The 56715-nt window shown below is 57.1% G+C and carries 54 protein-coding genes and 1 tRNA gene (2 of these 55 cut by a window edge); 16 read left to right on the top strand and 39 right to left on the bottom strand.

What is annotated here, in order from left to right; translation table 11 throughout:
* The 5 genes in view from ACGHP1_RS01085 to ACGHP1_RS01065 are tightly spaced (at most 25 nt apart) and all read right to left on the bottom strand, a layout consistent with a single transcriptional unit that may run on beyond the window.
* Window positions 1–1901, bottom strand: partial view of a DEAD/DEAH box helicase family protein gene (locus tag ACGHP1_RS01085; RefSeq protein ID WP_390507278.1) — the 5' portion only. 1486 nt of this gene lie to the left of the window's left edge; the window shows 1901 of its 3387 coding nt (coding positions 1–1901); the start codon lies at window positions 1899–1901; its stop codon lies beyond the left edge, outside the window.
* A gap of 4 nt (window positions 1902–1905) precedes the next feature.
* Window positions 1906–2679: a hypothetical protein gene (locus ACGHP1_RS01080; RefSeq protein WP_390507276.1), complete on the bottom strand. Its 774-nt coding sequence runs from the start codon at window positions 2677–2679 to the stop codon at window positions 1906–1908.
* Between the two features lie 25 nt (window positions 2680–2704).
* Complete coding sequence (locus tag ACGHP1_RS01075) at window positions 2705–3361, bottom strand: hypothetical protein (RefSeq protein WP_390507274.1); 657 nt, start codon at window positions 3359–3361, stop codon at window positions 2705–2707.
* A gap of 7 nt (window positions 3362–3368) precedes the next feature.
* Window positions 3369–4532, bottom strand: a complete 1164-nt coding sequence (locus tag ACGHP1_RS01070) for a restriction endonuclease subunit S (protein WP_390507272.1) — start codon at window positions 4530–4532, stop codon at window positions 3369–3371.
* Window positions 4532–6064 carry an N-6 DNA methylase gene (locus ACGHP1_RS01065; RefSeq protein WP_390507270.1) on the bottom strand — a complete coding sequence of 511 codons (1533 nt, stop codon included), beginning with the start codon at window positions 6062–6064 and terminating at the stop codon, window positions 4532–4534. The genes ACGHP1_RS01070 and ACGHP1_RS01065 overlap by 1 nt, the downstream gene beginning before the upstream one ends.
* A gap of 284 nt (window positions 6065–6348) precedes the next feature.
* Here ACGHP1_RS01065 and ACGHP1_RS01060 point away from each other — a divergent pair, with 284 nt between their 5' ends.
* Window positions 6349–6567, top strand: a complete 219-nt coding sequence (locus tag ACGHP1_RS01060) for a hypothetical protein (RefSeq protein ID WP_242961842.1) — start codon at window positions 6349–6351, stop codon at window positions 6565–6567.
* 141 nt (window positions 6568–6708) lie between these two features.
* Here the strand turns inward: ACGHP1_RS01060 and ACGHP1_RS01055 are convergent.
* Window positions 6709–6784 (bottom strand) — tRNA-Lys (locus ACGHP1_RS01055).
* A gap of 352 nt (window positions 6785–7136) precedes the next feature.
* Here ACGHP1_RS01055 and ACGHP1_RS01050 point away from each other — a divergent pair.
* Together ACGHP1_RS01050 and ACGHP1_RS01045 are read left to right on the top strand one after the other, a co-directional pair.
* Window positions 7137–8360, top strand: coding sequence for a DUF3048 domain-containing protein (locus ACGHP1_RS01050; RefSeq protein WP_390507268.1), 1224 nt, complete (start codon window positions 7137–7139; stop codon window positions 8358–8360).
* Between the two features lie 12 nt (window positions 8361–8372).
* A complete protein-coding gene (locus ACGHP1_RS01045; protein ID WP_390507266.1) occupies window positions 8373–9464 on the top strand; it encodes a DUF3048 C-terminal domain-containing protein in 1092 nt (363 codons plus the stop codon).
* Window positions 9465–9735: 271 nt separating this feature from the next.
* Here the strand turns inward: ACGHP1_RS01045 and ACGHP1_RS01040 are convergent, their stop codons facing one another.
* A complete protein-coding gene (locus tag ACGHP1_RS01040; RefSeq protein ID WP_097774587.1) occupies window positions 9736–10341 on the bottom strand; it encodes a Tat pathway signal sequence in 606 nt (201 codons plus the stop codon).
* An 89-nt stretch (window positions 10342–10430) separates the two neighbouring features.
* Window positions 10431–11105, bottom strand: a complete 675-nt coding sequence (locus ACGHP1_RS01035) for a histidine phosphatase family protein (protein ID WP_005943629.1) — start codon at window positions 11103–11105, stop codon at window positions 10431–10433.
* Window positions 11106–11444: 339 nt separating this feature from the next.
* On the opposite strand from ACGHP1_RS01035, the gene ACGHP1_RS01030 reads away from it, so the two are divergent.
* From ACGHP1_RS01030 to ACGHP1_RS01015, 4 genes are all read left to right on the top strand, one after another.
* On the top strand, window positions 11445–12140 hold the full coding sequence (locus ACGHP1_RS01030; RefSeq protein WP_005943631.1) for a helix-turn-helix domain-containing protein: 696 nt from the start codon (window positions 11445–11447) through the stop codon (window positions 12138–12140).
* 122 nt (window positions 12141–12262) lie between these two features.
* Window positions 12263–12877, top strand: coding sequence for a twin-arginine translocation signal domain-containing protein (locus ACGHP1_RS01025; RefSeq protein ID WP_005943633.1), 615 nt, complete (start codon window positions 12263–12265; stop codon window positions 12875–12877).
* 163 nt (window positions 12878–13040) lie between these two features.
* Window positions 13041–13592, top strand: a complete 552-nt coding sequence (locus tag ACGHP1_RS01020) for a twin-arginine translocation signal domain-containing protein (RefSeq protein WP_390507263.1) — start codon at window positions 13041–13043, stop codon at window positions 13590–13592.
* Window positions 13593–13838: 246 nt separating this feature from the next.
* Window positions 13839–14474 carry a phosphoribosyltransferase gene (locus ACGHP1_RS01015; RefSeq protein WP_118527625.1) on the top strand — a complete coding sequence of 212 codons (636 nt, stop codon included), beginning with the start codon at window positions 13839–13841 and terminating at the stop codon, window positions 14472–14474.
* 131 nt (window positions 14475–14605) lie between these two features.
* On the opposite strand, the gene ACGHP1_RS01010 is transcribed toward ACGHP1_RS01015, so the two are convergent.
* From ACGHP1_RS01010 to ACGHP1_RS00960, 11 genes are all read right to left on the bottom strand, one after another.
* Window positions 14606–15976, bottom strand: coding sequence for an MATE family efflux transporter (locus ACGHP1_RS01010; protein ID WP_390507261.1), 1371 nt, complete (start codon window positions 15974–15976; stop codon window positions 14606–14608).
* Window positions 15977–16151: 175 nt separating this feature from the next.
* Window positions 16152–16976 carry a histidinol-phosphatase HisJ family protein gene (locus ACGHP1_RS01005; RefSeq protein WP_349137612.1) on the bottom strand — a complete coding sequence of 275 codons (825 nt, stop codon included), beginning with the start codon at window positions 16974–16976 and terminating at the stop codon, window positions 16152–16154.
* A 7-nt stretch (window positions 16977–16983) separates the two neighbouring features.
* The gene (gene hisIE / locus ACGHP1_RS01000) at window positions 16984–17619 is read right to left on the bottom strand and encodes a bifunctional phosphoribosyl-AMP cyclohydrolase/phosphoribosyl-ATP diphosphatase HisIE (RefSeq protein WP_005943640.1); all 636 of its coding nucleotides are present in this window, start codon (window positions 17617–17619) and stop codon (window positions 16984–16986) included.
* A gap of 139 nt (window positions 17620–17758) precedes the next feature.
* Entirely contained in the window at window positions 17759–18514 is a 756-nt protein-coding gene (hisF, locus tag ACGHP1_RS00995; protein ID WP_005943642.1) for an imidazole glycerol phosphate synthase subunit HisF, read from the bottom strand.
* 16 nt (window positions 18515–18530) lie between these two features.
* A complete protein-coding gene (gene hisA / locus ACGHP1_RS00990) occupies window positions 18531–19250 on the bottom strand; it encodes a 1-(5-phosphoribosyl)-5-[(5-phosphoribosylamino)methylideneamino]imidazole-4-carboxamide isomerase (protein WP_338427735.1) in 720 nt (239 codons plus the stop codon).
* A gap of 11 nt (window positions 19251–19261) precedes the next feature.
* Window positions 19262–19870 carry an imidazole glycerol phosphate synthase subunit HisH gene (gene hisH, locus ACGHP1_RS00985; RefSeq protein WP_390507257.1) on the bottom strand — a complete coding sequence of 203 codons (609 nt, stop codon included), beginning with the start codon at window positions 19868–19870 and terminating at the stop codon, window positions 19262–19264.
* Window positions 19867–20463: an imidazoleglycerol-phosphate dehydratase HisB gene (gene hisB / locus ACGHP1_RS00980; RefSeq protein WP_371288444.1), complete on the bottom strand. Its 597-nt coding sequence runs from the start codon at window positions 20461–20463 to the stop codon at window positions 19867–19869. The genes hisH and hisB overlap by 4 nt, the downstream gene beginning before the upstream one ends.
* A 3-nt stretch (window positions 20464–20466) precedes the next feature.
* Window positions 20467–21528, bottom strand: a complete 1062-nt coding sequence (gene hisC / locus ACGHP1_RS00975; protein WP_298638079.1) for a histidinol-phosphate transaminase — start codon at window positions 21526–21528, stop codon at window positions 20467–20469.
* A gap of 181 nt (window positions 21529–21709) precedes the next feature.
* Window positions 21710–22987, bottom strand: a complete 1278-nt coding sequence (gene hisD / locus ACGHP1_RS00970; RefSeq protein WP_207698777.1) for a histidinol dehydrogenase — start codon at window positions 22985–22987, stop codon at window positions 21710–21712.
* Window positions 22984–24579, bottom strand: a complete 1596-nt coding sequence (gene hisG / locus ACGHP1_RS00965; RefSeq protein ID WP_390507254.1) for an ATP phosphoribosyltransferase — start codon at window positions 24577–24579, stop codon at window positions 22984–22986. Before hisG ends, hisD begins: the two co-directional genes overlap by 4 nt.
* Before the next feature lie 266 nt (window positions 24580–24845).
* Window positions 24846–26294 (bottom strand): glycoside hydrolase family 1 protein, encoded by a 1449-nt coding sequence (locus tag ACGHP1_RS00960; protein WP_097774576.1) that lies wholly within the window; start codon window positions 26292–26294, stop codon window positions 24846–24848.
* Window positions 26295–26534: 240 nt separating this feature from the next.
* Between ACGHP1_RS00960 and ACGHP1_RS00955 the strand changes: the two genes are divergently transcribed.
* The 4 genes from ACGHP1_RS00955 to ACGHP1_RS00940 all read left to right on the top strand — a co-directional run bounded on the left by ACGHP1_RS00955 (window position 26535) and on the right by ACGHP1_RS00940 (window position 30432).
* Complete coding sequence (locus tag ACGHP1_RS00955) at window positions 26535–26909, top strand: RidA family protein (RefSeq protein ID WP_097781154.1); 375 nt, start codon at window positions 26535–26537, stop codon at window positions 26907–26909.
* Window positions 26910–26966: 57 nt separating this feature from the next.
* Window positions 26967–28355 (top strand): PTS transporter subunit EIIC, encoded by a 1389-nt coding sequence (locus ACGHP1_RS00950; protein WP_097781153.1) that lies wholly within the window; start codon window positions 26967–26969, stop codon window positions 28353–28355.
* A gap of 103 nt (window positions 28356–28458) precedes the next feature.
* Window positions 28459–29670 carry a pyridoxal phosphate-dependent aminotransferase gene (locus tag ACGHP1_RS00945; RefSeq protein ID WP_390507251.1) on the top strand — a complete coding sequence of 404 codons (1212 nt, stop codon included), beginning with the start codon at window positions 28459–28461 and terminating at the stop codon, window positions 29668–29670.
* Between the two features lie 84 nt (window positions 29671–29754).
* The gene (locus ACGHP1_RS00940) at window positions 29755–30432 is read left to right on the top strand and encodes a transcriptional regulator (protein ID WP_097774572.1); all 678 of its coding nucleotides are present in this window, start codon (window positions 29755–29757) and stop codon (window positions 30430–30432) included.
* Window positions 30433–30497: 65 nt separating this feature from the next.
* Here the strand turns inward: ACGHP1_RS00940 and trxA are convergent, their stop codons facing one another.
* Together trxA and ACGHP1_RS00930 are read right to left on the bottom strand one after the other, a co-directional pair.
* Entirely contained in the window at window positions 30498–30806 is a 309-nt protein-coding gene (gene trxA, locus ACGHP1_RS00935; protein WP_097781152.1) for a thioredoxin, read from the bottom strand.
* Between the two features lie 175 nt (window positions 30807–30981).
* On the bottom strand, window positions 30982–33042 hold the full coding sequence (locus tag ACGHP1_RS00930) for an FAD-dependent oxidoreductase (RefSeq protein WP_097781151.1): 2061 nt from the start codon (window positions 33040–33042) through the stop codon (window positions 30982–30984).
* Between the two features lie 204 nt (window positions 33043–33246).
* On the opposite strand from ACGHP1_RS00930, the gene ACGHP1_RS00925 reads away from it, so the two are divergent.
* Complete coding sequence (locus tag ACGHP1_RS00925) at window positions 33247–34137, top strand: LysR family transcriptional regulator (protein WP_180806686.1); 891 nt, start codon at window positions 33247–33249, stop codon at window positions 34135–34137.
* Window positions 34138–34190: 53 nt separating this feature from the next.
* Here the strand turns inward: ACGHP1_RS00925 and ACGHP1_RS00920 are convergent, their stop codons facing one another.
* From ACGHP1_RS00920 to ACGHP1_RS00900, 5 genes are all read right to left on the bottom strand, one after another.
* The gene (locus tag ACGHP1_RS00920) at window positions 34191–35561 is read right to left on the bottom strand and encodes a PTS transporter subunit EIIC (RefSeq protein WP_390507248.1); all 1371 of its coding nucleotides are present in this window, start codon (window positions 35559–35561) and stop codon (window positions 34191–34193) included.
* A 38-nt stretch (window positions 35562–35599) separates the two neighbouring features.
* Window positions 35600–37006, bottom strand: a complete 1407-nt coding sequence (locus ACGHP1_RS00915) for a 6-phospho-beta-glucosidase (protein ID WP_005943672.1) — start codon at window positions 37004–37006, stop codon at window positions 35600–35602.
* Between the two features lie 127 nt (window positions 37007–37133).
* Window positions 37134–38066, bottom strand: a complete 933-nt coding sequence (locus tag ACGHP1_RS00910) for a MurR/RpiR family transcriptional regulator (RefSeq protein ID WP_242960040.1) — start codon at window positions 38064–38066, stop codon at window positions 37134–37136.
* Window positions 38067–38164: 98 nt separating this feature from the next.
* A complete protein-coding gene (locus ACGHP1_RS00905) occupies window positions 38165–39112 on the bottom strand; it encodes a transketolase family protein (protein ID WP_223388352.1) in 948 nt (315 codons plus the stop codon).
* Window position 39113: 1 nt separating this feature from the next.
* The gene (locus ACGHP1_RS00900) at window positions 39114–39965 is read right to left on the bottom strand and encodes a transketolase (RefSeq protein WP_097774567.1); all 852 of its coding nucleotides are present in this window, start codon (window positions 39963–39965) and stop codon (window positions 39114–39116) included.
* A gap of 14 nt (window positions 39966–39979) precedes the next feature.
* Between ACGHP1_RS00900 and ACGHP1_RS00895 the strand changes: the two genes are divergently transcribed.
* Both ACGHP1_RS00895 and ACGHP1_RS00890 read left to right on the top strand, forming a co-directional pair.
* A complete protein-coding gene (locus ACGHP1_RS00895; RefSeq protein WP_390507244.1) occupies window positions 39980–40366 on the top strand; it encodes a hypothetical protein in 387 nt (128 codons plus the stop codon).
* 78 nt (window positions 40367–40444) lie between these two features.
* Window positions 40445–40981: an ECF transporter S component gene (locus ACGHP1_RS00890; RefSeq protein WP_390507243.1), complete on the top strand. Its 537-nt coding sequence runs from the start codon at window positions 40445–40447 to the stop codon at window positions 40979–40981.
* Window positions 40982–41169: 188 nt separating this feature from the next.
* Here ACGHP1_RS00890 and sstT read toward each other — a convergent pair whose 3' ends face one another.
* The 11 genes from sstT to ACGHP1_RS00835 form a co-directional block, all read right to left on the bottom strand.
* The gene (gene sstT, locus ACGHP1_RS00885) at window positions 41170–42417 is read right to left on the bottom strand and encodes a serine/threonine transporter SstT (protein ID WP_347563029.1); all 1248 of its coding nucleotides are present in this window, start codon (window positions 42415–42417) and stop codon (window positions 41170–41172) included.
* A 346-nt stretch (window positions 42418–42763) separates the two neighbouring features.
* Window positions 42764–43267, bottom strand: a complete 504-nt coding sequence (locus ACGHP1_RS00880) for a GNAT family N-acetyltransferase (protein ID WP_097774563.1) — start codon at window positions 43265–43267, stop codon at window positions 42764–42766.
* A 200-nt stretch (window positions 43268–43467) separates the two neighbouring features.
* The gene (locus ACGHP1_RS00875; protein ID WP_390507240.1) at window positions 43468–43857 is read right to left on the bottom strand and encodes a helix-turn-helix transcriptional regulator; all 390 of its coding nucleotides are present in this window, start codon (window positions 43855–43857) and stop codon (window positions 43468–43470) included.
* A 398-nt stretch (window positions 43858–44255) separates the two neighbouring features.
* A complete protein-coding gene (gene phoU, locus ACGHP1_RS00870; protein ID WP_390507238.1) occupies window positions 44256–44924 on the bottom strand; it encodes a phosphate signaling complex protein PhoU in 669 nt (222 codons plus the stop codon).
* 14 nt (window positions 44925–44938) lie between these two features.
* Window positions 44939–45706, bottom strand: coding sequence for a phosphate ABC transporter ATP-binding protein PstB (gene pstB / locus ACGHP1_RS00865; RefSeq protein WP_097774560.1), 768 nt, complete (start codon window positions 45704–45706; stop codon window positions 44939–44941).
* Between the two features lie 172 nt (window positions 45707–45878).
* A complete protein-coding gene (gene pstA / locus ACGHP1_RS00860; RefSeq protein WP_097774559.1) occupies window positions 45879–46736 on the bottom strand; it encodes a phosphate ABC transporter permease PstA in 858 nt (285 codons plus the stop codon).
* Window positions 46729–47640, bottom strand: a complete 912-nt coding sequence (pstC, locus tag ACGHP1_RS00855; protein ID WP_332375801.1) for a phosphate ABC transporter permease subunit PstC — start codon at window positions 47638–47640, stop codon at window positions 46729–46731. The genes pstA and pstC overlap by 8 nt, the downstream gene beginning before the upstream one ends.
* Before the next feature lie 124 nt (window positions 47641–47764).
* The gene (locus ACGHP1_RS00850; protein WP_082210864.1) at window positions 47765–48658 is read right to left on the bottom strand and encodes a phosphate ABC transporter substrate-binding protein; all 894 of its coding nucleotides are present in this window, start codon (window positions 48656–48658) and stop codon (window positions 47765–47767) included.
* 315 nt (window positions 48659–48973) lie between these two features.
* Complete coding sequence (locus tag ACGHP1_RS00845) at window positions 48974–49519, bottom strand: twin-arginine translocation signal domain-containing protein (RefSeq protein ID WP_005943722.1); 546 nt, start codon at window positions 49517–49519, stop codon at window positions 48974–48976.
* A gap of 122 nt (window positions 49520–49641) precedes the next feature.
* Window positions 49642–50241: a GNAT family N-acetyltransferase gene (locus ACGHP1_RS00840; RefSeq protein WP_097781140.1), complete on the bottom strand. Its 600-nt coding sequence runs from the start codon at window positions 50239–50241 to the stop codon at window positions 49642–49644.
* A 164-nt stretch (window positions 50242–50405) separates the two neighbouring features.
* Window positions 50406–51872 (bottom strand): PTS transporter subunit EIIC, encoded by a 1467-nt coding sequence (locus tag ACGHP1_RS00835; protein ID WP_120080414.1) that lies wholly within the window; start codon window positions 51870–51872, stop codon window positions 50406–50408.
* Between the two features lie 318 nt (window positions 51873–52190).
* Between ACGHP1_RS00835 and prmA the strand changes: the two genes are divergently transcribed.
* Both prmA and ACGHP1_RS00825 read left to right on the top strand, forming a co-directional pair.
* Window positions 52191–53105: a 50S ribosomal protein L11 methyltransferase gene (gene prmA, locus ACGHP1_RS00830; protein ID WP_005943732.1), complete on the top strand. Its 915-nt coding sequence runs from the start codon at window positions 52191–52193 to the stop codon at window positions 53103–53105.
* Between the two features lie 239 nt (window positions 53106–53344).
* Window positions 53345–54088, top strand: a complete 744-nt coding sequence (locus tag ACGHP1_RS00825) for a 16S rRNA (uracil(1498)-N(3))-methyltransferase (protein ID WP_097774554.1) — start codon at window positions 53345–53347, stop codon at window positions 54086–54088.
* A 115-nt stretch (window positions 54089–54203) separates the two neighbouring features.
* On the opposite strand, the gene ACGHP1_RS00820 is transcribed toward ACGHP1_RS00825, so the two are convergent.
* The gene (locus ACGHP1_RS00820; protein ID WP_390507233.1) at window positions 54204–56366 is read right to left on the bottom strand and encodes a hypothetical protein; all 2163 of its coding nucleotides are present in this window, start codon (window positions 56364–56366) and stop codon (window positions 54204–54206) included.
* 253 nt (window positions 56367–56619) lie between these two features.
* Window positions 56620–56715, bottom strand: the 3' portion of a protein-coding gene (locus ACGHP1_RS00815; protein WP_005943743.1) for a phosphoenolpyruvate--protein phosphotransferase. It continues 1506 nt past the right edge of the window; only the last 96 of its 1602 coding nucleotides appear in the window; its start codon lies beyond the right edge, outside the window; the stop codon is at window positions 56620–56622.

Here is a 56715-nt window from a genome sequence, read left to right as displayed (position 1 = left end):
CGTTCCCGGATAAACTCCGCATGGCGCTTGTTCTGGGCAAAGATGATGGTCTTGCCGATGCGGTCGCCGCCTGCCGTCTGGATGCCCCGTTCCATCAGGTCTTGCAGCACCGTGTCCACGGTGTTGGCGTTGAAGATGAATTTGTTTAGCTTTTCGGACGGGATGAAGGTGGGCAGGGTGTCGTCCTCGGCAAAATCGTCCTCGTAGCGGGCCTTATCCTCCGGTGAAAGCTGGTCGTAGTGGATGCCCTCTTCTGTGAATTTCGTCTTGACCTCGTAGTTGTAGTAAGGCACCAGCACATGGTCGGTGTAGACCGCCGTATCGTAATCGTAGGCATAGGTGGGGATGCCGTGTTCCATCTCGAAAAAATCGTAGGTGTTGCGGTCTACGTCGGTTTTCGGGGTGGCGGTCAGGCCCACCAGAACCGCATCGAAATAATCAAAAATGGCGCGGTATTTCTTGAAAATGCTGCGGTGGCTCTCGTCTACGATGATAAGGTCAAAATGCGCAGGGGAAAACAGCGGCACGCCGTCCTTGGTCTTGGCGTTGTCGATGGCGTTGAGCATGGTGGGATAGGTGGAAAACACGATGCGCGCGGCCTTATCGTCCTTGGAGGAGCAGAGGTTGCACAGCGACTGGTCGGGCAGATACTTCTTGAAGTCGTCCTTCGCCTGCTTGACCAGCGCGGTGCGGTCCGCCAGAAAGAGCACATTGGTCACATGACCGCCCCGGCTCAGCACATCGGTCAGGCTGGATGCGGTGCGGGTCTTGCCCGTGCCAGTAGCCATGACCAGCAGATTGCGCCGGAAGCCCTGCGTAATATGGGCGCAGACTGCCCGGATGGCGTTTTTCTGATAGTAGCGGTCGGTGATTTTATCGTCAATTTCGATGGTGTCCAGCAGTTTTTTCTCGGTGCGGCGGTTCATCAGCTTCTGCAAGTCGTCCTTGCAGAACACCCCGCTCACGGCACGCTGCGGGCCGCTCTGCTCATCCCAGAAATAGGTGGTGTAGCCGTTGGTGGTAAACAGCATCGGACGGCGGCCAAACTTCTGCTCCAGACAGTCCGCATAGAGCTGAGCCTGCTTGCGCCCGATGTTGGGGTCTTTGGTGCTGCGCTTGGCTTCAATGACCGCCAGCGGCAAGCCGTCTTTGCCCATCAGCACATAGTCCGCATAGCCCTTCTGCCCCAGCACGCCGTTCATGTTGTCCACTTCGTACTCGGTGCGCACATCGGCATCCGGCCCGGTGAATTTCCACCCCATGGCCTTGAGGTCGATGTCGATGATCTTCCGCCGCGTCTCGGCCTCGGTCAGGTCGGCGGCGGTGAAACTGCGGCTCTGCTGGTTCTGCTGTTTGCTGGCCGTGTACGCCGCCGAAAGGCTCTCCACCTGCTTGCGCAACGCTTCCAGCTCGGCATCCTTCTGGGACAGTAAACTTTCCTGCTCCCGGATCTTCTTTTCGTCCAGTGTTACCTTTTCGCCGGGGATGGCTGTTTCATCAAAGGAGCGCTCCACATAGTCCGTGCCGTAGCAGTAATCCACCCACTGGATGAAATCGAACAGCCCCCGCAGGCTGAACACTGCATCCGCCGCCGACACGCTGTGCCCCGTATGTACCGCCAGATTGCCCGCCTTCACGATGCTGGGCAGCACGCTCCACACATTGCGGTCCACCGCGAACCGGAAACTCGGCTCATGCAGCAGGGATTGCAGGTTGTCCTTGTAGGGCATCGTGATGGTTTTGTCTGCCGCATACACCCACTTCACCGCCAGCTCCAACGCCTTCCGGCACCCCACCGCGCACATCGCCGGGGAGGTGGAGAACACTTTCTCGGCCTCGATGGCAGAATTGGCAAAGAGGGAGTATTCGGGGCGGGTGGAGAGATAGGAGAAGTTGGACATAAAATCAGCTCCTTTTTTCTAATCCAGCAGTTTTACAGATATTTTCTGCTGTCAACTCATCTATTAAAACTCTAGCATTTTCGTTTTTCTTTTCTTCAAAATGATCATCATACTGTTCAAAATAGTCATCAAAGATAGTTTTTCCATCTTTTACACTTAGACTTCTTTGGCTGGTACTATTCACTTGAAAATAACAATCATGGTGTTCATTAAGAATATCATCATATTGTATCCAAACATATGTATTTCTTTGGAGAAGCCCTACATCCGTATAGCTATTTCCCCATAGAAGTTCTCTGTCAGCTTCATAGTATTCTTTTTGATTATTCTTAGAAAATGTAGTTAAGATAAGACCCTCGTTCGCACCCGTTTCCATGAACGAAGAAAAAAACTGCGGAACCCATATCCTTACTTTTTCAAACGGCGTAAACTTTGTATCATGATCCACACAATATGAAAAGTCTATACCACATAACACCTTAACAGAAACATTTTTACACCGCCCACCCAGATTTTCGACTTGAACAGCCACAGTAGAACCTTCTTCTTCGTTTCCGCCAATTGAGTATGCTATTTCTTGTATGGAAAAATCCGGCTGTATATCAGCCCTTGCGATTTCAACTTGTACTTTTGTTAATTGGTTTGCATACCCCGAAATAGCAATTGCACTATAAAGCATAACCACTATTTCAAGCAGCCGAAGAAAAGGTTCAGCTCTCTTGATAGATTTACCCCATCGCTCACTAGATGATTTATAATGCTTTCCCCGATATTTCATTTGCAATCCTATTTTTTCGGTTATATTATTCAGTCCAATATGGCTCTTCTTTGTAGGTTTCCTTATAAACTTTTTTAATGTACTCTTTTGCCTTTTTTATTTCCTCCATATTATCATCTAAATTTGTGATTAGTATCTGCATAATATCTGTTGTACTAATGAATTGTCCCAAAATCTCCTTTTTTAATACAGCAATAACAGAGCACCACATGTAAACAATAACCAGCGTTGGCTGGTCTTTATATTTTTCTTGCTGTAATTTTGATTGAAGCGCCAAAACTCTTCCCGTTTCTTTTCCTCCATATTTAATCGTGTTTATTTTGTTTTTGGCAATTTTGTCTATGTGAATTAGTTCATTATACCGTTTATTATATTTTTCCTTTTCCGATTGACTTAAACAGCCATTATCTTTAAATTGTGCAAGCCAAACAAGTTCTGTCCAATAATCAAAAAGAGAGCGAAGTTCTTTATCATATCCACTTTTATAAAATTCCAACTCTTTCAACTGATATGTAAATTCACGATTCCTGCGTTCTTCATTGATATTCATTTTTGCAATAATACCATCTGAAACCTTTTCCACAATGGTGTTTACCACGCTCTCTCCTGGCACTTCCATAATTTTCCCCCTCGGTTCAATTTTATTCATCTGTGTTTGTCCGCTTGTTTCTAAATTCACCATTCCTATTTCACCCAAAATATTCCTGCATCAGCGCCTTTTTCATCAATTCCAGCTTTTCAAGGCTCTGCTGTACGGTCTGCTTCTGCTGGCTTACGCGCTCTACAAAAGCGGCAAACTGGTTTTGAAGTTCAATTGGCGGCAAAATCATTTCTATTTTATTCATCGTCGAGATTGGAAGTTGCGGTTGTGCAGACCCGCTTGCAATCCGGCTTTTTATGGAATCAAGTTGCATTTTGAATTGCTCAATAAAGAAAATTTCAGAAACGACTTGTTTATTCATCCTTAGAATGCCCATTCCAGAATTGATTCGAATATTCTCATAAGGAACACTTGTATCATAAAATGCTAAATTTCCAATTGTTCCTCTTGTGGTTAAAACGACATCACCTCGACAAAGTTTTCCGTTACGCAATAGAGCGTCTTTTTCTTCCGTTATATATGTACAGTTTTCAAACGAAAACCCCTGCGCAGTGACATTCTTTGCGTTTAAAAACAAGCAAAAGCCACTATCTGAAAACTCTTCTTGTTTCGGGTAGTTTTTCCCTCTGTCGCCATCAATGATTTGACAAATAGCGGTCATTGGGCTTGCTGGCAGATTGTTTACATTATCTGCTGGATCTCCAAACATCTCCACAAACCGTGCCTTTACCAGCTCGTCCAGTTTGGCAAGCTGCTGCTTACGGAGAGAAATCAACTGCTCTAACTTCTTGAATTTTTCTGCAATTTCTTTCTGCTGGTTTACTTCAGGTAACGGGATTTCAATGCTTTCAACGATGGATTTAGAAATTTCTTTAAAAGTCGCACCACGTCCCAATGAATTGAGATAGTCTGTTTTTGATTTCAAGAAAAAATAGAGGTATTCATTATAAATCGCATCTGAGCAAATAAGGTTCTTAAATCCTTGATTGCAACACATTTCACAACCGGCAATTGCGGTTTTGCCAATCGGCGCGCGAGAAGATAAAATGACTGTTCCTGTCGGCAGATAAGACAATCCTGTTTTTTCTTTTCCCTCTTCAGTAATGTGCCGAACTGAATCCATAATGTAAAAAGTATCTTCGTTCAATTCAGCAGGTGTTATCCATTTGATGTTGCCATCCCAGTAGGACGTAACAGATGTTTTTGGTGTCGAACCAGATACAATAGTACAAACCTCTCCCAACTTCGCCATCACACCATCTCCTCCAGCTCTGCCAGACCCTTGGTGATCTCCATTTCCAGCTCATGCAGGTCAGCAAGGATCTCCGTAGTCGAGGGATACTCCACCGGCACATACTCGGTCTCTTTGTACTTATTGATGGACAGATCATACCCGTTGGCGGCAATTTCTTCTTTGGGCACAAAGAAACTCTGCTCGGTGCACTTGCGGTCAGTTTCGGCATCAAGGTTCTGAAACCGGGCGATGATGTCCGGGATATCGTTTTCCTTCACCTCGGTGCGCTTGTCGTCCAGCGAGAAGCCGTCGGCTTTCATATCGTAGAACCACACCTTATCGGTGCCGCCCGCGCCGGTCTTGGTAAACACCAGCACCGCCGTAGACACGCCTGCGTAGGGCTTGAACACGCCGGAGGGCATGGAAATGACCGCCCGCAGCTGGTGGTTTTCAATGAGTTCTTTTCGGATGCTCTGGTGCGCCTTGCTGGAACCGAACAGCACGCCGTCCGGCACAATGCAGGCGCAGCGTCCGCCGGTTTTGAGCATCCGCAGGAAGAGCGCAAGGAACAGAAGCTCCGTCTTTTTGGTGTTGGTGACAGCCTTCAAGTCGTCGTTGATGCTCTCGGCATCCACGGTGCCCTTGAACGGCGGGTTTGCAAGGCAAACGGTGTACTTGCTGCAAATGGAGTTTTGCTTCGACACGCTGTCCTTGTAGTCGATCTCCGGGTTCGTGATGGAGTGGAGCATCAGGTTCATGGCCGAAATGCGCAGCATGGTGCGGTCCGTGTCAAAGCCGGTGAACATCGGGCCGGCAAAATGCTGCCACTGCTCCGGGGTCATGCTGTCCTCGTAGTGGGCGCGGAGGTACTGCGCACTGGACACCAGAAAGCCCGCCGTGCCGCAGGCGGGGTCGCAGATGAAGTCGTCCGGCGTGGGCTGCACCAGTTCCACCATCATGTCGCGGATGTGCTTGGGCGTGCGGAACTGGCCGTTCTGCCCTGCGGTTGCCAGCTTGCCCAGCATATACTCATACAGGTCGCCCTGCATATCAAGGTCGGCAATGTCGTGGGTGTAAAGATCCTCCAGCCCAGTGATGATCTTTTGCAGCACCTGCGGCGTGGGGATCAGGAACATGGCATCGTCCATGTACCGCGCAAAGGCGGTGTTGCCCTCATCCGGGCGGGTGGGGTCGTCTGCGATCTCCACCAGCTCGCCGTTTGCGTCAAAGTCCGGCAGACGGCCATATTTCATCTTTTTGATGGCAGGGAACACCCGCTGCTGCATGGTCAGGAAAATCTCGCGGGAATCTTTATCCTTGAAGCGGCTCCACCGCATAGATTGTCCTGCTTCGCTGGCCGGGAAGATATGCTCCATCTTTTCGCCCGCCATGTTCTCAAAATCTTCGGTGGCAAGCTCTTTCTCGTCCAGTGACCGGATGAACATGAGATAGGTCAGCTGTTCAATGACGGTCAGCGGATTGGTGATGCCGCCTGCCCAGATGTCCGTCCAGATCTTGTCTACCTTATTTTTAATGGCTCCTGTTACCATGCGTTCCTCCTGAATGTTTGCCAATCGCAAACGCTTTGCATCTCGAATTTTTGGTGATAATATCACAATTTTATTATAGCAGTGTACGATTATATTTTCAATGTAGAGCGTTTAGCAGACGTGCTTTCTTGATCGCAAGGCAAGAAATTAGTGGAACGTTAAAACAGCAATTTGCGATATGCAATTCAACGCTGTTGCTGTTACATGAAGAAGTTGAATTGCTATAAAACGGTAAAGTGAATTTTACCTGCTTTGCCGTTTTTTCTTTACATCTGGACTCCAACATGCTTTTGTGCTATTCAGCGATTCCATCGCGCAGCCTGCGCTCTGCTTACCAACTGATGATCTCCGGCGGTGATGTGAAAGCCGTACAGGGAACAACACCTGTGCAGGCTGCCCCGGTTGAAGCAGAACCGGCCATCTCCGTGTCGGCACTTTTGGAGCTTCTGAAGGACGCAGACCCTGCCGTAAAAGCACAGCTCCGCTTGGCTCTGCTGACCTGAATTGCAAAAAATAGCACGAATTGCAGAGTAATTCACAGACTTACTCCATCTGACACGAAAAATGCGGACCGTGCAGAGACCGTGCAACTGGCGTACAAAAAGAAAATCCCACGAGGAATCTTACGATTCTTCGTGGGATTTTGGTGCGCTCGAGGGAACTCGAATCCCTGGCCCTCTGATTAAAAGTCAGATGCTCTACCGGCTGAGCTACGAGCGCATATTTCCGCAGTGAACATACTGCCGAATAATATTACCACAACTTGCGCAAAAATGCAAGGGTTCCCGGGCAAAAAGGCGCAAAAATCTCCTGCATCGGTGTGGGCTTCCGCTTTTCATCCGCGCAGCAGATCGAAGATGCTCCGGTGTCGGCAGCGGAAGGGGCTTCATCCCGATAACTTCCTCTTTACAAACCCGGCAAGAATCGTTACAATCAAATCAAATCCGTCTGCAGTGCGCTGCGTTTTACTGCCCAGCAGTGTGCGCCCCGCCGCGCTGCACCCGCAAACTTTTTCCCGGCTTTGGCATTCTGCCGGGCCGCGCCGATACGTTTTTTGCAGGAGGTTTTTCCTATGAAGATCACTCGCCGTACTGTTCTTCGCCTGACCGGTGCCGCTGCCGCTTCGCTGGCGCTTTCCAGCTGCAGTGCTTCCGGCAGTGCCATTCTGGGCAGCAATTTTTCCAGCTGGCTCCAGCAGACACTGGGCATCAGTTCTTCCGGCGCAGCTTCTTCTGCTGCATCCTCGGAGGACATGGCTGCTTCCTCGCTGGCAGCAAGCGAGCAGCCCGCTGCCAGTCTTGCCGCACTGCCCGCTTACGATGCCGACCCGCTGACCGGTGAGGCCAAGCGCAGCAATGGCCGTATCGTGGGCGTGATGGTGAACAACATCTCCAACACCTCCCGTCAGAACGCCCGTCCGCAGCGCGGCCTTTCCTCTGCCGATCTGCTGATCGAGTGCAAGGTGGAGGGCAGCATCACCCGCTTCTGCGCGGTGTTCCACGATGCCGACTCCATCCCGGAGATCGGCCCGCTGCGCTCTGGCCGCGACCAGTTCCTGCAGCTGCTGATGCCCTATCAGGCGCTGTACTACCACGACGGTGAGAGCGCCGCCTGCACCAAATTCATCAACGTATACAACTATTCCGGCCTGAACATCGGCGGCAAGAGCTACTTTAATACTCCCACCCATCCGCATGTGGCTCACCGCGACAGCCGGGGCCGGGATGTGGCCTATGAACACACCGAGTTCACCTCCGGCAAGGAGATCCGGCAGGCCGCTTCCAACGCGGGCATCGGCCTGAAATACGATTACGACGCCACCTTCTTCCGCTTTGCGGACTACCGCACCGGCGAGGAGAATGCCATGCAGGGTGCAGCATCCGGCAGGACGGTCAGCATCACCCACTCGGACCACTACAAGACCAGCTTCCGCTATGATCCGCAGTCCCGCACCTATAAAATGCAGATGTACAGCCGCATCTCCGGCAAGTTTGAAAACACCGTGGACGAGCTGAACGCAAAGCAGCTGAGCTTTGACAATCTGCTGGTCTGCTTTGCTCCCATCGAGCGCTATTCCGGCGACTCCGGCGATGTGCAGCAGGTAAGCTACATCTCCGGCGGCGATGCCTATTATTTCAGCCGCGGCGCTGTACAGCATGGCCGCTGGGAAAAGGCTTCGCCTGAGCATCCGCTGCTGGTCTACGACAAGACCGGTGCGCAGATGCTTTTCAACCGCGGCAAGACCTATCTTGCCATCGTGGACGACGACGAGTGGTCCAACTTCAGCTATCAGTAACGAGGGAACCGCATGAAACGCATCTGGAATCTGGCCCTTGGCACGGCGGTGCTGTGCACAGCCCTGCTGTGCGGGTGTGCGCTGTCCGGCCCCACTGCCCCGGACAGTGCAGCGCCCACCGACCCGCTGACCGGGCAGGAGCTACAGTATCCCGGCGAACGCACCGCCGCCGTGGTGATCGACAACGCCGCTTCCAGCACCACACAGTGGGGCATTGGCAGCGCATCGGTGGTGCTGGAAGCCCTGACCGAGAGCGGCCAGCCCACCAGCCTGTGCTTGGCTTATCCTTCGGTATCGGCTATGCCAACCGTCGGCCCAGTGACCCTTGGGCAGGACCTTTACTGGCGGCTGCTCAGCGGGCAGGAAGTACTGCCCATCCAGCGGGGTGCAGGGCAGTTTGCCCGCAACTATCTGGATTATTATAACCTGCGGGCCGTGGACGCGCTGGAAGTGGGCCGCAACGCCTTTTCCTGCGATGATGTCTGGAGCGGCGCGCCGCTGTGGCATACCAGCGGCGGGGAGGTCGCTTCCGTGCTGGGCAGCCTGAACCTTTCCGGCGCATTGGGCGACCACGGCAGCAGTGCTTCCTCCTCGGCCAGCACTGCCGAGGACAGCTCTGCCATTTCCGCTCTGCCCGCCCTGCTGCCGCAGGCCAAAGAGCCCCGCCTGCCGGAGCCCGGTTCCCGGGATGCCGAACAGGTGCAGATCAACTTTGCGCCCCAATGCACCACCGGTTTTGCCTACGATGCGGCCAGCGGCACCTACGGGATGCTCCGTGCCGACGGCACCGCCCAGCTGGATGCCAACACCGGCGCGCAGGCGCAATTCGACAATCTGCTGGTCCTTTACTCCGCTTCCAGCCTGCGGGACGACGGCACCACGCTGGACTACGACCTGTCCCTTGGCGGCGGTGTCTGGCTGAACGGCAGCCAGCTGTGGCACATCACATGGACGCAGGGCACAGACTCCACCTTTGCCTTTTACGATGCCGACGGCAGGCCGCTGACCATCCGCACCGGACGCAGCTACATTGCGCTGGTCTCCAGCGTGACCGGGCAGGAGCTGACGGTATTGGATTCCGCCGGGCAGAATGTGCTGAATTGACAAAACAAAAAAGACCATCTGAGGCATTTTTAACTGCATCTCAGATGGTCTTTTATTACGTTCAGGAACTCCTTCCGTCATCGCTGACGCGATGCCACTGCTCCTCTCTTTGTCACCTGCGGTGACATTTCTCCCCGGCGCGGGGAGAATCTGTCTCGGCCGGGGGAAGTCTTTCTCATGGAGGGAGGCTTTGGCAATACGGCCAAGTTTTCCTTTTCGCCAGAGGCTCCCTCTCCGAGGGAGCTGTCGAGCGTATGCGAGACTGAAGGAGTTACAGATCCACCACGCTGCCGACCTCGGCAGGAGAGGTGGGCACCACGCCCAGCACAGCGTGGTCAGTGCTGCGGTTGACCGTAAAGGTCACGCTGCGGCCCGCCGCGAAATCCGGGTGATAGGTCAGCTCCAGCGTCTGCCAGTTGTCCGGCACTGCGCAGAAGCAGTGCAGCAGCGCGCCGCGGCCTGCCGTCAGGTTCAGGGTGAACACCGAAGCATCCGCCGCGTTCTCGCCGTAGAGCGGCGCAGCAAAGCTGCCGCAGCGCACCGGCTTGCCATCGCATACAGCGGTAACGCCGGTGCCCATACTGTACAGGTCGCCAAGCGTGCACACCTCACGGCTCTGCAGATAGCTTGCGCCCACCGGCAGGGTGGATGCGGAGAGGTTTTCCACCGAGAGGTACACCAGCACATTGCCCATTTCCTGCGCAGGGGCATAGCCCAGCAGCTCCACGGCAGCTTTGCCGTCCAGCAGGGCAGGTTCGCCTGCAAGACGCGGCTGCTGTGCCGCTGCAGGTACGCCGGTGAGCAGCGCTGCCGCAAGGCTGACCGCACCGGAGCCGGCACATTTCAGGAATGACCGGCGGGAAATGGACTGGGACATGGAACTTCCTCCTAAAATAATCGTTCCCTTATACAATAAAGGATTGCGCCGCTTCTGTCAAGGGATGGGCCGAAACTGTAACCGAATCCTTATTCAAAGGCTTCGTTCTCCTCGGTCTCAGCCTGACCGCGCAGGGTATCGGCATAGCCAAAGGGCACGATGTCGATGGCTTCCACCAGACGGTCCCGCATCCACAGCTGCACATCGGTCTGCACGGTGTAGCCGCAGCCGGGGTCTGCCATCCACTGCTCCGGGCGGCGGGTGGGCACGGCGCGCTGGCTGAGCATGCTCATGATCACGCCGCCATGGGTCACACAGGCTGCTTCGGTCACATCCATGCGGATCATATACTCAAACAGCTTCATCAGGCTTTCGGCGCAGCGGGCGTGGAACTGGTCGGTAGGCTCTGCGCCTTCGGGCACATAGCCGGAGCCGGGGGTGATCCACTTTTTAAAGTCCTCGTCGTGCACCAGCTCCTTGACCGGCTTGTTCTCAAACTTGCCAAAGCCGGCCTCCCGCAGGTCGTGCACGGTAAAGGTGTGCTTTGCATCCGGGAACAGGATGTTGGCTGTTTCCACCGCGCGCAGCAGCGGGGAGGAGAACACGGTATCCACCTGCGGATACTCGAACCGCTCTTTCAGCTCATTGAGCTGAGCGCGGCCCTCGTCGCACAGAGGGATGTCGGTGCCGCTGCCGATGTACAGGCCCTGCAGGTTGCCTGCAGTCATGCCGTGGCGGATGAGATGAAGCTTGAACGTTTTCATGGATAGTGCCTCTCTTTATCGCTGTGCGGCGGCACGGGAACGGGCGGCAAAACCCGCTGCGGAGAAAAAATCTGGCAGAAAAACGTGTCGTCTGCCAGATTTTTTGCTCTTTGGCGGCAGCTACGGCCCCGCGCACGCCACAAAATGTATGCGTTAATACCTATAGTTTAGCATAGATATGGTGTCCAGAGCAAGTCTTTTGACAAAAATGACGAAAATCAACGAAAAATATCGTCACTTTTCTTGCTTTACAAAAGGTTTTCCGTTGTGTATAATCAACCTGCTGTAAACCAAAAACAAGGATGTCCCCTTACATCGAACTTTGAGGAGCCAAAAATCATGGAATTCAACCGTATCATCAAGCTGCTGCGCAAGGAACGCGGCATCACCCAGAAGCAGGCCGCCGAGGATCTTGGCGTCTCGCAGGCGCTGCTGTCCCACTACGAAAAAGGCATCCGCGAATGCGGCCTGGACTTTGTGGTGCGCGTGGCAGACTACTATAATGTTTCCTGCGATTATCTTCTGGGCCGCAGTGCAGAGCGCAACGGCATGATGCTCTCGGCAGAAGACCTTCCGAACCCGGACAAGATGAAGGACAACATCTACCACGGCAGCGTGCTGCCCACCATGAACAAAAAGCTGATCTCCAACGGCCTGAACGTGCTGTACGCCAAGATCGGCCAGTGCCACAGCAAGGCCCTTACCACCGAGGTAAGCGCCTACCTGATGATGGCCGTAGCCAAAATGTTCCGCCTGCTGTACTCGGCCGAGCCCCACAACGCCGCCAGTATGTTCAGCATCGATCCCATCCGCTGGCGCGGCTGCTCCGATGCCGTGATGCGCATGTCCGAAGCCAACGTGGAAGCCCTGCTGGACGGACAGGATGTGAACGGCGGCGAGGGCGTAAAGGACCCGGCCTGCCTGACCATGACCACGGAAAGCCTGACCCGCGAGTTCCCGCTTTATACGCCCAGCCTGTTAAATCTGGTCAAAACCAGCGAAACACATGTGAAGGGCCTTACCCACGAAGGGTGATATTCCTGTGAAAAAGCTGTAAATTCAGCCCCAAAACCCTTGCATCTTTCGGGCAGAAAGGGTATAAACAGAATAGAACATTCTGGAATACGGTTTTTCCTATCAAAAGGAGGATTTATTTTATGTCCAACTCCATTTCCCGCCGTACCTTCCTCAAGTGCACCGGCGCATCCGTTGCTGCTCTGGGCGCAGCAAGCCTGCTGGGCGGCTGCCAGCAGAATGGCAGCGCCACCATCGTGGATGTCAAGGTCGGTGATAAGGTCAGCAACTGGAACGGCCTTGGCGTTCAGCTGACCAGCCTGTTCAACATTGATACCGCACCTGCACAGGCCGGTTACGAATACATTGCTGTTCTGGTCACCGTGGTCAACCGCACCAAGAACCAGACCTTCAACATCGGCGCACAGAATCTGGCCGAGATCAATGCTGCTTATCCCGTGCCCCCGCAGGAGAACGTGGATGCAAACTTCCACGCACTGGCAGCAGCTTCTACCGATTTCTCTGCTTCCTGCGACGGCCAGAGCGTGGAGTGCGGTGCCAACATCTCGCTGTACAACTCCAACTCTCAGACCTTCTCGGATTCCACCAATCTGCCCCCGCAGGGTACCGGCTATCTGCAGCTGATGCTGATGGTCCCCAAGGGCTGGCAGCAGCTGAGCGTTACTTACATGCCCACCTTTGCAGCGGATAAGACCATGACCTTCGTCATGACCGCTGCAGACGTGACCCGCGCCTGATACGCGGCCCGCACAGGACGAAATTTCGTCGCAAAACAACGTCACAGCTCAAAATTTCATCATTTTATTTTGCCAAAAGGCATTGACATCCGGCCCGGTTTCGCCTATCTTATAGGTAATGCCGCAATGCCGTACTGATCTGCTTTTTAAAGGAGGAACGAACATGTCCTATACATTCTCCCGCCGTGACTTTATGAAATATACCGCTCTTACCGCTGTTGCCATTGCAGGTTCCGGCATGCTGACCGGCTGCTCCAACCCGAACTGTCCTGTCGGCAAGGCCGGTGACACCCTGAAGCCGGGCGACGGCATCTGTGAAGCCACTGTGCTGAACAGTGCTGGCAAAGAACCGCGTTATGATCCTAATACCAAGACCCTGACCTGCAACTTCAAGATCGTCACCAAGATCGAACTGCTGGAGATTACTGACAGCCATTTCCAGGTCGATGTTACGACTGCTGAGGGCACGAAGCACTATTATTATAATACCTCTCCTAAGCCCAGTCTGGGCGATACCGCTAACCCCAAAGCTAGCAAGGACAGCGTCACCGAGGCCACTCTGACTCTCAATCTGGATCTCTCCGGCGCTACCAAAGTAGCTGTGCTGTATACTCCCAAGCATGCCGCTACTGGTGAACCCAATGATTCCTACAATGATATCTACGGCACTTGGGATATCACCGATGCCATCAAGGATAGTATCCCTACCGCTTGATTTTATATTATGTCTAAGGCCCGCACCCGCAGGGTGCGGGTCTTTTTGCGTATGCGGGCCATTTGTATCCAAGTTTTGGGCGATATCATGTAAAATGTACAAAGTTTTTTAGTGGATTTATGCCTTGTGCACAGGTTTCTTTTCCGGTACAATAGGGTTATAAAAATGTGCAGGAGCATCGCAGCGATGCGGTGCTTTTTGTATTTGAGGGGCAACCCGGAAAACCTGAAAAGGAGTGCTGTTTCGATGATCAATATGGTAAAGCTTCCCACCAAAAAAAGTAACCTGTTCCTGCGCGTAGCAAAGGGCCACTTTGCTACCAGCCACAGCCATATCAACTATTACATCGATGTCACCACCCAGAAGTCCCGCCTTTCCGAGGCCAAGGCCGTGGCAAAGGAGCTGGTGGCCGCTTACCAGCACAGCACCATTGTGGACACCGTGCTCTGTCTGGACGGCACGCAGGTGATCGGCACCTGCCTTGCCAACGAGCTGACCAAGGACGGCTTTGCCAACATGAACGCCCACCAGACCATTTATGTGATCACCCCGGAGTACACCACCGGCAGCCAGATCATCCTGCGCGACAATCTGGCCCCCATGGTCAAGGGCAAGCATGTGCTCATTCTGGCCGCTTCCATCACCACCGGCTACACCGTGCAGGCCGCTGTGGAGGCCGTGAACTACTACGGCGGCACCGTGGCAGGCCTTTCCGCTATTTTTGCCACCACCCATGAGTGCATGGGCTATGAAGTCACCTCCATCTTTGACCCCGCCAGCCTGCCGGACTACGCCAGCTTTGACAGCCGCGACTGCCCCCTGTGCAAGGCCGGCCAGCACATCGATGCGCTGGTGAACAGCTTTGGCTATTCGGCGCTGTAACCCCTTTCAGTCTGCTCACTTTGTTCGCATCCAGCTCCCCCGAAAGGGGGAGCTTTCTTTGTGCTTCTCGTAAAATGCAAAAAGTTCTCCCTTTCGGGAGAGCTGGCATCGCACAGCGATAACTGAGAGGGTTATTTTTTCGGGAACACAAAGGGCTCGTGCAGGTACACCGCCACCAGATATGCCGTCATGAAGAACCAGATGATGGGCTCGCACAGGATGACCGCATTGTACTGGAATTTCGGGATGAACACCAGCACAAAGATCACCTTGCCCACCAGCTCGATCACGCTGGAGAACAGCGGCAGCACCTTTTGGCCAAGGCTCTGCAGCGCGTAGCGGGTGCACAGCAGCACCCCCAGAACGGCATAGAACGGTGCGTTCCACAGCAGGTACCGCGCACCGTTTTCCAGCACGATGGGTTCCGAAGAGCCGGAGATCAGCTGCACCATCCATTCCGCGCCAAAGTTCATCAGCACCACGGCGGCGACCATCACCACCACCGAGTACAGATACATCTGCCGCATTCCCCTGCGCACACGGTCGGGCTGGTTTGCGCCGCGGTTCTGGGAAACGAAGGTGGAACCGGCGTTCGCCATGGAGATGAGCGGCATCTCCGTAAAGGCAAACAGCTTGCGGGCAGCGGTGTGCCCCGCAATGGTCAGGGTGCCAAGCCCGTTGATGCCGTACTGCAGCACCACCGAACCCGCAGACACGATGCTGCTCATCAGGCCCATGGAGATGCTCTGGCTGAACAGCTCCCAGTAGAGATGACTGCCCACGGCGAAATGCTTTTTCTCCGGGATGAGGATGCACACCCTTGCCAGCACGTACAGAACGCACAGCACCACCGAGATGCCCTGTGCAATGACCGTTGCCACCGCTGCGCCCCGCACGCCCATGCCAACCCCGGCAATGAACCACAGGTCCAGCCCCACGTTCAGCACCGAGCTGATGAGCAGGAACACCAGCGGCATCACGCTGTTGCCAATGGCGCGCAGCAGGCCTGCGCACAGGTTATACATAAACATGACCACAACGCCAAGGTCGATCACGATGATGTAGCTGTAGGCATCTTCCAGAATTTCTGCCGGGGTATCCAGCAGCTGCAGCAGGGCATGCAGGCCGAAAAAGCCTGCCGTTGTAATGACCAGCGAGGCGATCAGGCCAATGACGACCGACCCCACCACCGTGCGCTTGAGCAGGTCTTCGTCCTGCGCGCCGTAGGAGCGCGCTGCAACGATGGCAAGGCCATTTCCGATACCAATGCCAAAGCCGACTAAAAGCTCGTAGATCGAGCCGCAGGAGCCAATGGCGGCAAGGGCTGTATCGCCCAGCACATTGCCCACGATCATGGTATCCACCGTGTTGTAGAGCTGCTGGAACAGGTTGGAAACCAGAATGGGCAGCATGAACAGCAGCAGGCTTTTTAAAATAGGCCCGTGCATCAGGTCTACGTTCATGTTGAAGACGCTTTTCTTTTGGGGCTGCGCGTGGGTCATAGGGTTCCTCCAAAGTTCTATTTTTACCGCAAAACAACCCTCTCAGTCTCGCTGACGCTCGCCAGCTCCCCCGAAGGGGGGAGCTTTTATGCTGCGTAAAAGAAACAGCAAAACCTCCCCCTTTCGGGGGAGGTGGCAATGCGAAGCATTGACGGAGAGGGTTATCTCCAATTTTTTACAGCTCCTGCGTCTCGAAGCCGTTGCCGGTAAGCACCTGCACGCTGGTAAAGCCTGCAGCCTTGATGGCGGCGGCAGCTTCGTCAAAGCCGTAGGTCAGGCTGTTGATATCATGAGAATCAGAAGTGATGATGACCTTGCCGCCCATCTTCTGCCACTCGCCCAGCAGCCACGGGCCGGGGTAGAAGTCCTTGCGGTAGCCGCGGTACACGCCGCCGGTGTTCACTTCCAGCAGGCAGTCGTTTGCCTTTGCGGCCTGCAGGGCCTTGAGGGCAGCGGCCTTGTAGCGGGGCGACTCTTCGTCGAAGAACTCGCCGTTGGCATTCAGCTTCTTGATGAGGTCGATGTGGGCCAGAATATCCGGCTTGAGGGCAGCCACCTTTTCCACCTCGGCAAAGTAGGCTTCCACAGCGGCAAGGGGGTCTGCGTCAAAATCATCGTTGATGCAGTCCCACAGGTCCTGCGGACGGAAGTCGATCTCGTAATACTTGCCGGTGTTCTTGCCGTATAGGTGGTGTGCGCTGCCGATCCAGTAATCGTAGCCGGTGCGCTTATCTTCGCTGAGGATATCCCACTCGATGCCGCACAGGATATCCACCTTGCCCTTGTACTCGGTCTTGAGCTTGGCAATGGTGGCCTTGTACTGGGCGGTGCGGCTGGGGCTCATGCAGTATTCGCGGTCGCGCTGGGTGTAGCTATGGCCGGTGAAGCCCAGCGTGGTCAAGCCCTGCGCACACGCAGCACTTGCCATATCCTGCAAGGTATTTTTGCCATCGCACATGGTGGAGTGGCAATGGACACTGGACTTCTTATAATCTGCCATAGATAATTCACTGCATCCTTTCCTGTTTGACCTTGTGGTCAATGACGTGACGTTTTTCCAGTTCACGGGTCACATCCTCCACCGTGATGCCGGCGCTGACCATCAGCACCAGAACATGGTAGGCAAGATCGCTGATCTCGTAAACGGTCTCTTCCTTATCCTCTTTTTCGCCCGCAATGATGACCTCGGTGCACTCTTCGCCCACCTTTTTCAGGATCTTCTCCTTGCCCTTCTCGAACAGGTAGGTGGTGTAGCTGCCCTCCTTGGGGCTATCCTTGCGGCCCTTGATGAGCTGGTACAGGCCCTGCCAGCTGAACTGCTTCAGCTCCGGCGAGACGTATACTTCGTTGAAGAAGCAGCTCTCGGCGCCGGTGTGGCAGGCGGGGCCGGATTTGACCACTTCCACCACCAGAGCATCGGCATCGCAGTCGGCGGTGATGGACACCACCCGCTGCACATTGCCGCTGGTCTCGCCCTTACGCCAGATCTCCTGACGGCTGCGGCTCCAGAACACAGTGCGGCCCTCGGCAATGGTGAGCGCCAGCGTCTCGGCGTTCATGTAAGCGAGGGTGAGCACCTCTTTGGTGTAGTGGTCCTGCACGATGGCAGGGATCAGGCCCTTTTCATCAAATTTCAGATTCATAACGGTTCTCCCTCCCCGGATGGGGATATTACTAGTTTAGCGTATTCGGTGCGCAAACGCAAGAGTTTGCGGGTTGTTTTTGCGGAAATCCAGTTTCGCGTTGCGGCTTCTCCCCGCGCCGGGGAGAAATGCCCCGGCGTTACAGCCGCATCTCCACACCGTTTGCGTTGAGGTATTCTTTCAGGTCGCGGATGGTCAGCAGCTTCTGGTGGAAGATGCCCGCCGCAAGGCCTGCGTCGATGCCCTTGTGGTGGAACAGCTCCAGAAAGTCTTCCTTTTTGCCTGCGCCGCCGCTGGCAATGATGGGCACGTTCACCCGCGCCGCAACTGCATCCAGCATCTCAAGGTCGAAGCCGCTGCGCACGCCGTCGGTATCGATGCTGTTCAGGCAGATCTCGCCCGCGCCGTGGTCCACGCACCAGCTGATCCAGTCCAGTGCATCCCGGCCGGTGTCCTCGCGCCCGCCCTTGGCGAACACCCGGAACTGGCCGTCCACCCGCTTCACATCGGCAGAGAGCACCACGCACTGGTTGCCGTAGCGCTGTGCTGCCGCCGGGATGAGGTCGGGATTTTTGAGTGCGCCCGAGTTGACGCTGACCTTGTCCGCACCGCACTTGAGCACCCGGTCGAAGTCTTCCAGCGTATTGATGCCGCCGCCCACCGTGAGCGGGATAAAAATTTCGCTGGCGACGCGGGTCAGGATATCCGTGAACAGCGCCCGGCCCTCGAAGCTGGCGGTGATATCGTAGAACACAAGTTCATCTGCACCGGCAGCGTTGTACATGCGGGCCATTTCCACCGGGTCGGCCACGTCCCGGATGCCTTCAAAGTTCGTGCCCTTGACCACGCGGCCATTGCGCACATCAAGGCAGGGAATAATGCGTTTGGTGATCATGTCGTTTCCCCTCCGTTCACTCCTGTACCAGCTGCACGCAGCGCGCAAGGTCCAGTGCGCCGGTGTACAGGCTCTTGCCTAAAATGGCAGCGGCAGTGCCCATTTTTTTCAGTTCCAGAAGCTCTGCTTCGGACGAGATGCCGCCGCTGGCCGTAAAGGCCACGCCGGGCACCTCTTTGGCAAGCGTGCGGTACAGGCCGAGGTTCGTGCCCTTCATGGCACCGTCGCAGGCAATGTCCGTGTAGATGATGGCAGTGCATCCGGCATCTGCCAGCCGCTTGCAGAAGTCCACGCCCGGCTCGGCGCTGACCTCCTTCCAGCCATGGATGGCCACATAGCCGTCCTTTGCGTCCACACCCACGGCAATTTTATTGCCGTATTTCTGCAGCATCCGGGCGGTAAAGGCAAAATCTGTCACCGCCACGCTGCCCAGGATGCAGCGGCCCACGCCGAGGGAAAGATATGTTTCAATGCGCTCCTCGGTACGGATGCCGCCGCCCACCTCAATGTATAAGCCGCCCTGCTTTGCCAGTGCGGCAATGGTATCATAGTTGGAAAGGGTGCCGTCCTTTGCGCCGTCCAGATCGACGACGTGCAGATTTTTGGCCCCCGCTGCAAGGAACTCCCGCGCCTGTGCACAGGGATCCTCGCCGTAGACGGTCATGCGGCTGTAGTCGCCCTGCGTCAGGCGCACCACCTTGCCGCCCCGCAGGTCAATGGCTGGAAAAAGCTGCATAATTTTTCTCCTTACAATTCCGCAAATGCTTTCAGAATGCGCAGGCCAGTATCCCCGCTCTTTTCCGGGTGGAACTGGGTGCCGTACACCCTGCCCGCCCGCACCGCGCCGGTGACGGGAATGGAATAACCGCTCACAGCCAGTGTACTCTCCGTACAGTTCTTGCCGTAGTAGCTGTGGACGTAATAGACGTATTCTCCCTCACGGATGTACTTGAACAGCGGGTCGTCCTTTACAATGTGCAAGGCGTTCCAGCCGATCTGCGGCACCTTCAGGCTCTTGTCCGCAAGGTCGGGCTCCAGCGGGCAGACCTCGCCCTTCACAAAGCCAAGGCCTTCGTGCTCACCGTACTCGTAGCTCTTTTCAAACAGCAGCTGCATACCGAGGCAGATGCCCAGCAGCGGCTTCCTTTCGGCTTCTTCTTTCATGACCGGTACAAGGCCCGTCGCCTCCAGCTTGGCCATGGCATCGGCAAAAGCACCCACGCCCGGCAGGATGAGCCGGTCGGCTTTGCAGATGGTGTCCGCGTCGGCGGTGACGACCGCTTCCAGCCCCAGCTGCTTCAGGCTGGACTTCAGGCTGAACAGGTTGCCCACGCCATAATCGATAATTGCGATCATACCAGCAGTCCTTTCGTGGAAGGAATTTCGTCCTTGTGGGCTTCGTCGATCTTCACGGCCGCGCCCAGTGCATGGCCTGCGCCCTTGAAGCAGGCCTCGAGGATGTGGTGTGTATTTTCTCCCGCAAATTGTACAAAGTGGACCGTGGCGGGCACGCTGCGGGCAAAGCCCAGCCAGAATTCTTTGGCACACTCCACGTCAAAATCGCCCACCTTTTCGGTGCTGCAATGGACATCCCAGTTCAGAGTGCAGCGGCCCGAAAGATCGACGGCGCACAAAATCAGCGCTTCGTCCATGGGCAGATAAAAGCTGCCGTAGCGCTGGATACCGCGCATATCGCCCAGCGCCCGTGCAAAGGCCTGACCCAGTGCAATGCCCACATCCTCGGTGGTGTGGTGGTAGTCCACCTGCACATCGCCGTGGCAGGTGAGCACTAAGTCAAAACGGCCATGACGGGCGAACAGCTCCAGCATGTGGTTCAGAAAGCCGCACCCGGTGTCCACCTCATAGCGGCCGGTGCCGTCCAGATCAAGGGTCAGGTCGATCTGGGTCTCATTGGTGTTGCGTTCCAGCGAGATCATTCGGTTCTGCATGGTTCATTCCTCCATGATCTTATCCAGCGTTTCCATAAACGTCTGCATCTGTTCTGGCGTGCCAATGGTGATGCGCAGCCAGTTCTGGATGCGGGGCGCGTCAAAATGGCGCACCAGAATGCCGTTTTTCTTCAACTCTTTGTAGAGTGTTCCGCCGTCTTTCCGGTCGGTACTTGCAAACAGGAAGTTGGAGCGGCTGTCCAGCACGGCAAAGCCGCGCTGTTCCAGCTGCTGTTTTGTCCATGCGCGGGTGTCCACGATGGCGGCGCGGGTCCTGTCAAAATAAGCGGTATCTTCCAGCGCGGCCTGCCCGGCCTTCAGGGTCAGGCGGTTGATGTTGTAGGGGTTCAGGCTGAACTTGACTCGGTTCAGGTCGGCAATGAGCTTTGCATTGCCCATGGCAAGACCCAGACGCGCACCGGCCAGCTGCCGGGACTTGGAAAAGGTCTGCACCACCAGCAGGTTCTCGTACTGGTCGATGAGGGGCACGCAGCTCTCGCCGCCAAAGTCCACATAGGCCTCGTCCACGATGACCACATTGTTCGGGTTTGCCTTTAAGATGCCCTCAATTTCCGCCCGGGGCAGTGCAATGCCGGTGGGGGCGTTGGGGTTTGCAAGGACGATGGTCTGGTTCAGGCCGTAGTAGTCCTTCGGGTCAAGGGTGAAATCCTCTTTCAGCGGGATGATGTGGCTGGGAATGTGCATCAGCCCACACCACACGCCGTAGCAGCCGTAGGTGATGTCGGCATAGGCCAGCGGGTGGTCTGCGTCGCAGAAGGCACGCAGCGCAAAGAAGAGGTTCTCGTCGCTGCCATTGCCGGGCATGATCTGCTCCGGCTGCAAACCGAAGTGGGCTGCGGCCGCCTTGAGCAGGTCGGCACAGGCGGGGTCGGAGTAAAGGCGCAGCTTTTCCACCTCGTGCTCGCTCACGGCGGCGATCACCGCCGGGGAGGGCAGATAGGGGCTTTCGTTGGTGTTCAGTTTGATGTACTGCTGATCCTGCGGCTGCTCACCCGGGGTGTAGGGGGTGACAGCGGCCAGCGTGGGAGAAAGAAAACGACTCATAATGGTTCCTCCGGCTTATTCTGTTATGGTGAACGGCCTTGCCCTCTCAGGCCGCTTCGCGTCCAGCTCTCCCAAAGGGAGAGCCTCTGGCGAAACCGAAAACTTTGTGTGGACTGCCAAGGGCTCTCCCTTTGGGAGAGCTGGCAAATCCAAAGGATTTGACTGAGAGGGCGAGCCGCCTTTATTTCTCATACCGGATGGTCACGCTGCGGGCGTGGGCGTGCAGGCCCTCGCGCTCGGCAAAATCGGCGATGCGGGGGGCTACTTCGCCCAGCGCTTCCCGGGTGTAGTAGAGGAAGCTGGACTTCTTTACAAAGTCGTCTACGCCCAAGGGGCTGGAGAAGCGGGCGGTGCCGCTGGTGGGCAGGGTGTGGTTGGGGCCTGCAAAGTAATCGCCCAGCGCTTCCGGCACGTTGCGGCCAAGGAAGATGCTGCCTGCGTTTTTGATCTCGTTCAGCACGCCGAAGGGATCCTCCACGCACACTTCCAGATGTTCCGGTGCAATGATGTTGCAGGCTTCAATGGCCTTGTGCAGGTCGGTGCAGAGGATGATCTTGCCGTTGTCGTCCACGCTGGCGCGGGCGATGGCGGCACGGGGCAGCTGCGGGATCTGCACCTCCAGCTCCGCCTGCACGGCCTTGGCCAGCTCCGGGCTGTCGGTGACGAGGACCGGGCTTGCCAGTTTGTCGTGCTCGGCCTGACTCAGCAGGTCCGCCGCCACCCATGCGGGGTTGCAGCCGCCGTCGGCCAGCACCAGAATTTCGCTGGGGCCGGCGATCATATCGATGCCCACCTTGCCGAACACCTTGCGCTTGGCGGTGGCAACGTAGATGTTGCCGGGGCCAACGATCTTATCCACCGCGGGGATGCTCTGGGTGCCGTAGGCGAGAGCCGCCACAGCCTGTGCGCCGCCGGTCTTGAAGATCTTGGTCACGCCTGCGGTGGCAGCGGCGGCAAGGATGACCGGGTTCACCCTGCCGTCCTTTCCGGCGGGGGTGGTCATGACGATTTCGGACACGCCTGCCACCTTTGCCGGGATCACGTCCATGAGCACGGTGGAGGGATAGGCCGCCGTGCCGCCGGGCACATAGACACCGGCCTTTTCAATGGGGGTATATTTCTGGCCCAGCACGATGCCGGGCTTATCGTTCACCACAAAATTCTTGTGCACCTGCTGGCGGTGGAAGCTCTCGATGTTGGCGGCGGCTTCGCGCAGCGTTTCGAGAAAGTAGGGGTCCATGCCCGCAAAGGCTTCGTCGATCTCCTCCTGCGTCACCTGCAGGGCATCGATCTTCGCGCCGTCAAATTTCAGCGCATAATCCTTCAGGGCTTCATCGCCCCGGGCGCGCACATCGGCAATGATGCCGTCCACCACGTCCTCCACGTTCTTTTCCGCGCGGATATCGCGGTTCAAAATCTCTTCGGGCTTCAGCTCGTCAAAGTTATACAGCTTGATCATTTTGCTTCCTCCTTGTTCTGCAGTTCCGCCCGCAGCTTTTCCAGCATGGTGTCCATTTCGGCGTGCTTGAACTGGTAGCTGGCCTTGTTGGCAATGAATCGGGCCGAGATGGGCATGAACTCGGTGACCACCTTCAGGCCGTTCTCCCGCAGGGTGGTGCCGGTCTCCACGATATCCACGATGACGTCCGAAAGGCCCAGAATGGGGGCCAGCTCAATGGAGCCGTTCAGCTTGATGATATCGATGTCCCGTCCCATGGATGCGTAGTAGCTCTTTGCGATGTTGACGAATTTGGTGGCCACCCGCACCGGGCGGCTGGGGTCGTCCTTGTAATCGGCCGGGGCTGCAACGCACATGCGGCATTTGCCAAGGCCGGTGTCCAGCAGCTCGTACACATCGGCAGAAGCCTCTGTGAGGATGTCCTTTCCCACGATGCCCACATCGGCAGCACCGTGCTCCACATAGATGGCAACATCGCTGGGCTTGACGAGGAAGTAGCGGATGCCGGCCTCCGGGTTTTCCACCACCAGCTTGCGGGTAGCGTTGTAGTCCTCCGGGCAGCCGTAGCCGATGCCCGCCAGCAGGTGATACACCTTATCGCCCAGACGGCCCTTGGGCAGAGCCACGTTCAGCATCACCCTGTCGGTGCTGTTCTTCTGCACCGGCGGCAGCGGGGCGCTCAGGCGGTCCAGCTCGTCCAGATAGACCGCAAAGCCGATGGCCCCGGCCCCGGGGGTGAACTTCTGCATCAGCAGGTCGTAGCGGCCGCCCTTGAGCAGGGGGCGGGGCAGGGCTTTCAGATAGCCCTGAAACACAAGGCCGTTGTAGTATTCCATCTCACCGGCCAGCGTCATGTCCAGCCGGATCACGCCGCCCGCCTTTTTCAGCGGCACAGCCAGCGCTTCCAGCTCGGCCACCGCTGCGCGCATGGCATCGTTTTTGCACAGGGCTGCAGCCTTTTCCATCGTTTCGGCATAGGCACCGGAAAGATCCAGCACGCTGCACAGGGTATCGGCGGCATCGGCAAGACCGGCTGCTCCGGCTGCAGCCCGCAGCTCGTGGGCGTTTTTCTCCCGCAGCTTTTCCAGCAGCTTTGCGCGGGCGGCATCCGGCACGCCCAGCGCGTCGAACAGGCCGAACAGGTAGCCCATGTGGCTCACTTCCAGCACCCACTCGGCCCCCAGCGCATCCAGCGACCGCGCCGCCAGACACACCGCCTGCTGCACCTGTGCTTCGCCCACCGCGCCCAGCATCTCAAGGCCCATCTGGCTGATCTCTTTAAAGGTGTGGCTCTCGGCGGAAGGGCGGTAGACGTTCTCGTGATAGTAGTAGCACAGGGTCTCGCCGGGGGTGGGCTGCGCCGTCTTGGCAATGGAGAGGGTCACGTCCGGCTTGAGGGCCAGCAGACGGCCATCCAGATCGGTAAAGGTGATGACCTGCTCGGACGACAAAAAGCTGCGGTTCTCCTGATACAGGCCGTACTCCTCAAACCGGCCCATATGATACTTGCGGCAGCCCGCCGCTTCGTACAAGGCGCGCAGCGCAAAGGAGGCGCGCTCCTTGGGCTGCAGGTTTGCAATGCTGAATTCCATTGTCGGTTCCCCCATTTCTTACTTGAGTTTATTTTACTTTATCTAGGTAAAGTTGTAAAGTAGGAAAGTGACGGTGTTTTCAACTCAATGATACGATTTTTCTGTGCGTTTGTACAGAGGGCGGCTTTGCCGCAGTTCCATTTTGTCTTCCCGCCGCATACAAAGCCGCTGGTGCCCGCCAGACAGCAAAAGCCGGAGCGGCATTACACCGCTCCGGCTTTTGCTGCCAGATGGGGAGAGATGGTCAGGGAAGGCCTCCGGCCGTGTTACAATTCACTGCCGTTGGTCGCGATCACATTTTTATACCAGTAGAAGCTGTCCTTCCGGATGCGCTCCAGCGTACCGCTGCCCGCATTGTCCTTATCCACATAGATAAAGCCATAGCGCTTCTCCACTTCGCCAGTCGAAACGCTCACCAGATCCATTGCGCTCCAGGGTGTGTAGCCAATCAGCTCCACACCGTCATCGATGGCAAGGCGCATCTGCTCGATGTGTTCCCGCAGGTACTGGATGCGGTAATCGTCATGCACCCGGCCATCCTGCAGGGTATCGCGGGCGCCCATGCCGTTTTCGGTGATCATGATGGGCAGGCCGTAACGGTCGTAGACATGGTTCAACGTGTAGCGCAGACCCACCGGGTCGATCTGCCAGTTCCATTCGGTCGCCTTGAGGTAGGGGTTCTTTGCGCCGCCCATGATGTTGCCGGATACCTGCGCTGCGTCCTTCTGTGCAGTCACGCAGTTGGTCATGTAATAGCTAAACGAATAGAAATCCACTGTGCCGCGGCGCAGCAGCTCTTCGTCGCCCGGCTCCACATCAAAGTGGATGTGATTACGCTCAAAGTACCGCTTTGCATAATAAGGGTACACGCCCTTGCACTGCACGTCGCCGGACATGCAGTTGCGCAGCTGATCCTCCTGCTGGGTCAGCAGAACATCCTCCGGGCGGCAGGTGAGCGGATAAACTGTGATGTGGCAGATCATGGTGCCAAAGCGGAACTCCGGGTTGATCTGCCGACCCAGCAGCACAGCCTTTGCGCTGGCAACGAACTGGTTGTGCAGGGCTGCGTAGCGCTTATCCGGGTCGTCCACCTGATGGCTGAAATCTTCTGTACCGTGGTTCAGGATGCCGCCGTGGTTCCAGTTGCCCACTGCCGTGGTCAGGTCGTTGATCTCGTTGAAGGGGATCCAGTATTTTACCACATCTTTATAGCGGCGGAACAGCACCTCCGCAAAGCGCAGATAGCAGTCGATGCTGCGGCGATCCACCCAGCCGCCCATCGCAGTGACCATGTTCAGCGGCATCTCATTGTGATACAGGGTGACCAGCGGCTCAATGCCGTATTTTTTCAGCTCTGCAAATACCTTATCGTAAAACTGCAGACCCGCTTCGTTGGGCTCCGTCTCGGTTCCTTTTGGGAAGATGCGCGGCCAGTTGATGGACATCCGATACACCTTGAAGCCCATTTCTGCAAACAGCGCAATGTCCTCTTTATAATGGTGATAGAAATCGGTGCCGCTGTGGCTGGGATAATAGTTCCGGCTCTCGTCGATCTCAAGCGTAATGCGGCGCGGCAGCTGATGGGTGCCGGCTACCATTGCATCGGCCAGGCTCGGGCCTTTGCCGTCCGCATCCCAGGCACCTTCTACCTGATTGGCCGCCGTTGCACCGCCCCAGAGAAATCCTTCGGGAAAGCTCTTACGACACTGTTCCATATCAAAGCTCCTTTTTAGTAAAATAAATTTGACTAAATCCGGCCTGTCTCCATCAGGCTCATCATTTTTATTCTAGCACGTGCGCGAATGAAATGCAATATATTTCATCGATTTATCTAATTTTTTTGTCAAAGCAAAAAATTGTTCATTATTTTTCAATTTTCTCTTGACATTTCCCTATTGCAATGCTATCCTGATGTCAATGAAATAAATTTCATTCATACACATGGAGGCATTGCGATGAATCAGATCATTTCCACCCCGGCAGCTCCGGCTGCTATCGGCCCTTACTCTCAGGCAATTCAGGCTGGCGGCCTGCTGTTTCTGTCCGGCACCATGCCCATCGATCCTGCTACCGGCGCATTGGCCGAGCCGCAGATCGCCGCACAGGCAGAGCAGGTGATGAAGAACATCGGCGCTGTGCTGCAGGCTGCAGGCTGCACCTTTGAGGACGTAGTCAAAACCACCTGTTTCCTGGCAGACATGGCTGACTTTGCTGCGTTTAACGAGATCTACGCCCGCTACTTTACCGGAAAGCCGGCTCGTTCCTGCGTGGCAGTGAAGTCTCTGCCCAAGGGCGCACTGGTTGAAGTTGAAGTCATTGCTTCTCATTAAAGCAAAAAAGGCACAAAGCCTTTTTGGAATAATGCAAAATCATAAGGAGGCAACAATATGGCAACAAAGGTATCCATCCCGGCTCTGATACAGGCTCTTGGCGGCAAAGAGAACCTTGCACAGGCCACTCACTGCGCGACTCGTCTGCGTGTGACCACCCGCGACAAGAGCAAGATCGATGAAGCCGCTCTGAAGGCGATCCCCGGTGTGCTGGGCGTTGTGAACAACGGCACACAGACCCAGATCATCATCGGTGCCGAAGTAAACAATGTTTACAAGGACTTTATTGCGCAGACCGGTGTGGACGAGGAAGCCCCCATCGATGAGAACCTGGATCTGAAGGATGAGCTGAAGAACAAGAAGGGCAAGCTGCTGACCCGCTTCTTTGAGACGGTCGCCGCTATCTTCAACCCCATCGTTCCCGCTCTGGCCGGCTGCGGCTTCCTGTCCGCACTCATCTGCATCTTCATGGCGCTGGGTTTTGACTCCTCTGCTCCCACGTTCAAAACCATCATTGCCATTTCCATGGCCATCTTCACCTTCCTGCCCTTCCTGCTGGCAGCCAGTGCAGCCAAGGTATTTAAGATGAACATGTTCGTTGCCATGACCATCTGTGCAGGCATGATGTCCTCCACCTGGTCCGGTCTAATTGCCGACGGCGTGTCCAGCTACAGCTTCCTCGGCATTCCCTTCCGCGTGATCAACTATTCCTCCTCTGTGCTGCCGGTGGTATTTGCCGTTCTGGTGGCATCCTATATCGAGCGCTTCCTGGACAAGATCATCCCCGGTGCGCTGAAGATCATTCTGGTGCCCGCACTGACTATCCTGATCGCCACCCCCGTCACCCTGATCACCGTCGGCCCGCTGACCTACTGGCTGGGTGAAGAGCTGGCCATCGGCGTCAACTGGCTGTTTGAGAACGGCGGTGTGTTCTCCGGCATCGTCTACGGCGGCATCTACTCCTCCATGGTTCTGCTGGGCATCCATCACGGTATGGTTCCCGTGCTGACCCAAATGCTGACCGCACAGGGCTTCAACTACGTATCTCCCACTTCCGGCGCTGCCAACATCGGCCAGGCCGGTGCCGCCTTCGGCGTGTGGATCAAGAGCCATGATAAAAATCAGAAGGCCAACGCCCTTTCTGCCTGCATTGCCGCCTGCACCGGTATCACGGAGCCGGTCGTCTACGGCGTCACGGTCCCCCTTGGCAAGCCGTTCCTGTTTGCCGGCATCGGCGGCGCAGTTGGCGGCGGCTTTGCCGCAGCCCTTCACCTGAAATCTTTTGCAATGGGCGGCCCGTCTTTCCTGAGCTTCGGCATGTTCACCGGCGGCGAAAACCCCTTCCTGAACTGTGCACTGGTCATGGCCGGTTTTGTCATCGCCTTTATCGTGGCTGCCGTGCTGACCGTGCTGTTCTGGAACCCTGACGAAAAGAAAAAGGCCTGATCGCACTGGAAATTTTCCGGTTTCTGTGATAGGCTGAATAAAACGCAGAACAAAACGGGAGTAACGGTGTTTGCTCCCGTTTTGTCGGTTATAGGAGAAGGCTATGCAAACGATAAAAGAAAAGATGATCCCCGCGTTCCGCGATGCAAACGGCGGCCTGTTTCAGGCCGTGGAAAAGGCCGATGTGGGCAGTGCATATCAGGATCTGGAAAAGCAGGGTGTTGCCTTGATGGGCTGGGCGGATCCCTTTATGCCGGATCGTTCGCTGCCGGAACCGGTAGCAGCTGCCTGGCTGGACGCAGTGCGCGCCGAGAGCGCACCGCACTACACCGCGCCGATCGGCGACCCGGCACTGAAAGCCGCACTGACCAAAAAGCTGAAGCAGCAGAACGGTTTGACTGTGGATCCGGAGCGCAACATCCTGATCACGCCCGGTTCGGACTCCGGCCTGTACTTTGCGATCCTGCCTTTTGTGGGTCAGGGCGATGAAGTGTTGATTCCCTCGCCCAGCTACCCCAACAACTTTCTGGACGTAAAGATCATGGGCGGCGTGCCGGTCGCCGTGGAACTGGATGCTGCGGACGGTTATCAGCTGAGCCGCGCACAGCTGGAAGCCAAATATACTGCCCGCACCCGCATGGTGCTGCTGACCCACCCCAACAACCCCACCACCACCATTTACAACCGTGCCTCGCTGCAGGCGCTGGCCGATTTTGTGCAGGAGCACGACCTGATCCTTGTTGTGGATCAGGCTTTTGAGGACTACACCTTTGGTGCTGAATGCCTGACCCCAGCGGCTCTTCCGGGCATGTTTGAGCGCACAGTGACCGTTTTCAGCTTTTCCAAAGGCATGGGACTGAGCGGGATGCGTGTGGGCTACATCGTCTGCTCAGACCAGATCATGGATTCCATGTACGCCAACGCCGTAGGCGTGATCGGTGCCACCTCCACCTCCGGCCAGAAGGCTGCACTGGCTGCACTGGAGCATCCGGAGTTCATGCAGGAGTTTGCCCGCGCCTATGAGGTGCGCCGCCGGAAGGCTTACGAGATCCTGAACTGCGTGCCCGGTGTCCACATGGCGCTGCCGGAGTCCGGCTTCCTTGGCTGGATCGATGTTTCGGAACTGGGCAATTCCACCGAGATCGCACAGTATCTGGTGACCCATGCACGCGTCTCGCTGAACGATGGTGTCAACTATGGCCCCGGCGGTGCCGGACACCTGCGCATCGTGCTGGGCGTCTACAAGGACGACCAGAAGGTGATCGATGCACTGGAGCGCATTCGGGACGCGCTTTTGGCCTACCCCCGCAAATAAATTCGCGCTTTCCCCTTTTCAATTTCCCCTGTGTCGTGCTAAAATGAAGGGTAGTAAGAAATCAGGCAAGGACAGGAGAGAACAATGGCAAAGGGAATTGGCCCCGTGAAACTGACACGGGCAGATCAGAAGATCCTCAAATCGTATATCCCCACTCTGCAAGGGCTGGCAGCTTATCTTGGCAGCAGCTATGAGATCGTGCTGCACTCGCTGGAAGATTACGATCACTCTGTGATCGGCATCATCAACGGCGAGCACACCGGCCGCAGGATCGGTGCCCCCATCACCGATCTTGCTCTGGATATGCTGGACGAGCTCTCTGCGGGCGGCAAGGCCTCCACGGTGTATTTCAGCCGGAACAAAAAAGGGGAACCGCTCAAATCCACTACCATCGCCGTGCGCGGCGAACATGACCGGATCATCGGCCTGATCTGCATCAATCTGTATCTGAACACCTCTCTGTGCGACATTCTGGACGGGCTGACGCCCGGCACCGTGCAGGCCATGGCCGCGCGGGAGAATTTTGCCGCCGATGCGAAGGAGCTGATCGTTTCGGCGCTGGAACCTGTGCGTGCACGGGTCATGGCAGACGATTCCATTCTGCCTTCCAACAAAAACAAAGCGATCGTAGAGGAGCTGGATCAGAAGGGAATGTTCCGGCTGAAGGACTCGGTGGTTTTTGTGGCCGAGCAGCTGGGCATTTCCCGCAATACGATCTATATGCACCTGCGCAACCATCGCAAGCGTACTGAGAACAACTAAAATGCAAAGGAGCCGCTGCTCCGGGAGAAGTTTCCCCGGAGCGGCGGCTCCTTTCTTTTTTGTTTTTACCCCAGCAGGTCCAGCACACTGGCCTTCGGGCGGGCACCCACGGCCTGACGCACCAGCTTGCCCTGCTCAAACACCAGCAGGGTGGGGATGCTCATCACGCCGAACTGGCCGGCCAGCTCCGGCTGCTCGTCCACGTTCACCTTGCCCACCTTCACATCGGTGCGCTCCTCGGCCACCTCGTCCACAACGGGACTGAGCATGCGGCAGGGGCCGCACCAGCTGGCCCAGAAGTCCAGCAGGACAGGCTTTGTGCTCTGCAGCACCTCCTGCTCAAAATTTTCCTTCGTGATCGTAACAACTGCCATATTTCTACCTCCTGAAAGGGTTCGTTCGTGGTTGTTCTTATGGCATCAGTATACCCAAAACGCCGGGGCTTTTCCGTAACCGGGTCACATTGGGGCGCAAAAAAGCCCGAAGCAGGAAGAAAGAATACTGCTCCGGGCAGGGAAACGCTTATTTCAGTGTTCTGTCAGCAGGGTATCAGACACCGGCCACGCAGTTCTTGCCGGCGATGTAGCCGTAGTAGACGCACAGGCTGTGGCTGATGCCGCGCATGCAGATGGGGTATTCCACTGCGTAGCGGCTGCCCTGCACATTGCCGCAGACATACAGGCCCTTGATGATGTCGCGCTTGGGGCTGGCGGGGTCCTCCTCGGTGAAGGTGTGGCAGTTCTCGTCGCTCTCCAGGCCGCCCACGCACACCAGCATGGAAGTGGTGCCCCACTGGCATGCATAGTACGGGGGATTCTCCAGCGCGAACATCCGGCTTGCGGGCTTGCCGAAGTCATCGTCGGAACCGGCCTTGGCCAGCTCGTTGTAGCGCTCGACGGAAGCCAGTGCATTATCCAGTGCATCGCCCTCAAAGCCGCACTGGGTCAGCAGGTCTTCCAGTGTATCGGCCTTGAACTGGTAAGCCTCGGCCTTTGCGCTGATCTTGGTGTACTGACGGTCGGTGTAGTTGGGGTTGGACTCATCCTCATCCTCGGGGATGATGTAGCACAGGCCGCCGTGGTTTGCGGGCATGTAGGGCACCTCTTCGCCCCACTTGGAGTCGTACAGCTGGAAGGAGGTGCACTCGGGCTGCAGCTCGATCTGGTTTTCCAGCTGCTGGCCGGGGATGCACTCGTTCATGAAACGGTCGCCGCGCTTGTTGATCTGCAGGAAGGGGGTCACGCCCATGCCGCTGCCCATGTGGTGGGTCATCGGTGCGTGGAAATCCTGCACCTTTGCGCCGATCCATGCGCCCATGCGCAGGCCGTCGCCGGTCTCCACGGTCTTGCCCTCCACGTCAACGCCCAGCATACCCATGGCACCCATGTTGGCGATCTTCTTCTCCACGATCTCGGGAGCAAAATGCTTCATGATCTTCTCGTCGCCGGAGTTGTCGCCGGTAGCCAGGATCACGCCCTTGGAAGCGTTGAGCTGGATGTACTTGTTGTCATTCTGTGCGTCGCGGATGATCACGCCGGTCACGCGGCCGTCGCTGTCCTTCAGCAGCTTGGTGCCGAAGCAGCCGAAGAAGGTCTGTGCACCGTTCTCAACGGCCTTGTTCAGGTTGGCTTCCACTATAAAGCCCTGCTGATCCTTGCGGGAAGAGCGGAACTCCATGCTGGAAGGGAAGGTGGGGAACTCTTCGTTGCGGTAATCGTAGTGCTCGGGCTGAGGCCATGCCAGCGGCACCAGAATACCCTTGTCGAACTGCTCCTGGGTCACGGCCTCACGGGTGGAGTCGCAGATGGTCAGCTCGGGGTAAGCCTCGATGAACCAGTCCATGACCTCGTGTGCATGGGAAGCCCACTTTTTCAGGATGGAGCGCTTGTTGCGGTAGGTGCACTCGCGCATCAGGCGGTCGACCACAACATCCTCGTCCACGATGTTCTCACGGCCCCAGCGCTTGTTCAGGCTGCCGTTCAGCAGGGCATACTCGCCGCTGCGGCAGTTGAAGGAAGAGCTCTTTTCCACGATGGCAACTTTTGCGCCCTCCTCGGCAGCCGCACGGGCAGCGCAGACGCCGGACAGACCGGCGCCGATGATGACCACATCAAAGTCCTGGGTCTCACTGGCCTGCACGTCCGGCTCTTCGCCCAGCCAGTCATCGCCGGTATCCCCGGCGGTATCTGCAGCAGGCTCTTCGGAAGCAACGCCCATAGCCTGCTCGATGCAGCTGGCGGCAGCCTTCTTGACCGCGTTGGTGGTGACGGTGGCGCCGGAAACATTGTCGATCTCAGCGTTCTGTGCCGCCATGATGGCATCCTGCAGGGTGGGAGCAGCCACGCCGCCGATGCTCTCGGTCTCGTTGGAAGCATCGATGACCACATCGGTGATAGCGGTCTCGCTGAAGGTCATGGTCACCTTCACCTCGCCGATGCCGGTAGCCGTGCCGGTGTATGTGCCGGGGGTGTAGACGGCATCGCCGGAAGCGGATGCCGCAGTGCCGGAGGAACTTGCGGAGTTGCAGGCAGCCAGAGCGCCGGCGGTGACACCGCTCATTGCGGCGGCAGCGGCAACTTTCAGAAAGCCTTTGCGGGAGATCTTTTCCATCTTGTTTGCTCCTTTTTCTTTCTTCTCTTCTTCTCGTTTCTGCGGGATTTTTATCCCGCTCCGACACTTAGTATAAAATATAACGAAGTAAAATGGAAACAAAAAATTTTTGCCACAGTGATAAAAGCTCTTTATCAGTCTCCATTGATGTGCTATACTGAAAGCAATCTTATTCTGCCCGCCGGGAAAGGAGAGGTTTCGCCCATGAACGACCGCCAGCTGCTGTGTTTTCTCACCCTGAGCCGGACGCTGAATTTTACCGCCGCCGCCCGGGAGCTGTACTGCACCCAGCCCGCCCTGAGCTACCAGATCCGCAATCTGGAAAAAGAGCTGGATCTTGCCCTGTTCACCCGCAGCACCACCCAGGTGGCCCTGACCGAGGCCGGCCGGGCTTTTGCGCCCCGTGCGGCAGAGATCTACCGCAGCATGCTGAACGCCCGCACCGCACTGAAGGGCTTTGCCCGGCGGCGCACACTGACCCTGCGTCTTCCGCCTGTGCTGCTGCAGCGGGACCCCATCTACCCCATCCTGATGGCACGGCTGCACGCCGCGCTGCCGGGATATGAGTTTGCGGTGGACACTCGGCCCGTGTCACGCAACCCCCACGAAATGCTCTGCAGCGAGGCAGACGCAGCCCTCTATCTGCCCTTTGGGCCGCTGCAGCCGGAGATCGAGCGCACCCCCATCCTGCACAACACCTTTTACCTGATCGTATCGCCGGAGCACCCGCTCACAGGGCGCAGCACTCTGGCGCTGGCCGATCTTGCCGGGCAGCAGCTGTTTTATGAGCCGCTGTATCAGGAAATGGTGGATCTTGCCGTTGTTCAGCCCGGCCTGCCGTTTTCCGCACCAAGCTGGCACATGGTGGAAAACTACGAGTGTGTTTACAACGATCTGCTTGCCGGGCGCGGCATGTTTTTGTGCCCGATGAAATACCCGGCCTTTCCGGCGGCATGGTATCTGCCGCTGCAGCTGCCGTTGCCGGACACCTGTCTGCTGACCCTGCGGGACGACCCGCGTCCCGAGATCCAACGGCTGCGGGAGGTATTTACTGCTGTATACGCCAGCCGTGCAAAGCTGCTGGGAGAGGCGTAAAAAGCAGCGCCGGAACGGCAAAATCGTTCCGGCGCTGCTTGTTTCAGAAGAGATCAGGCTTCTTCCGGCACATCATCAAAACCGATGAACCAGAGGATCGCAAAGGTGGCCACAAAGGCGATCGCGGCAGAGATCAGTGCGTTGATCACGTTCATGGGATTTTCACCGACATACAGGCCGATGGCTGCCAGACCGGCACCACCGCCGCCAAAACGGCGCACACCGGTCAAACCGGCATACAGGCCACCCAGACCACCGCCGATGGTGGTGGCGATGAGAGGCTTACGCAGACGGACGTTGACGCCGAACAGAGCAGGCTCCGTCACGCCCAGCAGAGCGGTCACACCGCCGGAAACGGCCAGCTGACGGAAGTTCTTGTTTTTGGTCTTGATGGCAACGCAGAGGGCTGCGGCACCCTGTGCAATGTTGGAAGGCAGATTACCGGGGCCGATGACCGTCTCATAGCCCAGCATGGACAGAGAGTTGACATAAGCGGGCAGCAGGCTGTAGTGCATACCGGTCATGACCAGGAACGGCATAAAGGCACCGATGACGGTGGGCAGTGCCCAGGGGCAGACCTTTTCAATGGCCAGCAGGACGTTGACCAGACCATCGCCGATGATGCTGCCCAGAGGGCCAAGCACGCACAGGGAGATGGGAGCCATGATGAGGATGGTGAGCACCGGCCGCAGGATGAACTTGACCACAGAGGGCACGACCTTATTGACAAATCGTTCCACGTATGGCAGTACCAGCGTGATAAGGAAGATGGGGATGACTGAGGAAGAATAGGTTACCATCTTCACCGGCAGACCCAGCACATGGACCACATCGGCATCGGCTTTCAGGGCGATGAAGTTCGGGTGCAGCAGGATGGCCCCCAGCAGCATGGCCATCTGCGGGTTGCAGCCGAACTTTTTGGCCGCGGAGTTGGCCAGGAAGATCGGCAGGAAGTAATAGGAAGAGTCTGCGATGAAGTTGAGGAAATAGTACAGATTTCCGCTCTTGTCGATCCAGCCGAAGAGGGTCAGCACAGACAGCAGAGCCTTGATCATACCGGCACCGGCGATCAACGGCATCAGCGGGGTGAACACACCGGCCAGCGTGTCCAGAATGATGCTGACCCTGCTCTTCTTTTCCTCGGCCGGGGCGGCAAGCTGTTTGACTTCCTTACCGCCGAAGTCGCCCAGTTTCATCAGTTCATCGTACACGGCAGCCACTTCGTTGCCGATGATGACCTGATACTGGCCGCCTTTGTTCACGACACCCACCACGCCGGGTACGGCTTTGACCTTGGCCTCGTCCACGCCGTCCATTGACTTGAGGTTGAACCGCAGGCGGGTGACACAGTGGGTCAGAAATGTAACATTTTCTGCGCCGCCGACCTGTTCCAGCACCTGCTGGGCAGTTTTCTTTGCATCCATTTGTTTTGCCTCCTTCAATATCCTAAAAAATGCATTGCTTACAGGGCGGTGTCTGCGCCGTTGCTTGCAATGACTTTTTTGTACCATGCAAACGACTTTTTCTTTTTGCGGGCCAACGTGCCGCTGCCGTCATCCTTCTTGTCTACGTAAATGAAGCCGTACCGTTTGCGCATCTCGCCGGTGCCCACCGAAATAATGTCGATGGGACCCCAGCAGGTGTAGCCGATCACCGGAACGTCATCCAGCTCAATGGCCTGCCGCAGCGCATCAATGTGACTGCCCAGAAAACGGATGCGGTAATCGTCCTGAATGCTGCCATCTGGCTCTACGGTGTCGATGGCACCCAGACCATTTTCCACAACGAACAGCGGCAGTTCATACCGGTCATACAGCTCATTCAGTGCGATGCGCAGGCCGTCCGGATCGATGGGCCAATCCCAGTCGGTACGCTGGAGATACGGATTGCTGCGTTCTACACAGCAATCCGTATCTTCCGTTGCACGGGCAACTGAAGAAAAATAATAGCTGAATGCGATGTAATCCACAGTTCCTGCGGCCAGCAGCTCGGCATCGCCCGGCTGCATCTCTACCGAAGTGCCCATGCGCCGCAGCTGTGCCGTGCACAGGCTGGTGTAGTGTCCGCGGCACATCACATCGGTGTAATAATAGTTCGGCATCATCTGGAATCTCTGTGCCAGCACATCCTTGGGTGCGCAGGTGCGCGGGTAGGTGGTGGGATACTGGATCATGCAGCCGATTTTATTTTCCGGGTCGACCGCATGCCCGATCTGCACGGCCTTTGCACTGGCAAGGAACATGTTGTGGCTGACCAGCGCTTTGACAGCGTTGTGCTCCTCGCCTTCGGCAAAGAGCACGCCTGCCTGATGGTATGGCTCGCTCTGGTTCATGGTCTCGTTGATCTCATTGAAGGTCATCCAGTACCGGACCTTTCCTTTGTAACGCCGGAACACCGTTTCACAGTACCGGGCAAAGAAATCGATCAGGGCTCGGTTACGCCAGGAACCATAGTGCTGCACCAGATACAGCGGCGTTTCGTAATGCGAAAGCGTGACCACCGGTTCGATCCCGTAGCGGTGCAGCTCGTCGAACACACGGTCATAGAAAGCAAGCCCGGCCTCGTTCGGCTGCAATTCATCGCCCTGCGGAAAGATGCGCGGCCAGTTGATGGACATTCGGAAGCACTTGAAGCCCATCTCGGCAAACAACGCGATGTCCTCTTTGTAATGGTGGTAAAAATCCACGGCTTCATGGCTAGGGTAGTAGTTGCCCTCCATGACCTGTGTATGAATCTCGCGCGGGACGCCGTGGCGTGCACCTTTTTCCACGTCGGCAATGCTCAGGCCCTTGCCATCCGTCTGGTAGGCACCTTCGTACTGGTTGGCGGCGGTCGCACCGCCCCACAGGAACTTTTTTGGCATCTCCATAAGCTTGAAAACCTCCTTGCAGGTATAGAATACTTGCAGGGAGGTTTTTGTGCAATATTTTTTAAACTTATTGGTACAGTGTTAATTTTTCCGTTTCTTTTTGCATGATCAAAAACGGAACAGTGTTTCATTCCGCATTTTCTTTGTGCAGATTCAACAAAATAGGATTGGTGGAGGTGCGGTGCTGTTCCAGCTCTCGGGCGCGTTCCAGCTTGTAGGTATAATTCTTCTGGTAATTCTGCCGGAAGTACTCGGAATACAAGATGTCCAGTAGAAGGGTCATGGACAGATGGGAAGCATAGTCCCCAAGATTCTGATAGATGCTTTCTTTGGTGGAAAGGGTCAGCTTGCAATCCGCATAACAGGTCAGGCTGTTTTCGCCAAAGCTGGTCAGCGCAAGGATGGGTGTTCCGGAGCGTTTGCACTGCCGGGCAATCTCCAGCATCTGCGCCGTTTCGCCGGAATAGGAAATGATCATGGCAAGGTCCCTCTCGGACAGACAGCAGGCCTGATACCGCTGGTAGTTCAGATTGTTGAAAATGACCACCCGCTTGCCGATCTTGAGCATCTTTTCTCGGAAGGATTCGGCCTGATTGATGGCCGTCCCGGCGGAAAAAATGTGGATTTCCTCGTGATATTTGAGCAGGAGCACCGCTTTGTGCAGGTCTTCGTACCGGAGAAGCTGCATAGTGTCCTTGACGGCTTCTTCGTACAGCTCGCCGATGTTCTGCGCCACCCGCATGGGGCTGTCGTTTTCAGCAAAGGGAAAATTGAAATCCACCTTGCCCTGTTGCTGGTCGAGATATTCCAGTTCACGCACAAAATTTTGCTTGAAGTCATCAAAGCCGGTAAAACCCAGCTTTTTGCAAAGGCGCAGGACGGTCGGCGGAGAGGTGTAGGTCACTTCTGCCAGACTGCGGGTGGAATATTTGGCAATTTCCATCCCATGCGCCAAAATATAGGCGGCCAGCGTTTTTTCCCCTTCCGAAAGTTTTTCCTGAAACGCAAGTTTGTCCACGATCAGCATTGCGATTCTCCCTTCCGCTTTTTCTGTAAGCATATCATATCCTGCAGTATTTGGCAAAAAAATTTGCGGCATGCAAAAACGCCGCCGCGTCAGCAAATGACGCGGCGGCGCAGATACAGTGGGAGAAGCGCTTATTTGCCCAGCATTTCGTGGGCAGTCTTGCAGATGGTGGCAGCATCCAGACCGTAGAACTTCAGCAGATCCCATGCAGGGCCGGAGCAGCCGAACACGTCCTGCACGCCTACGCGGCGCACAGGGGTGGGCAGCTTCTCGCTCAGCACGGCGCAGACGGCCTCGCCCAGACCGCCGATGACATTGTGCTCCTCGGCGGTGATGACCTTGCCGCACTCCTTTGCAGCCTTGAGGACGATCTCCTCGTCCAGAGGCTTGATGGTGTGGATGTTGATGACCCGGGCATGGATGCCCTCAGCGGCCAGCTGCTCCGCAGCAATGCGGGCTTCGTTGACCATCAGGCCGGTGGCGATGATGGCAATGTCGCTGCCCTCGGTGATCTGCTCGCCCTTGCCGATCTCGAAGTGATAGTTCTCGGCATCGTGGAACACAGGCACAGCCAAACGGCCAAAGCGCAGGTAGACGGGGCCTTCCATTGCGTAGGCAGCACGCACAGCGGCGCGGGCCTCCACATCGTCGGCGGGGCAGATCACGGTCATGCCGGGGATGCTGCGCATGAGGGCAAAGTCCTCGCAGCACTGATGGGAAGCGCCGTCCTCGCCCACCGAGATGCCGCCGTGGGTGGCACCGATCTTCACGTTCAGGTGGGGATAGCCAATGGAGTTGCGCACCTGCTCGAAGGCACGGCCGGCGGCGAACATAGCAAAGCTGGAAACAAAGGGCACGTAGCCCATGGTGGACAGGCCCGCAGCCACGCCCATCATGTTTTCCTCGGCAATGCCGCAGTCAAAATGACGATCCGGGTAAGCCTTGCGGAACATACCGGTCTTGGTGGCAGCAGCAAGGTCTGCGTCCAGCACCACCAGATCCTCGTGGCCTTCGGCGGCCAGCTCCTTCAGGGTGTTGCCGTAGCTTTCACGGGTAGCGATCTTCTTCACATCTGCCATCTTAGTTTTCCTCCTGCTCCAGCGCGGCGTATGCGGCGTTCAGTTCCTCAATTGCGATCTTGTACTCGTCATCGTTGGGGCCCTTGCCGTGCCAGTCCACAGAGTTGGTCATATAGGAAACGCCCTTGCCCTTTGTGGTGTCCATGATGATGCAGGTGGGCTTTGCAGTCTCTGCATGGAATGCCTGCATGGCGGCTTCGATCTGGTCGTAGTCGTGGCCGTCGATGGTGACGACATTGAAGTTGAAGGCCTTCAGCTTCTCTTCCAGCGGGGCGCTGTTCATCACGGTCTCGGTGGTGCCGTCGATCTGCAGATGGTTGCGGTCCAGCACAACGCACAGGTTGGAAAGGCCGTAGTGTGCGGCAAACATAAAGGCTTCCCAGCACTCGCCCTCTTCCACTTCGCCGTCGCCCAGGATGGTGTAGACGTTGATGGGCTTACCGGCGTGCTTGGCACCCAGTGCCATGCCGCAGGCGGCAGACACGCCCTGACCCAGACTGCCGGTGGACATATCCACACCCGGGGTCTCGTTCATATTGGGGTGGCCCTGCAGATAGCTGCCGATCTTACGCAGGGTCTTAAGGTCTTCCACCGGGAAATAGCCGCGCTCTGCCAGCGCTGCATACAGTGCCGGTGCAGCATGGCCCTTGGACAGCACCAGACGGTCGCGGTCGGCCTTCTTGGGGTCCTTCGGGTCAATGTTCATTTCCACGAAATAGAGGTAGCTCAGCAGCTCGGCGATATCCAGACTGCCGCCCGGATGGCCGCACTTTGCGCTGTGCGTGCCCTCGATCACGCCCATGCGGATGTGGCAGGCGTGCTTGGCCAGAGTAAGTTTTTCTGCATTTGTCATGATGGTCCTCCCGTATGAACCTCAGATTTGCACATGTTCAAAAAAGCCTTTCGTCAGCGCCGGTGCAGTCCTGCTGCCCGCAGCGCGCTCTTTTTCAAGTTTATATTAGCTATTCTATGCAAAAAGGTCAAGCTTCTTCATGCAAAATGTACACACGCGGGGAAATATTCATGGAAATCCGCCGCTTTTTGGTTAAATTGCAGGCTTTTTGCCGTATCTTGACAAAGCCAGAAGCATCTGCTATATTTTTCACAGATTCCGGCACGAAGCCGGGTGTGCGGACAGAAGCCCGTGTTCTCCATCCTGATGGAGCATTTTATCCACCGCTGCGCTTACGCAGCGGTGCAGCGCAAAGCCCACAGGGGGCCTTTGCGTTCTGCCATCTTATTTTGCTGCTATAGACACCACGAAGGGGTCTGCCGTTGGCTTGTAAGCCGGGCAGACCCCTTTTTTTGTCTGGCCAAAGGAGGAAGCTTTTTATGAAAACGAACCCCCATTCCACCACCCGCAGCCTCGTGCTGGCTGCACTGTTCCTTGCACTGGCCTTTGTGCTGCCCATGATCACCGGCCATGTGCCGCAGGTGGGCAACATGCTGTGCCCGATGCACTTTCCCATTCTGCTGTGCGGCTTTGTGCTGGGCGGCCCATGGGGCCTTGCCGTGGGCTTCATTGCTCCGCTGGTGCGGTCGGTGCTGTTCGGCATGCCGCCGATGTTCCCCATCGCCATTGCCATGGCCTTTGAGCTGGCCGCCTACGGCCTTGTGTCCGGCGTGCTCTGGCACAAGGTGAAGCACACCGTGCCCATGATGTACGCTTCTCTTGTCACCGCCATGGTGGCAGGCCGTTTGGTCTGGGGTGCAGTACGCTTTGTGCTGGCCGGCCTGACCGGTTCCAGCTTCCCGTTCAGCGCGTTTTTGTCCGGTGCGCTGCTCACCGCCGTGCCGGGCATCGTGGCTCAGCTGGTGCTCATCCCGCTGATTCTGATTGCTCTGCAGAAGGCAAAGTTCATTGACTGAGTTCCCGATACGCAAAAAGGGCTGTTGCCAAACTCCTTCCGACATCGCTTATGCGATGCCACCTCCCTCAATGAGGGAGGCTTCACAGCTTACCGTCATGTCAGGCTCCCTCCGTGAGGGAGCTGGCGCGGCGAAGCCGTGACTGAGGGAGTTCTTGGTAACAGCCCTTTTCTATATTTTTAAATTTTTCAGTTCTTCTTACCGGTCAGGAACTCCGGCAGGGGCTTGCCCTGCTTGCTCCACTGATGATACTCTGCAGTGGCAGCGAACTCCACGTCACCGGCAGAGTTCAGGGCAGTCTCAACAGAGTCCTGCACCACGCCGATGATGAAGCCGACACCCACCATCTGCATGGCGACATCGTTGGAGATGCCGAACAGGGAGCAGGCCATGGGGATCAGCAGCAGGGAACCGCCGGCCACGCCGGAAGCACCGCAGGCACCCAGAGCGCTCATAGCGCTCAGCACGATGGCTGCAGGCAGAGACACCTGAATGCCCAAGGTGTTAGCAGCGGCCAGCGTCATGATGGTGATGGTGATGGCGGCACCGTCCATGTTGATGGTGGCACCCAGCGGGATGGAGACGGAGTACATATCCTTGTCCAGACCCAGCTTTTCGCACAGGGCCATGTTCACGGGGATGTTGGCGGCGGAGCTGCGGGTGAAGAAGGCGGTCAGGCCGGACTCACGCAGGCAGCGGAACACCAGCGGATAGGGGTTGCAGCCCAGATAGATAAACATGATGAAGGGGGAGACGATGAGGGCCATGAACAGCATGGTGCCCACCAGCAGAGCCAGCAGCTTGCCGTACTGGGTAAAGATGGCAAGGCCGTTGCCGGAAACATTGGTGTAGACCAGACCCATGATGCCGAAGGGTGCCAGATTGATGATCCAGCGCACGATCTGGGAGACCGCATCGGCGGTGTTTGCCATAAAGGTCTTGGTGGTGTCAGAGCCGATCTTCTTCATGGCCACGCCGAACATGCAGGCCCAGAACAGGATGCCGATGTAGTTGCCGCTCATGATGGCACTGACGGGGTTTGCCACAAAGTTGGTGAGCAGAGTGCCCATCACTTCGCCCAGACCCTGCGGCACCACGTCCGACTGGGCAGCGTCTGCCAGCACGACCGTGACCGGGAACATAAAGCTGGTCACCACTGCGATGGCCGCAGCCAGAAAGGTGGTGAGCATGTACAGCCAGATGACCGTGCCGAAGCGGCGGTCCAGCTTGGAAGAGCCCTGTGCCAGAGCACTTGCCACAATCACGAACACCAGCACCGGGGCGATGCCCTTCAGTGCGCCAACGAACAGGCTGCCCAGTTCACCCACCCAGCCTGCACCGGGGGCCACCAGAGCCAGCACCGCACCAATGATCAGGCCGATCAGAATGCGAACGATCAGGCTGATGCCGTTGTAACGGGCAACTGCCTTATTCAACGTTTTCATATAGACACTCCTCTTTCCTATTGTACGCCAATGGCGTACAGCTTCCTGTCTCTTACACAAGGACGGGTGTTATTATAGCACATACGGCAGAGAAATGAAAGCGTTTTCAGACATTTTTCGTTCACAAATTTGCATTCAGGTCGGTGCCCATGGGGGTTTTCCGCCGATCTGTATTTGCAGCAAGGACAGATTTAACCGTTCGCGGCTTCGTTCTCTCCGTCACCGTCGAGCGGCGCAGGGCGGAGCGAGCGGGGGCAAACAAAAAAGCCTGCGTGCGCAGTCCTGCATGGCAGGCTCTGCATCCGCAGACCGGGGCTCTTTGGGGGTGTATTCTGTTTCAACCCAGCGGCTGGGTGGGGGCAAGCTTCTGGTAGGCAAAGCGGGGCGAGCCGTCTGCCACATGGATGATGCCGCAGCGGGTAAAGCCGTTCTTTTCCAGCAGATGCTGCATGATCTTGTTGTCGGCGTGGGTGTCGGCACGCAGGCTCTGGCAGTGCTCCATGCTCCAGTCCAGCACTGCCGATGCCACGCCCTTGTGCTTTCCGGCCGATGCCAGACGGTGCACCGTGCCATAGGGCAGGGTATCGTCCAGCCACTGGCCGTCCTCAATGGCGGCGTAGGTGGGGTCCGCCCCCAGAATAAATGCAAATACGGCCTCGATCTGGCCGTTGACCACATAGAGGAACAACCGGTTCGAGTCGATATCCTCCTCCAGCAGTTCCTGCGGCGGGAAATTATCCCCCCACTGGGTCGGGTTGCCAGATGCCTTCATGACTGCACGTGCATGGGCATAGATCTTCAGGATCTGGGGCAGATCCCCTCTCACTGCTCCACGAAACATTCATTCCACCTCGTCTTTTCTGCGCTGCGCTCGGTCCGGCACAGCACTTTGAGAATTGTTCTTATTGTACTACAAATTACCATAAAAATCCAGTTCCCGCACCAAAGTACCTTAAAATGCTCCAAAACGGCAAAAAGCAGGGGCTGCTGCACTTTCGGCTAAAACGATGTGCAGCAGTCCCTGCTTTTAAAGCAAGTACCTTATGCGCTGGCGCGGCCATGGCCGGTGCGCACCAGCCGGTATTCCCGCGGGCTGAGACCATACCGCTCGTGGAACAGGCGGTAGAAATAGCTGGTGTTCTCGTAGCCCACCAGAGAAATGATCTGCTGGATGTTCATGTCGCTGCGGCGCAGCATGCGGGCAGCGGTCTCCATACGGTGCTTTTGCAGCAATTCCTTATAGGTGCGTCCGGTCTGGGCACGCACGCACTCGCTGACATATGCCAGCGAAACGCCGTACTCCCGTGCCACGTTGGAAAGGCTTGCTTCGCGGTAATTCTGGGTGATCTCTTTGAGTGCCGCCTGCACCAGTGCTTCGCGGCTGACCGTTCCGGCCCTGACTTCCGGCAGGATAAGATTCGTCTGTGTCATCTGCGTTTCCTCCGTAAAGGGTGCGGCGGGCGGGGACTGGGGGATGTCGGACGCCCGCCGCACAGGGAATGGCGGCTCCTGCCGCCCTACACCTCAGATACGAACCGACGCACCGGAATATTGCAGAAAGCTAAAAAATTTTTAGTCAATTTTCGTTGTAGGAGTCAGCCCCCTCTCAGTCACGCCTAACGGCGTGCCAGCTCCCCCGAAGGGGGAGCTTTATCGGCACGAACCGGTAGATGCTTAAAAGCTCCCTCCTTCGGGGGAGCTGGCGAACGCAGTGAGCCTGAGAGGGTTTTCGTCCTGCAGAAAAAGACCGCTTCCGCACCGGGCAGAAACGGCCTTTTTCAGGAGAAATAAAGAAAACACGAACCCTCAAAAATGAGGAAGGGAAATGCTCAGAACATGCTCTCGTCCTTATAGCGGCCGGTGCGCACGAACTGCACCCACTCGGCCACATTCACGGCGTGGTCGCCGATGCGCTCCAGATACTTAATGACCATCAGCAGGTCCAGCGCTGCGTCCACCTTGCCGGGATCTTCGGCGATCTCCTGCGCCAGCTGATGCTTGATGGCGTTGAAGTCGTAATCCACCTCGTCGTCTGCGGCGATCACCCTGCGGGCGGCATTTTCGTCCTCTGCCGTCAGGGCGGCAAGGGCATCCAGGATCATCTGGTGGGCCTTTTTGCCCATGGCAATGGCCTGACTTACCGCCGGGTCGCCCTCTTTGCGGACGGTGACAAGGTGGGGGATGATCTCGGCGATGTCGGCGGCATGGTCGCCGATGCGCTCAATATCCGTGACCACCTTCATGGCGGTGGAGATGCGGCGCAGATCGCCTGCCACCGGCTGCTGACGCAGCAGCAACGTCATGCAGCGGTGCTCGATATCCCGCTCCATATTGTTGATGCGGGCATCCCCCTTCACGATGGCCGCAGCTGCATCGGCATCAGCAACGCAGAGCGCTTCCAAAGCGTTCTCCACGGCATCGGCAGAGTTGCGGCCCATTTCGGTCAGCGAATTTTTCAGCGATTCCAAATCGGTGTCGTACTGTTTACGGATACTCATAGCTGTTTCCTCCTTTAACCGAACCGACCGGAAATGTAGTCCTCGGTGCGTTTATCCTGCGGTGCGCTGAAGATCTGCGCCGTGGGGCCCACTTCCACCAGCTCGCCCAGCAGGAAGAAGGCGGTGCGGTCACTGATACGGGCCGCCTGCTGCATGTTGTGGGTAACGATGACCACCGTGTAGTTCTTCTTCAGCTCACTCATCAGCTCCTCCACCTTCATGGTGGAGCCGGGGTCCAATGCGCTGGTGGGCTCGTCCATCAGCAGCACTTCGGGCTTCACCGCCAGTGCACGGGCGATGCATAAACGCTGCTGCTGTCCGCCGGAAAGGCCCAGCGCGCTCTTTTTCAGGCGGTCCTTCACCTCGTCCCACAGGGCCGCGCCCCGCAGGCTGCTTTCCACCAGCTCGTCCAGCTCAGCCTTATTGCGCACGCCGTGCAGCTTGGGGCCGTAGGTGATGTTGTCGTAAATGCTCATGGGGAAGGGATTGGCCTTCTGGAACACCATGCCCACCCGGCGGCGCAGGTCGGTGAGCTGCATTTCCCGGGCAAAGATGTCCTCGCCCTTCAGCCGCACATCGCCCTCGATGCGCACATTCGGCACAAGGTCGTTCATGCGGTTGAGGGTCTTTAAAAAGGTGGACTTGCCGCAGCCGGAAGGGCCGATGAGAGCGGTGATCTCCCGCTCGCCCACGTCCAGCGAGATGCCTTTCAGCGCCTTGAAGTCGCCGTACCAGAGGTTCAGGTCTTTTGCCGATATCACCGGCATGTTCGTGTTTTCCATAGAGTACCTCATTGTTGAATTTCAACAGGAAGTTTACCGTTTCGACCCTTCCCGTGAAAAGGTAGATTTGAAAAATCCGCAGATTTTTCAAATCTACGAAATTAAAAATAATTTTTCCGCGATTCATGGCCAGAGCGAATGCGGAGGCCATTTTGAACAGTAAAATCAAATTTTACTGTTTCTGTTTCAGCTTGGTCTTTGCCAGCCGCGCCGCAAGGTTGATGGCCAGCACCAGCACCAGCAGCACCGCACCGATGCCCCATGCGGAAGCAAAATCGCCGTCCTCAAAGGCACGCAGGTACAGCAGCACCGACAGGGTGGCACCGTTGGAGGTGTAGGCTTTGGCCACACTCTTGGCAATGACCTCTGCGGCACCGGCGGTGAAAAGCAGGGCGGCACTTTCGCCCACGATGCGGCCCACAGCCAGAATGCAGCCGGTCACGATGCCGTCGATGCTGCAGGGCAGCACGATGGTGCGGATGATGTGCCATTTGCCTGCACCCAAGCCCATGGCACCCTCACGGTAGCCCTGCGGCACCGTCTTGAGGGATTCCTGCGTGGTTCGGATGATGGTGGGCAGGTTCATGACCACCAGCGTGAGCGAACCGGACAGCAGACAGGTCTGGAAGCCCAGCGCCTGACTGAACACCAGCATACCCACCAGACCGTAGATGATGCTGGGGATGCCCGCCAGCGTTTCGTTGGTGAACTCGATGACCTCGATGAGCCGCCGGTTGGAGGCATACTCGGTCAGGTAGACCGCCGCGCCCACGCCCAGAGGCAGTACGATCAGTAATGTCAGCACAATGACATACAGTGTGTTGAGGATGGCAGGCAGGATGCCGTCGGTCTTTTTCAGCACACTGGCGGTGGTGGAAAGGAACTTCCAGCTGATGTGGGGGATGCCCCGCACCAGCACCATGCCGATGATACCGGCCACCAGAACCATCACCAGAACGGCGCTGGCCCAGACCAGTGCGGTCATGACCCGGTTCCACATCTGACGGGAAGGCGAAAGGCCCTTATTCATCCCGGCTTCCTCCCTTCAGCACAACGTTCAGCACAACATTGATGATCATGATAAAGACGAACAGCACCAGCGCGATGCTGAACAGCGCCTGCCGCTGCAGACCGCCGGCATAGCTCATCTCCTTGGCGATGGCGGTGGTCAGGAAGGTGACGCTGCGGAAGGGACTGTCCGGCATGTTGGGGCTGTTGCCTGCCACCATCATCACCGCCATGGCCTCGCCGATGGCACGGCCGATGCCCAGCACAATGCCTGCGGCAATGCCGCTTTTGGCTGCCGGAATGCTGATCTTGAACCATGTTTCGGTGTCGGTGGCACCCAGTGCCAAACTGCCCTGCTCATACTCCGGCGGCACGGCGTTCAGCGCCGTGACCGACACGGACACGATGCTGGGCAAGATCATGATGGAAAGCACCACGATTGCGCTCAGCAGGCAGGCACCGGAAGCCTTGCCGAAGGTCTTTGCCACGGCGGGCACCAGCACCTGCATGCCCAGCAGGCCGAACACCACGCTGGGGATGCCGGACAGCAGCTCGATGGCAGTAACCACCACGGTGCGCAGCTTGGGGTCGGCGGCCTTGGAGAGGAACACCGCCGTCAGCAGGCCGATGGGCACACCGATGATGGCAGCGCCCAGCGTGCCGTAGATGCTGGAAAGGATGAACGGCAGGATGCCGAACAGCGGCTGGGCTGCCGTGGAGGCCCACTTTGTGCCGAGCAGGAATTGGAACAGGCCGATCTTGTGGATGGCCGGCACGCCGGAGATCACCATGTACACCGAGATGAGCACCACGCAGCCCACCGCCAGCATACCGCACAGGAAGAAGATGAAGTTCATCACCGCTTCCAGCCATTCGGCGGGTGTGCGGGGCAGCCGCACCCGGCTCAGATAGGATTTTTTGTTCATAGCTGAAATCCTTTATAAAAGCCGCGTCGGCCCGCAGAAACGGCAGCCCGACGCGGCAGTTTTCTTGTTCAGATGCGGGGCAGGCGGTTCACCGGGGAGTTTTCCCCGGCAAACCACCCGGTAATTACTCGTTCACCGGCACAGCGCCTGCGGTGCGGATGAGGTCGGCAGCGTCCTTGCTGGTGGCAAAGTCCACAAAGGCCTGTGCCTGCTCCGACAGGGTCACGCTCTTGTTGGTGACGAACACGAAGGGACGCTGGATCTTGTAGCTGCCGTCCTTCACGGTGTCCTCGCTGCACTCCACACCCTCCACAGTGACCATGGCGACGGTGTCGCCCACAGCGGACAGGGAAGCGTAGCCGACAGCCAGAGGATTGGCCTCCACAGCGCTGATGACAGCGCCGGTAGCGGTCAGCTCCTGTGCGTACTTGCAGCTGTCCTTCACGTCCACGATGCTCTCAAAGCCATCACGGGTGCCGGAACCGGCCTCGCGGCCCACCAGAACGATCTCGCCGTCGTCGCCGCCCACATCCTTCCAGTTGGTGATCTCGCCGGTGAACATCTGCTTCAGCTGGTCCACGGTCAGGTCTGCCACCTTGCTGGCCTTGTTGACAACGATGGCGATGCCGTCCAGAGCCACGGTGGTGCCGTCCACGTCGTTCTTCTCGTCGTCCTTCAGGGCGCGGGAGGACAGGCCGATGTCCAGCGTCTTATCGGTAGCGCCGGTGATGCCTGCGCCGGAACCGGTGGGGTCGTAGCTGACGGTGACACCCGGCTCCACCTCGGCAAAGCCCTCGGTCAGGGCTGCGATGACGTTCTTCATAGAGGTAGAACCGCCGGTAGCTACATTGCCGGACAGGGTGCCTGCAGCGGTCTCAGCAGCGGCAGAAGAAGAGGTGGACTCTGCAGCAGAGGATGCCACAGTGGAAGAGGCGGCGCCGCCGCAGGCGGTCAGAGCCATAGCCGCAGCAGCAGCGCCGCAGACAGTGATAAACGAACGACGAGTGATCTTTTTCATAACCCTTTTCCTCCAATAAATGCCGAAATGCATTTTCGGCCGATGTTTTCTTGTTTCTATGTGTTTTCCTTGGGAACGGCCTTATTGTACCGCACCGCCGTGTGCGCTGCGACCATGTACGCGCAAAATGGAGGTAAAGCTTTTGCACAGGCTCCGGCGGCTGTGTCAAGCCTGCGTAAAGCCGGCATGAAAAGCCTGTACTCAAATTTTACAAACAGGATAAATATGCCGAAAATGCCATTTTCCGGCTGGGCAAAACGACAAAAAGCCCCGGGCACTCTTTCAAAGAATGCTCGGGGCAAAAGGGTCTGCGGGTCAAACCGTGGTAAGGGAAGGCAGAGTCTTGGTGGCTGCATAGCCGCCATTCTTCTTGACAAGGAACAACGTCTCGCTGATGCCGTTGATGACGATCTTCAGCACCGCAGGCTGACCATTCCGGTAAGCTTCCTTGATTTCTGCATCGGGGAAGTTCAGCCTCAGATCTTTTTCCTCTGTGGCAAAGGGCTTACCCAACAGCGTGTCGGAGACAAAGAAAGTCCCGGCGGGGGATACCTGCTTCAGCTTTGCTTCGCCCACGGAAGCTTGGAACATGTCGCCGTACTGTCCGCCCTGCCAGCTGCCGCCGCCGGCGTCATAGCGCAGTCTCACCTTGCCGGTGATGGCACCCTTGTCCGTGCCGGATTCCGTGCCCAGATCCACATCCAGACCAAAGACCTTCACGGTGAAGGGTCCGATCTGGACCTCGTCGTCTGCCAGCTGACCGCTGCCGCCGCAGCCGGTCAGCACGCCGGACAAAGAGATCGCTGCAGCCGCAGCTGCTGCGCTCTTCATAAAGGTACGCCGGGTCATTTTTTCTGCCATAACATTGCCCTCCTCTAAAAGCGTTTTTCTGTGCTTTTAGCGTACCACTTTTTGGGAGTCTGTCAACAAAAATATGACAAAAAGGCGCTCTGTACACATAATTTGCACAGAGCGCCTTCTGCTCAGCAGTATTTTGTTCCGTCCGGGCAGTAGAACTGCACGTACTTCTGCCACTCGGTCTCGCTGATGGTGCGGCGGTAGCAGTCCACCAGGGCATCCACGGCCTGCCGGTCCGCAAAGGTACCGGCACCCGGGCAGTCCAGCACCAGAATGCGGAACCATGCATCAAACAGGTGCTCGGTGAAGCCGGTGTCCCGCGCGCCGCACCGGGCATAAAAGCCCAGCCGCCGCACCGCCATTGTCTCGTCCTCCGCCTTATCCGGGCATTCGGCCTCAATGAGGATGGCCTGCGCACCCCGCTCGTGCTGCGGCAGGTCGGCCAGCAGCTGCGCGCCCAGCCCTGCAGCACGGTATTCCGGCAGCACGGCAAAGTAATCCAGCTGGCTCACCCTGCTGCCTGCCGGGCGCACCATGAGCAGGTACGCCGCCAGTGTTTCGCCGTCAAACACGCCCCATGTGTGGGCTGTGCCGTCCGCTTCGCTGTTCAGGATCATGCTCAGGGGCTTTAGCTCCGTGGGCGGGAAGTCCCGCCGCATTTCGTCCAGATAGACCCGCGTCAGTTCTTTTTCGTTCAGTTTCCGCCAGCTGTACACTTTGCTCATGGTTTTTCCTCCCGTATCTGCCTTTTGAACCAGTATAGCACACTCCGCGCGGGAACGCAAAAAGCCGCCGGGAGCGGCAGGTTCTGCCCTTCTCCCGGCGGCTTTTATGGGAATGCAGGAGCAACCAGTCTCCCGCACAAACTCCGTTCAGAATGCTGTGTGCGTTACAGCATCTTCTTCAGCTCGTCGTACACGAACTGAACCTTGGTGCCGATGATCACCTGGCAAGCGTTCTTGCTGGGGCGGATGACACCGGCAGCACCAGCGGCCTTGACAGCCTTCTCGTCCACCTTGGCGTTATCCTTGACCTCAAAGCGCAGACGGGTTGCGCAGTAACCAACTTCCTTCACGTTCTCCTTGCCGCCGACAGCAGCCAGAACAGCGGAAGCAACTTCGGTGTAGTTGTTGTTTGCCAGAACGACCTTCTTCTCGGCCTCTTCGTCCTCGTCCTCACGGCCGGGGGTCTTCAGGTCGAACTTGGTGATAGCAAAGTAGAACACTGCGTAGAACACCACGAAGGCTGCGATGCCCAGAGGAATGATCATCCAGGTCTTGGCAGCTGCGGGCAGGGATGCAGAGAACACCAGGTCGGTAGCGCCTGCAGAGAAGCAGAAGCCAGCACGGAAACCGGAGTAGTAGGTGATGATGGTGAAGATGCCGTACAGGGCTGCGTACACAACGTACAGCGGGAAGCACAGGAACATGAAGCCGAACTCGAAGGGCTCGGTAACGCCGCAGACGAATGCGCAGATGGCAGCGGACAGAACCAGACCGATGGCGGCCTTCTTGTTCTTAGCGGTCTTGACCATAGCCAGAGCAGCGCCCAGGACACCGAACATCATGCAGGGGAAGAAGCCGGACATATACATACCAAGGCTCCAGCCCACATCAGCAGAGGTCTCGCCAGCCCAGAAGTGGCTCAGGTCGCCCAGACCGATGGTGTCGAACCAGAACACGTTGTTCAGAGCGTGGTGCAGACCGGTGGGGATGAGCAGACGGTTCAGGAAGGCGTAGATGCCGGCGCCGATGCCGTCCATGCCAGCGATGCCGTTGCCGATTGCGACCAGAGCGTCGAAGATGACGGGCCAGACGAACAGCAGAACAACGGACACCAGAATGGAGATCAGACCGGTAGCGATTGCAACGAAGCGCTTGCCGGAGAAGAATGCCAGCCAGTCAGGCAGCTGGATATCCTTGAACTTGTTGTAGCAGGCAGCGCCCACAACAGCGGCCAGAATGCCGATGAAGGAGTTGCCGGCGACCTTCTGGAAGGCGATGTAGGTAGCAGTGCCTTCTTCCAGGTGACGGACCATGCCGACCACACCGGGGTTCAGCAGCTGCTGCATCATCAGGAAGCTGACCAGACCGGCCAGACCTGCGGTGCCGTCGTTGTCAGCAAGGCCGACAGCGGCACCAATGGCAAACAGCCATGCCATGTTATCGATCAGAGCGCCGCCTGCCTTGACCAGCAGGAAGCCAACGGTGTAAGCTGCACCGGAGGTTGCTGCACCGGGAACGCCCATAACGCCCGGAGCGAGGGCATAACCAAGACCCATCAGGATGCCGCAGATCGGCAGGACCGCGACGGGAAGCATCAAAGCTTTGCCCAGTTTCTGGAGATACTTCATCATAAAGCACATTCCTCCTTAAGAAATGTTTGTGTTTACAGACGCCTCTGGTTGCAGGCCGTCCATAATTCCGTAATAGAATAGTAACATATTTCCGCAAAAAAAGAAAGTCCCTTTCGCCTTTTTTCTATCAAAATGCATCAAAAGTCCTCATTTGGCAGTTTTTCAGTCGATAATTTTTGGGTTTTCCGCACAAGGGTCGTCTTTGTGTTGAAAATTCTTTTCTTTTTACGTACATTTTGCCCAAAGGCTTGCATCCCACAGCCGAATCGGGTACTATACTATTATAAGAAAAGCGGGAACCCGAAGGAGGTTTATTTTATGGAATGGACTGATATCCGCCTGACCGTGGCCAAGGCCGACGCCGACAACGCCGAAGCCGTTGCCACCATGATCGCCGAGGGCGGCATCTATATCGAAGACTACAGCGACATCGAGCAGCAGGTGGCCGAGATCGCCCATGTGGATCTGATCGAGCAGGAGCTGCTGGACAAGCCCCGCGATACCGTTATCATCCATATGTATCTGGAGCCGGGCGCTTCCCCCGTGGAAACGCTGGCCCTCATTGCCGCCCGCATGGAAGCTGCAAACATCGCCTACACCGTAGAGACCGAGGGCGTGGAGCAGGAGGACTGGCAGAACGGCTGGCGCAAGTATTATCACCCCCTGGAAATCGGCAAACGTCTGGCGGTGGTGCCCTCGTGGCAGCAGTACGACACCGACCGGGTAAAGCTGATCCTTGACCCGGGCCTTGCCTTCGGCACCGGCGGCCACGAGACCACCAGCCTGTGCATGGAAGCGCTGGACGAGCGGGTGACCGGCGGCGAGCGGGTGCTGGACATCGGCACCGGCAGCGGTATCCTTGCCATTGCGGCGCTGAAGCTGGGCGCTGCCGTGGCCGAGGGCGTGGACATCGACCCTGTGGCCGTACGCACCGCAGGCGAGAACGCCGCGTTGAACGGCGTGCAGGACAAGCTGACCGTGCTGGTGGGCGACCTTTCCGATAAGGCCAGCGGCAAATACGATATCATCACCGCCAACATCGTGGCCAATGCCATCCTGTCTCTGGCTCCTGCCGTGCCCGGCCTGATGGCGGAGGGTGCCACCTTTATTGCCAGCGGCATCATCGACAGCCGCAAGGACGAAGTGATCGCCGGGCTGGAAAAAGCCGGCCTTGCCGTTGTGGAAGTGAAGGAGAAGCGCGGCTGGGAGTGCATCGTCTGCAAGAAAGCGTAATTACAGAAGCTTTCATGATTTCTTTCAGCTGGCTTGCCCTCTCCGTCACCTTCGGTGCCACCTCTCCCAAAGGGAGAGGCCTTGGCAAAGAGATGAAGTTTGCGTGGACTGCCAAGGGCTCCCACTTTGAGGAAAGACTTCCCCCGGCCGGGGGAAGATGTCACCGTAGGTGACAAAAGGGGGAATCTGGATTTGCGAAGCAAAGACTGAGAGGGCGAGGACGTTTAAGGAGAACCACTATGCCGCACCGTTATTTTACCACCGAGATCTCTGACGGCACCGCCACCCTGCGCGGGGCCGATGCCCACCATCTTGCCCGCGTGATGCGCGCAAGGCTGGGCGATACTGTCATTCTATGCGACGGCAATGCCGTGGAATACACCGCCACCATCACCGGCTTTGGCGATGAGTGTGTGGAGTTCCGGGTGGAGCCGGGCTATCCCAGCGCCGCCGAACCCAGCGTGGAGGTCACTCTGCTGGCCGGTTACCCCAAGCAGGACAAGCTGGAGCAGATCATCAAGCACGGCGTGGAGCTGGGCGCAGCCCACATCGTGCCCTTCTTCAGCCGGTATTGCGTGGCGGCGCCCAAAAAAGAGGAGCAGAAGAACGAGCGCTACAACCGCATTGCGGTGGAAGCCGCCAAGCAGTGCGGCCGGGGCATTCTGCCGGATGTGGCCCTGCCGCTGGCAAACTTCGGGGCCGTGTGCCGCACCTTTGCACAGTACGACCTTGTGCTGTTCTGCTACGAGTGCGGCGGCGCGCCCCTGCGCGACCTGCTGGCCGCAGCAAAGCCCGCCGATGGTGAAAAACTGAAAATCGCCATCGTGACTGGTGCCGAGGGCGGCTTTGCCGCCGAGGAAGCCGAGATGGCTGCAAAGGCCGGTGCCAGAACGGTGGGCCTTGGCCCCCGCATCCTGCGGTGCGAGACCGCCCCGCTGGCGGTGCTTGCGTCCGTCATGACCCTGACGGGGAATCTGGAATAATGCTTTGTGCTGCCCGGCAGCGCCTGCGGGCCTTCCGGACAGCAACAAGGGGCCGCTCCCGGAAAGGAGCGGCCCCTTGTTTTTTTATTGTTCCGCTGTGCAGACGCAGGGCAGATCAGTCAATGAGACCCTTGTCCTTTGCATTCTGCCAAGTAAGGCAGACGCGCAGCTTGCTGACCGGGAAGCACGGATGGAACTTGTTGTTGTCCTCGTCGAACTTCATCAGCTCCTGCTCCACCATCCAGTGTGCAGCCTTCTGGGCATCGGTGTCGGCGGCGTCAATGTCCGCATACAGGTCCTCATCGGTCATGTTCTGCGGCTCCGGCTTGCCTGCACGCTCCCAGACCAGCTCTGCCAGCTCGATGCGGTCAGACGGCAGGGGGATGCCCTGCATGTTCATCAGACGGTAGATGCCGGTGCCGGTCTCATAGGCACCCAGGATTACAGCGCCGCCGATGATGACACCGGGCAGGACGGGGTCCACGGGGCCCACCGGGTCCACCGGGTCTACCGGGTCCACAGGCGGCTCCACGGGGTCCACGGCTTCGTACACGGCTCTGACCGTCACGTTGCCTTTGGGCATTTCAAAGTTCGCCGTGGTATGGTCCTCCTCATTGGGGAAGCTCAGCAGGTCATTCATTTCATTCTGTACAACGCCGTTCAAGATCACGATCCCGGCCCAGCCTGCGAACTTCTGTCCATCGGGGGCTGGGTCTGCGGTCAGGGTGACCGGGGTGCCTTCGTAGATCTCGTCATTGGGGTCAACCTTAGTGTCAACGCCCCCGACCTTGATCGTTGCCGTGGCATCCTTGGCGGTCAGGGTGTAGCCGGGTGCCCGTTGGGTCAGGTAATAATAGTGCTGTGCCTTGTCATACGCCACGCGGTAGTTCTCGTTCTGGCCCTTAAGGTGCAGCTTGTTTGCATTGCCTGCGACCGTGAGCTGACGGCCTTCTTCCGGGTCGGCAACCTTGATGGTGGCTTGGGTGGTAAAGGTATCGCTGATGGTGATCTCCTTGTCGGACTCGAGGTAAATATCGCTCTCGTTATTCTCAAACGTGGCGCTCTTCAGCTCTGCGGAGGTGCTGCTGTCCGGACCGAGATAAATGCCGTATTTGCTGTTTTTGATCGTGCAGTTCTCAACGACCAGCTTGCCGCCATTGTCATACTGATCATAACAGTGCTTCGACCCTGCCGGTTCGCCCGAAGAAATGGCAGCATTGCCGCCCCTGCACTCCACAGTGGCACCATTGACGCTCAATGTGCCGTTTTCCCATACCTTCAGTGCAGGGGACGTGCAGTAAGAATCAAGATACTCGTTGGTGTTGGTATAAGTACCGCCGAAAAGGTTGGCGGTGGCACTAAGCACAAACACATCGCAGTAGGTTCCGGTGACATTGGCATTTGTGACGTTCAGCGTTGCACCTTTGGCGGCGCGCAGCGTCGGACGGTCTGGGTAATCCTTGGCCTTATTGCGGGAGTAAGAGCCGCCGACGACATCGACCCAACTGTTGTTGGTGCTCAGGACCCAGCCCGCGCCGGAGGCTGTCACACCATTGAAGGACGAGTTGGGGGAATTCTGGATCAAAAACGTCGCGCTGAAGCTATCGTGGCAGTCGTAGGTGCCGCCATTGACGGTCACATTGGCTCCCACATTGGCTCCCTTATCTGTTTCAATAGCACACCGGAAGGTTTTCAGGGTGAGATCGTCAAACGTCCAGTTGCCGCCGAGCAGATAGCATGCGGAGATGTCGTCACACTGCCAGTTATAGTTGCCGCCGTTAAGCACTGCGGTGCCCGTGAAGGTGTCTGCGGCATAGAAGCAACGGCTGTAGGCGAGGCCCTCTGCCGTCGTGATGGTCTGCCCCTCAGCGTTGACGGTCACGCTATTGGCTCTGCAGACTGTAATAAAGGTCGCATAGTCGTTATTGTGACTGTGCCCACCCTTATCAAAGGTCGTTTCTCCGGTGACGTTGATGACCACATCCTCGTCCTCAGCGTCGATCACGATCCCCTCTGTATAGGTACCGCTTATGGAATAAACCTTGCTGCCGCCATGCTCTTCAATGAACTTCTTGTTGATGGTCTCGCCGCCGGTCAGGGGGCAGGCCGCTGCCACCTCTCCGGAGGGCTCTGCAGGCGCATCGGAATTTTCCTGTGCGCTCACAGTGCGTTCAAATTCTGCACTTCCCTCCAGAGCAAATGCGCTCACGGGAAGGACAGAGGTCATCATGCAGCCTGCAAGTACCGCACTGATGAGCCGTGTGCCAAACTTCTTCATAAAGATGACTCCTCTCTCGCTTTTTTCGTGCATGCAAGCCTTTTTCGCCTGCCCGCACGTTTTAAACATTTAAAGTATAGCACTTCTGCAACAAGGCGCAATCTTCATTCTGTACGAACCTTTTGGACCCCCCCGTTTTTTCGTGCGTTCTGTAAAAAAATGGAAGAGAGAATGCTTTTGCAGCCGCAGAAAAAACAGCCCGGAACGACCCACAGATCGTTCCGGGCTGCTGTGTCAAAAATGGTTTGGAGCGTCAGAGCTCCAGCAGGGCCTTCTTCACATTCAAAAGGTTCTGCGGGCTCACCGAGAAGCTGCGCAGGCCCAGCTGCAGATACTGCACCGTGTTGGC

This window comes from Faecalibacterium sp. i21-0019-B1 (assembly GCF_042852915.1).
GTDB lineage: Bacteria > Bacillota > Clostridia > Oscillospirales > Ruminococcaceae > Faecalibacterium > Faecalibacterium taiwanense.
This window is presented reverse-complemented; position numbering and strand designations above follow the sequence as displayed.

Coding starts and splice junctions, on each gene's coding strand:
- ACGHP1_RS01080 (WP_390507276.1), bottom strand. CDS start 2,679: ATGAAATATCGGGGAAAGCATTATAAATCATCTAGTGAGCGATGGGGT.
- ACGHP1_RS01075 (WP_390507274.1), bottom strand. CDS start 3,361: ATGGTGAATTTAGAAACAAGCGGACAAACACAGATGAATAAAATTGAA.
- ACGHP1_RS01070 (WP_390507272.1), bottom strand. CDS start 4,532: ATGGCGAAGTTGGGAGAGGTTTGTACTATTGTATCTGGTTCGACACCA.
- ACGHP1_RS01065 (WP_390507270.1), bottom strand. CDS start 6,064: ATGGTAACAGGAGCCATTAAAAATAAGGTAGACAAGATCTGGACGGAC.
- ACGHP1_RS01060 (WP_242961842.1), top strand. CDS start 6,349: ATGCTTTTGTGCTATTCAGCGATTCCATCGCGCAGCCTGCGCTCTGCT.
- ACGHP1_RS01050 (WP_390507268.1), top strand. CDS start 7,137: ATGAAGATCACTCGCCGTACTGTTCTTCGCCTGACCGGTGCCGCTGCC.
- ACGHP1_RS01045 (WP_390507266.1), top strand. CDS start 8,373: ATGAAACGCATCTGGAATCTGGCCCTTGGCACGGCGGTGCTGTGCACA.
- ACGHP1_RS01040 (WP_097774587.1), bottom strand. CDS start 10,341: ATGTCCCAGTCCATTTCCCGCCGGTCATTCCTGAAATGTGCCGGCTCC.
- ACGHP1_RS01035 (WP_005943629.1), bottom strand. CDS start 11,105: ATGAAAACGTTCAAGCTTCATCTCATCCGCCACGGCATGACTGCAGGC.
- ACGHP1_RS01030 (WP_005943631.1), top strand. CDS start 11,445: ATGGAATTCAACCGTATCATCAAGCTGCTGCGCAAGGAACGCGGCATC.
- ACGHP1_RS01025 (WP_005943633.1), top strand. CDS start 12,263: ATGTCCAACTCCATTTCCCGCCGTACCTTCCTCAAGTGCACCGGCGCA.
- ACGHP1_RS01020 (WP_390507263.1), top strand. CDS start 13,041: ATGTCCTATACATTCTCCCGCCGTGACTTTATGAAATATACCGCTCTT.
- ACGHP1_RS01015 (WP_118527625.1), top strand. CDS start 13,839: ATGATCAATATGGTAAAGCTTCCCACCAAAAAAAGTAACCTGTTCCTG.
- ACGHP1_RS01010 (WP_390507261.1), bottom strand. CDS start 15,976: ATGACCCACGCGCAGCCCCAAAAGAAAAGCGTCTTCAACATGAACGTA.
- ACGHP1_RS01005 (WP_349137612.1), bottom strand. CDS start 16,976: ATGGCAGATTATAAGAAGTCCAGTGTCCATTGCCACTCCACCATGTGC.
- hisIE (WP_005943640.1), bottom strand. CDS start 17,619: ATGAATCTGAAATTTGATGAAAAGGGCCTGATCCCTGCCATCGTGCAG.
- hisF (WP_005943642.1), bottom strand. CDS start 18,514: ATGATCACCAAACGCATTATTCCCTGCCTTGATGTGCGCAATGGCCGC.
- hisA (WP_338427735.1), bottom strand. CDS start 19,250: ATGCAGCTTTTTCCAGCCATTGACCTGCGGGGCGGCAAGGTGGTGCGC.
- hisH (WP_390507257.1), bottom strand. CDS start 19,870: ATGATCGCAATTATCGATTATGGCGTGGGCAACCTGTTCAGCCTGAAG.
- hisB (WP_371288444.1), bottom strand. CDS start 20,463: ATGCAGAACCGAATGATCTCGCTGGAACGCAACACCAATGAGACCCAG.
- hisC (WP_298638079.1), bottom strand. CDS start 21,528: ATGAGTCGTTTTCTTTCTCCCACGCTGGCCGCTGTCACCCCCTACACC.
- hisD (WP_207698777.1), bottom strand. CDS start 22,987: ATGATCAAGCTGTATAACTTTGACGAGCTGAAGCCCGAAGAGATTTTG.
- hisG (WP_390507254.1), bottom strand. CDS start 24,579: ATGGAATTCAGCATTGCAAACCTGCAGCCCAAGGAGCGCGCCTCCTTT.
- ACGHP1_RS00960 (WP_097774576.1), bottom strand. CDS start 26,294: ATGGAACAGTGTCGTAAGAGCTTTCCCGAAGGATTTCTCTGGGGCGGT.
- ACGHP1_RS00955 (WP_097781154.1), top strand. CDS start 26,535: ATGAATCAGATCATTTCCACCCCGGCAGCTCCGGCTGCTATCGGCCCT.
- ACGHP1_RS00950 (WP_097781153.1), top strand. CDS start 26,967: ATGGCAACAAAGGTATCCATCCCGGCTCTGATACAGGCTCTTGGCGGC.
- ACGHP1_RS00945 (WP_390507251.1), top strand. CDS start 28,459: ATGCAAACGATAAAAGAAAAGATGATCCCCGCGTTCCGCGATGCAAAC.
- ACGHP1_RS00940 (WP_097774572.1), top strand. CDS start 29,755: ATGGCAAAGGGAATTGGCCCCGTGAAACTGACACGGGCAGATCAGAAG.
- trxA (WP_097781152.1), bottom strand. CDS start 30,806: ATGGCAGTTGTTACGATCACGAAGGAAAATTTTGAGCAGGAGGTGCTG.
- ACGHP1_RS00930 (WP_097781151.1), bottom strand. CDS start 33,042: ATGGAAAAGATCTCCCGCAAAGGCTTTCTGAAAGTTGCCGCTGCCGCC.
- ACGHP1_RS00925 (WP_180806686.1), top strand. CDS start 33,247: ATGAACGACCGCCAGCTGCTGTGTTTTCTCACCCTGAGCCGGACGCTG.
- ACGHP1_RS00920 (WP_390507248.1), bottom strand. CDS start 35,561: ATGGATGCAAAGAAAACTGCCCAGCAGGTGCTGGAACAGGTCGGCGGC.
- ACGHP1_RS00915 (WP_005943672.1), bottom strand. CDS start 37,006: ATGGAGATGCCAAAAAAGTTCCTGTGGGGCGGTGCGACCGCCGCCAAC.
- ACGHP1_RS00910 (WP_242960040.1), bottom strand. CDS start 38,066: ATGCTTACAGAAAAAGCGGAAGGGAGAATCGCAATGCTGATCGTGGAC.
- ACGHP1_RS00905 (WP_223388352.1), bottom strand. CDS start 39,112: ATGGCAGATGTGAAGAAGATCGCTACCCGTGAAAGCTACGGCAACACC.
- ACGHP1_RS00900 (WP_097774567.1), bottom strand. CDS start 39,965: ATGACAAATGCAGAAAAACTTACTCTGGCCAAGCACGCCTGCCACATC.
- ACGHP1_RS00895 (WP_390507244.1), top strand. CDS start 39,980: ATGAACCTCAGATTTGCACATGTTCAAAAAAGCCTTTCGTCAGCGCCG.
- ACGHP1_RS00890 (WP_390507243.1), top strand. CDS start 40,445: ATGAAAACGAACCCCCATTCCACCACCCGCAGCCTCGTGCTGGCTGCA.
- ACGHP1_RS00880 (WP_097774563.1), bottom strand. CDS start 43,267: ATGTTTCGTGGAGCAGTGAGAGGGGATCTGCCCCAGATCCTGAAGATC.
- ACGHP1_RS00875 (WP_390507240.1), bottom strand. CDS start 43,857: ATGACACAGACGAATCTTATCCTGCCGGAAGTCAGGGCCGGAACGGTC.
- phoU (WP_390507238.1), bottom strand. CDS start 44,924: ATGAGTATCCGTAAACAGTACGACACCGATTTGGAATCGCTGAAAAAT.
- pstB (WP_097774560.1), bottom strand. CDS start 45,706: ATGGAAAACACGAACATGCCGGTGATATCGGCAAAAGACCTGAACCTC.
- pstA (WP_097774559.1), bottom strand. CDS start 46,736: ATGAATAAGGGCCTTTCGCCTTCCCGTCAGATGTGGAACCGGGTCATG.
- pstC (WP_332375801.1), bottom strand. CDS start 47,640: ATGAACAAAAAATCCTATCTGAGCCGGGTGCGGCTGCCCCGCACACCC.
- ACGHP1_RS00850 (WP_082210864.1), bottom strand. CDS start 48,658: ATGAAAAAGATCACTCGTCGTTCGTTTATCACTGTCTGCGGCGCTGCT.
- ACGHP1_RS00845 (WP_005943722.1), bottom strand. CDS start 49,519: ATGGCAGAAAAAATGACCCGGCGTACCTTTATGAAGAGCGCAGCAGCT.
- ACGHP1_RS00840 (WP_097781140.1), bottom strand. CDS start 50,241: ATGAGCAAAGTGTACAGCTGGCGGAAACTGAACGAAAAAGAACTGACG.
- ACGHP1_RS00835 (WP_120080414.1), bottom strand. CDS start 51,872: ATGATGAAGTATCTCCAGAAACTGGGCAAAGCTTTGATGCTTCCCGTC.
- prmA (WP_005943732.1), top strand. CDS start 52,191: ATGGAATGGACTGATATCCGCCTGACCGTGGCCAAGGCCGACGCCGAC.
- ACGHP1_RS00825 (WP_097774554.1), top strand. CDS start 53,345: ATGCCGCACCGTTATTTTACCACCGAGATCTCTGACGGCACCGCCACC.
- ACGHP1_RS00820 (WP_390507233.1), bottom strand. CDS start 56,366: ATGAAGAAGTTTGGCACACGGCTCATCAGTGCGGTACTTGCAGGCTGC.